Annotated in this window: 52 protein-coding genes (1 of these 52 only partly in view); 20 read left to right on the top strand and 32 right to left on the bottom strand. The window is 66.2% G+C overall.

What is annotated here, in order from left to right:
* Together EV672_RS10485 and EV672_RS10480 are read left to right on the top strand one after the other, a co-directional pair.
* Positions 1-52, top strand: the 3' portion of a protein-coding gene (locus EV672_RS10485; protein ID WP_133608959.1) for a YHS domain-containing protein. It extends 1,484 nt beyond the left edge of the window; 52 of the gene's 1,536 nt are visible here — the last part of the coding sequence; its start codon lies beyond the left edge, outside the window; it ends in the stop codon at positions 50-52.
* A 22-nt stretch (positions 53-74) separates the two neighbouring features.
* The gene (locus tag EV672_RS10480; protein WP_133608957.1) at positions 75-434 is read left to right on the top strand and encodes a phenol hydroxylase subunit P4; all 360 of its coding nucleotides are present in this window, start codon (positions 75-77) and stop codon (positions 432-434) included.
* Between the two features lie 124 nt (positions 435-558).
* Here the strand turns inward: EV672_RS10480 and EV672_RS10475 are convergent, their stop codons facing one another.
* Genes EV672_RS10475 through EV672_RS10450 form a run of 6 tightly spaced genes read right to left on the bottom strand, consistent with a single transcriptional unit; the run spans position 559 to position 5,333 of the window.
* The gene (locus tag EV672_RS10475; RefSeq protein WP_133608955.1) at positions 559-1,626 is read right to left on the bottom strand and encodes an NADH:ubiquinone reductase (Na(+)-transporting) subunit F; all 1,068 of its coding nucleotides are present in this window, start codon (positions 1,624-1,626) and stop codon (positions 559-561) included.
* Between the two features lie 18 nt (positions 1,627-1,644).
* On the bottom strand, positions 1,645-2,007 hold the full coding sequence (locus EV672_RS10470) for a phenol hydroxylase subunit P4 (RefSeq protein ID WP_133608953.1): 363 nt from the start codon (positions 2,005-2,007) through the stop codon (positions 1,645-1,647).
* Positions 2,008-2,026: 19 nt separating this feature from the next.
* Positions 2,027-3,670, bottom strand: a complete 1,644-nt coding sequence (locus EV672_RS10465) for an aromatic/alkene/methane monooxygenase hydroxylase/oxygenase subunit alpha (protein WP_133608951.1) — start codon at positions 3,668-3,670, stop codon at positions 2,027-2,029.
* Between the two features lie 20 nt (positions 3,671-3,690).
* A complete protein-coding gene (locus tag EV672_RS10460) occupies positions 3,691-4,002 on the bottom strand; it encodes an MmoB/DmpM family protein (RefSeq protein WP_208110753.1) in 312 nt (103 codons plus the stop codon).
* Positions 4,003-4,030: 28 nt separating this feature from the next.
* Positions 4,031-5,026, bottom strand: a complete 996-nt coding sequence (locus tag EV672_RS10455) for an aromatic/alkene monooxygenase hydroxylase subunit beta (RefSeq protein WP_133608949.1) — start codon at positions 5,024-5,026, stop codon at positions 4,031-4,033.
* A 49-nt stretch (positions 5,027-5,075) separates the two neighbouring features.
* Complete coding sequence (locus EV672_RS10450) at positions 5,076-5,333, bottom strand: phenol hydroxylase subunit (protein WP_133608947.1); 258 nt, start codon at positions 5,331-5,333, stop codon at positions 5,076-5,078.
* 294 nt (positions 5,334-5,627) lie between these two features.
* Here EV672_RS10450 and EV672_RS10445 point away from each other — a divergent pair, with 294 nt between their 5' ends.
* From EV672_RS10445 to EV672_RS10440, 3 genes are all read left to right on the top strand, one after another.
* Positions 5,628-6,812 (top strand): sigma 54-interacting transcriptional regulator, encoded by a 1,185-nt coding sequence (locus EV672_RS10445; RefSeq protein ID WP_243738622.1) that lies wholly within the window; start codon positions 5,628-5,630, stop codon positions 6,810-6,812.
* Between the two features lie 21 nt (positions 6,813-6,833).
* The gene (locus tag EV672_RS19040; protein ID WP_243738621.1) at positions 6,834-7,430 is read left to right on the top strand and encodes an AAA-type ATPase lid domain-containing protein; all 597 of its coding nucleotides are present in this window, start codon (positions 6,834-6,836) and stop codon (positions 7,428-7,430) included.
* A 68-nt stretch (positions 7,431-7,498) separates the two neighbouring features.
* Positions 7,499-8,446, top strand: coding sequence for a LysR family transcriptional regulator (locus EV672_RS10440; RefSeq protein ID WP_133608945.1), 948 nt, complete (start codon positions 7,499-7,501; stop codon positions 8,444-8,446).
* Positions 8,447-8,461: 15 nt separating this feature from the next.
* Here EV672_RS10440 and EV672_RS10435 read toward each other — a convergent pair whose 3' ends face one another.
* The 11 genes from EV672_RS10435 to EV672_RS10385 all read right to left on the bottom strand — a co-directional run bounded on the left by EV672_RS10435 (position 8,462) and on the right by EV672_RS10385 (position 17,224).
* A complete protein-coding gene (locus EV672_RS10435; RefSeq protein WP_133608943.1) occupies positions 8,462-9,169 on the bottom strand; it encodes an NAD(P)H-dependent oxidoreductase in 708 nt (235 codons plus the stop codon).
* Positions 9,166-9,576, bottom strand: coding sequence for a tautomerase family protein (locus EV672_RS10430; RefSeq protein WP_133608941.1), 411 nt, complete (start codon positions 9,574-9,576; stop codon positions 9,166-9,168). Before EV672_RS10430 ends, EV672_RS10435 begins: the two co-directional genes overlap by 4 nt.
* Before the next feature lie 23 nt (positions 9,577-9,599).
* Complete coding sequence (locus EV672_RS10425; protein ID WP_133608939.1) at positions 9,600-10,361, bottom strand: SDR family NAD(P)-dependent oxidoreductase; 762 nt, start codon at positions 10,359-10,361, stop codon at positions 9,600-9,602.
* A gap of 51 nt (positions 10,362-10,412) precedes the next feature.
* Entirely contained in the window at positions 10,413-11,513 is a 1,101-nt protein-coding gene (dmpG, locus tag EV672_RS10420) for a 4-hydroxy-2-oxovalerate aldolase (RefSeq protein WP_133608937.1), read from the bottom strand.
* Complete coding sequence (locus tag EV672_RS10415) at positions 11,513-12,430, bottom strand: acetaldehyde dehydrogenase (acetylating) (RefSeq protein ID WP_133608935.1); 918 nt, start codon at positions 12,428-12,430, stop codon at positions 11,513-11,515. The genes dmpG and EV672_RS10415 overlap by 1 nt, the downstream gene beginning before the upstream one ends.
* A 38-nt stretch (positions 12,431-12,468) precedes the next feature.
* Positions 12,469-12,744, bottom strand: coding sequence for a tautomerase family protein (locus EV672_RS10410; protein WP_341770479.1), 276 nt, complete (start codon positions 12,742-12,744; stop codon positions 12,469-12,471).
* Positions 12,745-12,749: 5 nt separating this feature from the next.
* Positions 12,750-13,538 carry a 2-oxo-3-hexenedioate decarboxylase gene (gene dmpH / locus EV672_RS10405; RefSeq protein ID WP_424923143.1) on the bottom strand — a complete coding sequence of 263 codons (789 nt, stop codon included), beginning with the start codon at positions 13,536-13,538 and terminating at the stop codon, positions 12,750-12,752.
* Positions 13,539-13,567: 29 nt separating this feature from the next.
* Positions 13,568-14,365, bottom strand: a complete 798-nt coding sequence (dmpE, locus tag EV672_RS10400; RefSeq protein WP_133608931.1) for a 2-oxopent-4-enoate hydratase — start codon at positions 14,363-14,365, stop codon at positions 13,568-13,570.
* A 23-nt stretch (positions 14,366-14,388) separates the two neighbouring features.
* A complete protein-coding gene (locus EV672_RS10395; RefSeq protein ID WP_133608929.1) occupies positions 14,389-15,849 on the bottom strand; it encodes a 2-hydroxymuconic semialdehyde dehydrogenase in 1,461 nt (486 codons plus the stop codon).
* A 29-nt stretch (positions 15,850-15,878) separates the two neighbouring features.
* Positions 15,879-16,814, bottom strand: coding sequence for a catechol 2,3-dioxygenase (locus EV672_RS10390; RefSeq protein WP_133608927.1), 936 nt, complete (start codon positions 16,812-16,814; stop codon positions 15,879-15,881).
* A gap of 176 nt (positions 16,815-16,990) precedes the next feature.
* The gene (locus EV672_RS10385) at positions 16,991-17,224 is read right to left on the bottom strand and encodes an ATP-binding protein (protein ID WP_133608925.1); all 234 of its coding nucleotides are present in this window, start codon (positions 17,222-17,224) and stop codon (positions 16,991-16,993) included.
* 194 nt (positions 17,225-17,418) lie between these two features.
* Between EV672_RS10385 and EV672_RS10380 the strand changes: the two genes are divergently transcribed.
* From EV672_RS10380 to yjjJ, 4 genes are all read left to right on the top strand, one after another.
* Positions 17,419-17,925 carry a hypothetical protein gene (locus EV672_RS10380; RefSeq protein WP_133608923.1) on the top strand — a complete coding sequence of 169 codons (507 nt, stop codon included), beginning with the start codon at positions 17,419-17,421 and terminating at the stop codon, positions 17,923-17,925.
* 23 nt (positions 17,926-17,948) lie between these two features.
* On the top strand, positions 17,949-19,133 hold the full coding sequence (locus tag EV672_RS10375; protein WP_133608921.1) for an aminotransferase class I/II-fold pyridoxal phosphate-dependent enzyme: 1,185 nt from the start codon (positions 17,949-17,951) through the stop codon (positions 19,131-19,133).
* A 31-nt stretch (positions 19,134-19,164) separates the two neighbouring features.
* Entirely contained in the window at positions 19,165-20,598 is a 1,434-nt protein-coding gene (locus EV672_RS10370; protein ID WP_133609133.1) for a TAXI family TRAP transporter solute-binding subunit, read from the top strand.
* A 129-nt stretch (positions 20,599-20,727) separates the two neighbouring features.
* Entirely contained in the window at positions 20,728-22,131 is a 1,404-nt protein-coding gene (gene yjjJ / locus EV672_RS10365) for a type II toxin-antitoxin system HipA family toxin YjjJ (protein WP_133608919.1), read from the top strand.
* A gap of 466 nt (positions 22,132-22,597) precedes the next feature.
* Here the strand turns inward: yjjJ and EV672_RS10360 are convergent, their stop codons facing one another.
* Genes EV672_RS10360 through EV672_RS10355 form a run of 3 tightly spaced genes read right to left on the bottom strand, consistent with a single transcriptional unit; the run spans position 22,598 to position 24,589 of the window.
* Entirely contained in the window at positions 22,598-23,737 is a 1,140-nt protein-coding gene (locus EV672_RS10360; protein ID WP_243738619.1) for a protein NO VEIN domain-containing protein, read from the bottom strand.
* Between the two features lie 14 nt (positions 23,738-23,751).
* The gene (locus EV672_RS18705) at positions 23,752-23,895 is read right to left on the bottom strand and encodes a hypothetical protein (protein WP_166643535.1); all 144 of its coding nucleotides are present in this window, start codon (positions 23,893-23,895) and stop codon (positions 23,752-23,754) included.
* 7 nt (positions 23,896-23,902) lie between these two features.
* Positions 23,903-24,589, bottom strand: coding sequence for a S24 family peptidase (locus EV672_RS10355; RefSeq protein ID WP_133608917.1), 687 nt, complete (start codon positions 24,587-24,589; stop codon positions 23,903-23,905).
* 186 nt (positions 24,590-24,775) lie between these two features.
* Here EV672_RS10355 and EV672_RS10350 point away from each other — a divergent pair, with 186 nt between their 5' ends.
* A complete protein-coding gene (locus EV672_RS10350; RefSeq protein WP_133608915.1) occupies positions 24,776-25,414 on the top strand; it encodes a DUF6515 family protein in 639 nt (212 codons plus the stop codon).
* A gap of 311 nt (positions 25,415-25,725) precedes the next feature.
* Here the strand turns inward: EV672_RS10350 and EV672_RS10345 are convergent, their stop codons facing one another.
* The 8 genes from EV672_RS10345 to dnaA form a co-directional block, all read right to left on the bottom strand.
* Positions 25,726-26,886: a Wadjet anti-phage system protein JetD domain-containing protein gene (locus EV672_RS10345; protein ID WP_133608913.1), complete on the bottom strand. Its 1,161-nt coding sequence runs from the start codon at positions 26,884-26,886 to the stop codon at positions 25,726-25,728.
* On the bottom strand, positions 26,879-30,532 hold the full coding sequence (locus tag EV672_RS10340; RefSeq protein ID WP_133608911.1) for an SbcC/MukB-like Walker B domain-containing protein: 3,654 nt from the start codon (positions 30,530-30,532) through the stop codon (positions 26,879-26,881). Before EV672_RS10340 ends, EV672_RS10345 begins: the two co-directional genes overlap by 8 nt.
* Positions 30,529-31,251: a DUF4194 domain-containing protein gene (locus tag EV672_RS10335; protein WP_133608909.1), complete on the bottom strand. Its 723-nt coding sequence runs from the start codon at positions 31,249-31,251 to the stop codon at positions 30,529-30,531. Before EV672_RS10335 ends, EV672_RS10340 begins: the two co-directional genes overlap by 4 nt.
* Positions 31,252-31,255: 4 nt before the next feature.
* Positions 31,256-32,698 (bottom strand): Wadjet anti-phage system protein JetA family protein, encoded by a 1,443-nt coding sequence (locus EV672_RS10330; RefSeq protein ID WP_133608907.1) that lies wholly within the window; start codon positions 32,696-32,698, stop codon positions 31,256-31,258.
* Positions 32,699-32,709: 11 nt separating this feature from the next.
* Positions 32,710-33,804, bottom strand: coding sequence for a protein adenylyltransferase Fic (fic, locus tag EV672_RS10325; RefSeq protein ID WP_133608905.1), 1,095 nt, complete (start codon positions 33,802-33,804; stop codon positions 32,710-32,712).
* A gap of 876 nt (positions 33,805-34,680) precedes the next feature.
* Positions 34,681-37,236 carry a DNA topoisomerase (ATP-hydrolyzing) subunit B gene (gene gyrB / locus EV672_RS10320; protein WP_133608903.1) on the bottom strand — a complete coding sequence of 852 codons (2,556 nt, stop codon included), beginning with the start codon at positions 37,234-37,236 and terminating at the stop codon, positions 34,681-34,683.
* A gap of 137 nt (positions 37,237-37,373) precedes the next feature.
* Complete coding sequence (gene dnaN, locus EV672_RS10315; protein ID WP_133608901.1) at positions 37,374-38,504, bottom strand: DNA polymerase III subunit beta; 1,131 nt, start codon at positions 38,502-38,504, stop codon at positions 37,374-37,376.
* A gap of 360 nt (positions 38,505-38,864) precedes the next feature.
* On the bottom strand, positions 38,865-40,424 hold the full coding sequence (gene dnaA, locus EV672_RS10310) for a chromosomal replication initiator protein DnaA (protein ID WP_133608899.1): 1,560 nt from the start codon (positions 40,422-40,424) through the stop codon (positions 38,865-38,867).
* Positions 40,425-40,854: 430 nt separating this feature from the next.
* Here dnaA and rpmH point away from each other — a divergent pair, with 430 nt between their 5' ends.
* The 4 genes from rpmH to yidC all read left to right on the top strand — a co-directional run bounded on the left by rpmH (position 40,855) and on the right by yidC (position 43,752).
* Entirely contained in the window at positions 40,855-40,989 is a 135-nt protein-coding gene (gene rpmH, locus EV672_RS10305) for a 50S ribosomal protein L34 (protein ID WP_133608897.1), read from the top strand.
* 170 nt (positions 40,990-41,159) lie between these two features.
* A complete protein-coding gene (locus tag EV672_RS10300) occupies positions 41,160-41,699 on the top strand; it encodes a ribonuclease P protein component (protein ID WP_133608895.1) in 540 nt (179 codons plus the stop codon).
* 8 nt (positions 41,700-41,707) lie between these two features.
* Positions 41,708-42,031, top strand: a complete 324-nt coding sequence (gene yidD, locus EV672_RS10295; protein ID WP_243738618.1) for a membrane protein insertion efficiency factor YidD — start codon at positions 41,708-41,710, stop codon at positions 42,029-42,031.
* On the top strand, positions 42,028-43,752 hold the full coding sequence (gene yidC, locus EV672_RS10290; RefSeq protein WP_133608893.1) for a membrane protein insertase YidC: 1,725 nt from the start codon (positions 42,028-42,030) through the stop codon (positions 43,750-43,752). The genes yidD and yidC overlap by 4 nt, the downstream gene beginning before the upstream one ends.
* 106 nt (positions 43,753-43,858) lie before the next feature.
* Here the strand turns inward: yidC and EV672_RS19250 are convergent, their stop codons facing one another.
* Positions 43,859-43,987, bottom strand: a complete 129-nt coding sequence (locus tag EV672_RS19250) for a hypothetical protein (RefSeq protein WP_279536181.1) — start codon at positions 43,985-43,987, stop codon at positions 43,859-43,861.
* Positions 43,988-44,176: 189 nt separating this feature from the next.
* Here EV672_RS19250 and mnmE point away from each other — a divergent pair, with 189 nt between their 5' ends.
* The 3 genes from mnmE (at position 44,177) to EV672_RS10275 (ending at position 47,343) form a co-directional block, all read left to right on the top strand.
* A complete protein-coding gene (gene mnmE / locus EV672_RS10285) occupies positions 44,177-45,619 on the top strand; it encodes a tRNA uridine-5-carboxymethylaminomethyl(34) synthesis GTPase MnmE (RefSeq protein WP_133608891.1) in 1,443 nt (480 codons plus the stop codon).
* A gap of 99 nt (positions 45,620-45,718) precedes the next feature.
* Positions 45,719-46,186: a cyclic nucleotide-binding domain-containing protein gene (locus tag EV672_RS10280; RefSeq protein ID WP_133608890.1), complete on the top strand. Its 468-nt coding sequence runs from the start codon at positions 45,719-45,721 to the stop codon at positions 46,184-46,186.
* Between the two features lie 92 nt (positions 46,187-46,278).
* Complete coding sequence (locus EV672_RS10275) at positions 46,279-47,343, top strand: HD-GYP domain-containing protein (RefSeq protein ID WP_133608888.1); 1,065 nt, start codon at positions 46,279-46,281, stop codon at positions 47,341-47,343.
* Here EV672_RS10275 and EV672_RS10270 read toward each other — a convergent pair whose 3' ends face one another.
* Complete coding sequence (locus EV672_RS10270) at positions 47,344-51,393, bottom strand: PAS domain-containing hybrid sensor histidine kinase/response regulator family protein (protein WP_166643533.1); 4,050 nt, start codon at positions 51,391-51,393, stop codon at positions 47,344-47,346.
* A gap of 117 nt (positions 51,394-51,510) precedes the next feature.
* The gene (locus EV672_RS10265; RefSeq protein ID WP_133608884.1) at positions 51,511-53,526 is read right to left on the bottom strand and encodes a monovalent cation:proton antiporter family protein; all 2,016 of its coding nucleotides are present in this window, start codon (positions 53,524-53,526) and stop codon (positions 51,511-51,513) included.
* Between the two features lie 92 nt (positions 53,527-53,618).
* On the opposite strand from EV672_RS10265, the gene EV672_RS10260 reads away from it, so the two are divergent.
* The 3 genes from EV672_RS10260 to lptC are packed head-to-tail and all read left to right on the top strand — an operon-like array spanning position 53,619 to position 55,896.
* Entirely contained in the window at positions 53,619-54,602 is a 984-nt protein-coding gene (locus EV672_RS10260) for a KpsF/GutQ family sugar-phosphate isomerase (RefSeq protein ID WP_133608882.1), read from the top strand.
* Positions 54,602-55,216, top strand: a complete 615-nt coding sequence (locus tag EV672_RS10255) for a KdsC family phosphatase (RefSeq protein ID WP_133608880.1) — start codon at positions 54,602-54,604, stop codon at positions 55,214-55,216. Before EV672_RS10260 ends, EV672_RS10255 begins: the two co-directional genes overlap by 1 nt.
* Positions 55,213-55,896 (top strand): LPS export ABC transporter periplasmic protein LptC, encoded by a 684-nt coding sequence (gene lptC / locus EV672_RS10250; RefSeq protein ID WP_133608878.1) that lies wholly within the window; start codon positions 55,213-55,215, stop codon positions 55,894-55,896. Before EV672_RS10255 ends, lptC begins: the two co-directional genes overlap by 4 nt.
* A gap of 10 nt (positions 55,897-55,906) precedes the next feature.
* Here lptC and EV672_RS10245 read toward each other — a convergent pair whose 3' ends face one another.
* On the bottom strand, positions 55,907-56,389 hold the full coding sequence (locus tag EV672_RS10245; protein WP_133608876.1) for a hypothetical protein: 483 nt from the start codon (positions 56,387-56,389) through the stop codon (positions 55,907-55,909).
* Positions 56,390-56,510: the final 121 nt, after the last annotated feature.

Genomic DNA, 56,510 nt, shown 5'->3' with positions numbered 1-56,510 from the left:
CTTCGACCGCTGGAAGCGCATGACGACCAGCAACCCCCAGGCTGCCGGCTGAACCCCACACCAGGAGACCGACCATGCCCGTGACATCCATCGGCGCCTACACCGCCACCCCGGCCGACGTGCAGGCCAACTACCACGGTGCCCAACTGGTCTATGCCAGCTGGGACCACCACCTGCTGTTCGCCGCGCCTTTCATCATGCCGGTGCCGCCGGACATGCTGTTCAAGGACTGGGTGACCAACGCCCTGACGCCCTTGATCGCGGCCGACCCGGACACGCCGCAGATCGACTGGACCCGCGTGCAGTGGCACCTGGGCGCCCAGCCCTGGCAGCCCGACTTCGAACGCAGCCTCAAGGACAACGGCGTGCGCCACAAGGCGCAGATCCGCATGCACACGCCGGGGCTCAACAGCCTGATGCCGTTCGCTGCGTGAAGTCCTCTGCGTGAGGTCCTCGGCGTGACGCTGGCGGCCTGAGCAGGCCCAGCCCCGGCAGCGCAAGCTGACCGGGGCTTCCTTTTGCGTGCGTGTGGGGTGCGCGTTCGTCGTTTGAAAACGCTCAGATCGCCTTGAACAGCGGGCTGCGCACCCGCTCGGCATCGGCCGCCGAGAGGAACTTCTCGGTGTAGATGTCGCGCTCGAACAGGCGCCCTTGCATCAGGGTGGTGATGCAGGCGTCGATCATCACGGGCGGGCCGCACAGGTAGGCCTTGTGGCCGCGGAAGTCGTTGTGGAAATGCGCCTTGGCCGCGTCGTGCACGAAGCCGCGCGGGCCCGTCCAGTCGCTGCCCTCGGGCTCGTGGGACAAGGCCGGCACATACGTGAAGTTCGCGTGCTGCTCGGCCAGGGCCAGGAACTCGTCGTGGTAATACAGCTCGGCGCGCGAGCGCTGGCCGTACACCAGCGTGATCGGCAGCGTGCAGCCTTCGGCCAGGAGGTCCAGGATCATGCTGCGCGGGCTGGACAGGCCAGAGCCCCCGGCCATGAAGAGCATGCCCAGCTTCTGCTGCGTGTGCGCCGACTTGCGCACGAAGAAGCGGCCATACGGCCCGGCCAGGCGCACCGCGTCACCCACCTTCAGCTGCTCGTGCAGGTAGGCCGTGCCCGCCCCACCGGCGACGATGCGCACGTTGAGCTCGACCTCGTCGCCCGTGGCCGGCGTGTTGGCCAGGGAGAAGGCACGGCGCACGCCCAGCGTCGGGATCTCCAGGTTCACGTACTGCCCGGCCTGGAAGTGGATGGGCTGGTCGAGCTTGAAGTACAGCGCCTTGATGGTCGGCGTGAGCGTCTCGATGCGCGAGACGACGCCGTTGAAGTCCCGCACCGGGATGACCTCGGCGTCGGGCTCTTCGTCGATCTCGGCCTCGATGGTCACGTCCGATTGCAGGGTGGCGCAGCAGGCCAGGGTCTTGCCCTCTTCGCGCTCGAAGTCCATCAACGCGAAAGGCGAGGCGTCGCCGTGCTCGACCTCGCCTTCCGAGACATGCACCTTGCACGTGGCGCACAGGCCGTGGCAGCAGGCATGGGGCAGCCAGATGCCGGCGCGCAAGCAGGCGTCCAGCACGGTCTGGTCGGGCTCGACCTCGATGGTCTGGCCCAGCGGCTCGATGGTCAGTTGGTAACTCATGTCGGTGTCACCCCTCGCTCAGAAGCCGATGCCGGCCAGGCCCTGCAGGCCGGGCGTGCGAAAGCGCAGCAGGTCCTTGTGGCCCACGCCGTTGTCTTTCAGGCTCTTGGCCAGGTCGGGCGTGAAGGCCTCGCCGGCCTTGATCCACTGCACGCGGCCCCATTCGATCTGGTCGAAGTCGGGGTGCTGGCCATACAGCTGGGGCAGCACCTGCTCGACCAAGGCCTCGAAGGGCATGTCGGGCGGCACGGGGATGCACATCGGCGCGGCGTACATCAGGTGCTGGTCCCAGCCCAGGCCGAGCAGTTGCTGACCGTGGAACTTGTCCACCGTGTCTTTCATGTCCCCGTGGTAGCCGGGGCGGATGGCTTTGACGCTCATGGTGGTCTCCTCGGGTGGGTCAGGCGATCTTGCGTTCGGGTTCGGTGGCCGGCGTGGCGGGCGCGGCTGTTGTGGCCGACGCGGCATGCGGCGCGTGCATGTTGGCCGGGCGGCCCGTCCACTTCTGCCAGTTCACGGCATCGGCGTGGGTGGCGAAGTCACCGCCATCGACCCCGGGCTGGATGCGCATGTACTTGAGCGCCTCGACCAGCGGGTTGAAGTCGGGGGCAGTTGGGTCCACACCGGGGTTGAAGTAGTTGCCCTGGTAGATCTGGTGCACCGGCAGGTGGGCGTGCACGAACTTCTCGGGCTCCTGGTTGAAGACGTGCTGGCAGCCGTCCGAGCAGAAGTGGAACTTCTCGCCCAGGTAGGTGCCCTCGCGCACGCAGACCTGGGTGGGGTCGTCTTCTTCGGTGAAGAGCTGCGGCCACTGGCAGACCTGGCAGAGCTGCGGCAGCGTGCCGTTGGCAAAGGGCTTGCCCTGGCGCTCCAGCTCGGCCCAGTGCTCATAGCGGGGGCGGTAGTGCTTGTCGAAGGTCTCGGGGTACTTGGCCGACAGCCAGTCCATCTCTTCGGCCGAGGGCAGCCACACGGGGAAGCCGGCCGCATGGCGGAACTGGTACAGGGTGCACCAGACCTGGTGGCTGACGTGGCCCTTTTCCTTGACGGTGGTCTCCCAACCCAGGGGCATGCGCACGCCATAGCGGGCCAGGTCGGCGAACAGGGCGCCGCCGTTTTGCTCGAAGTAGATCTCCCAGGCCTCGGCCCAGCTCATCACGCGCTTGGGCAGCATGTAGTCCATCATCGTGGCGAGCAGGGACAGCAGGCGGTAGCCGCGCCAGAACCACTTGTCGATCCAGGCCTGCACGATGGGCAGGTTGTCGGGGTCCTGCTCCAGCAGGAACTTGATGACCTCGATGCCCAGCGTCATGTGGCGGGCCTCGTCGCTTTGTGCCGAGAAGCCGAAGGACACGGTGGACATGTCGCCGTTGTAGGCCGCCCCCGACATCCAGGGCATGAAGACGAGGTTGGTCAGCACGTACTCGAAGGAGAACGAGATGGCCGTGATGAACTCGAAAGGCCCGCCGGTGATGGCGTCTTCGAAGAAGGACTTGGGGATGGAGAGGTACCAGGCCCGGTCGAACATCTCCGGGAACTCGGCCATGCCCTCGAAGTACTTGTTGTAGTGGCTCATCGCGTGGATCTGCGTCTGCGAATGGCGCAGCTCGTCCAGCGATTGCATCTGCGCGGCGATGCGCGGGGCCACGCCCGGGAACTCGCGGCTGAGGATGTTGAAGCCGCGGTGCGAGGCGTATTCCAGGCAGGTGATGCCGGTGACGAAGAGCTTGAGCGCCTGCACGTAGCGGGCGTCGCTCACATTGAACTGGCCGTTGTTCTGCTGGAAGGCGTCGATGATGGCGTAGAGCTTCTTTTCCTTCTCGCCCTGGTACTTCCAGTAGGCGTCCATGGTCAGGCGGAAGGGGTCTTCCCACTTGTCCCAATCGTGGATCTTGATGCCCTCGAAGTGGACGGCGCGGTAAACCTCGTCCTTGGGCTCGTAGCTGGGCTCCCAGCCCAGACCACGCGTGAGCATGGCGTAGTTTTCCTTGAGGCTGAGCTTCTTGGCGGCGGCGTGGGGGGTGGCGTTGGCGGGGGTGTTCATGGTCGTGCTCCAGGGCGTGTTCAGGCGCTTTGCCAGTGCAGGGTGAATGCGTCTTCGGTCTCGTCGATCTGGCCGGACAGCGAGATCAGATTGAGCTGCAGCTCGCGCAGGTCGAAGTCGCGGCCGACGCGCTCTTCCACCGAGGCGCGGCGGATGACGAGCAGGCCAGGCGCGGTGACCTTGACCATGGCGGGGGAGTCCACGGCGACGGCATGGGGGTTGTCGGCCACGATGGCCTCGACGATGGGCAGGGTGTCGTTGTTGGCCTGGAAGGCGATGAAGACAGGCTGCGTGGAGGTGGTGGTGATCTGGGGGGTCATGGGGGTGCTCATGGCGCTGCTTTCAATGGGGTTCAGGCCGTCAGACGCTCAGGCCGAGCTTGGCCAGGCGCACGCCCAGGGCCGCATCGACCTGGGCCAGGGCCACCTCGCCCTCGTCGCCCATGGTGGCTTCGGCCAGGGGCTTGAGGGACGCCAAGAAGCGCTCGCGCCAGGTGCGCGCCCAGCCGCTGAGCAGGGCCTGGTTGGCCTCGCTCTCGGCCGCGGCGGTCTTCACCATGGCATCGGCCCAGCGCACGCCCTCGTCGTGCAGGCGCATGGGGTAGTCCAGCAGGGTGGACAGGCCGGGCCCGTGGCGGCGCGCCAGCCAGGCATCGAACTGCTGCATGAACAGCGGGAAGACCAGGCCATCGGCGATCAGGCACTGGGCCACCAGCACCTCGAACCAGTCGCGCGTCACGAACACGCGCTCGACCTCGCGGCGCAGCGGCTGCCAGTCGCCGTGCTCGATCCAGAAGGCCTTGGCCTCGTCCAGGGTGCTGCCGGTGTTGCCGTCCACCAGCAGGCCGATGCGGGAGTAGTGCTGGGCCAGGCCAAGGCGGTCGGCCGCGCCCATGATGGCCGCCTGCGTGATGGCCGTGCTCCAGCCATAGGCCGAGATGTGGCTGAGGTTGGTGTTCGCGCCCCACTCGAAGTGGCGCAACGGCACGATGGCGAACACGATGGCGTCGCGCGCCTCCTGTGGCAGGCCGCGCAGCAGCTCGCGCTTTTCGGCGAACTCCATCTGGCGGTCCAGGCCTTCTTGCTGCTTGGCCCGGGCGATGGTGTAGCTGCCGTAGTAGTACTGGCGCGGGTCTTTCAGCGCGTACCAGTCCTTCATCACGATGGCCGTGCGGCGCGCGTCGTAGAGGTCATGCTCGGGGTCCCACAGCGGCTTGTAGTGGTGGTTCACCTCGGACTGCAGGTCGTAGGTGGCTTCCTGGTAGCGGCTGGCGGGCTTGTCGCCAAAGCGCCGGGCGATGTGCGCATAGGTGTGGCGCACGGGCTTGACGCTCTGGGTGCGGATCTCGACGGTCATGCGTGTCTCCGGGTGGGGGTGTGGGATGGAGGGAAGTCAGTCCGGGGTCTCAATCCATGACGCCGGGCTGGCCGTAGCGCCACTTGGCCTGCTCGGCGTCGATCTCATCGCCTTGCGCGGCGCTGAGGAAGCGCACGCGGTGGGCCGCGCAGAACTCTTCGTAGGCGGCCTTGGGCATGATCAGGTCCACCGACAGGTCGGGGTCGCCGAGCGAGAAGTCGAACTCCACGAAGCCATCTGGGCGCTCATGGCGCAAGCGCACGTAGCACTGGACCTGTTCGGCGCGTGGGAATGCGAGCACGGGCATGTCTTGTCTCCTGGTTCTGCGGTGGCCTGCCAAGCGGCTGTGCGGGAGTACCCGATGGCCATTGGCGTGTGCCTTGCACCTCCTCTTTTGCGAAGGCCGTGCCAGCGCACCCGACCCCTAGGGAACACCCCGAGGAATCGGAGCTTCAAACGCCCTTCATGCCCCTTTCAAGCCCTTGTTTTGGACGATGTGTGCCGAATCGACCCCGACCCTCGGGCATGACCTGTGTCAATTCATCCACCCCCGCACTAGCATCCTTGTCAGCGACTGTTCGAATTCCTACAAGCCCTGGACATGCCCACCCCACTCAAGGCAGCCGTGCCACGTTCGGCCTTGCCCACGCGCGAAGACCTGATCAGCCGCGTGCACTTCGACCCGCGCGAAGGCCGCATCTGGCTGGACGACCAGCGCATGCTGCTGCTGCACACCTCGGCGCTCGGGGTGCTGCGCCAGGAGCTCATCGAGACGCTGGGCGTGGACGCCGCGCGCGGCCTCATCACGCGCATGGGCTACAACTCCGGCGCGCACGATGCCGAGCTGGCCCGCAAGATGCGCGCGCCCGATGCACCGCAGGACGCCCTCTTCATCGGCCCGCAACTGCACATGCTCGAAGGCGTGGCCCGCGTCGAGCCGGCCCACCTGGAGATTGACGAAGAGCGTGGTCACTTCTTCGGCGAGTTCCACTGGTATGGCTGCGCCGAGGCGGAGGTGCACGTGCAGCGCTATGGCATCGGGGCGGACACGGCCTGCTGGCAGCAGGTGGGCTATGCCTCGGGCTTCGTCAGCCGCTTCATGGGCCGCCCGGTCATGTTCCGCGAGGTGCAGTGCTGCGCCCAGGGCGCCAGCCATTGCGTGATCATCGGCAAGAGCGTGGACGAGTGGAGCGACGCCGACGAGGACAAGCGCTCGCTGCGTGCCGACGCGCTCACGCAAGGCCTGAGCGCCGTGCCGCGTGGCGATCTGGGCAGTGGCGACAGCAGCACCGCGCGCTCCCTGCTGGGCGATGCCGATGTGGTGGGCGTGTCCTCGGGCTTCAACGCCGTCTGCCACATGGTGCGCCGCGCGGCCAGCACCCAGGCCACGGTGCTCTTCCTGGGCGAAAGCGGCGTGGGCAAGGAGGTGCTGGCGCAAAGCCTGCACCGCATCGGCAAGCGCGCGAGCGGGCCCTTTGTGGCCATCAACTGCGCGGCCATCCCGGAAGACCTGATCGAGTCCGAGCTGTTCGGTGTCGAGAAGGGCGGCTTCACCGGCGCGCAAAGCGCACGCGCGGGCCGCTTCGAGCGCGCCGATGGCGGCACGCTCTTCCTCGATGAGATCGGCATCCTGAGCTGGACGGCGCAGGGCAAGTTGCTGCGCGCCCTGCAGGAGCGCGAGATCGAGCGCGTGGGCGGCATCCAGACGCGCAAGGTCGATGTGCGCGTGGTGGCCGCCACCAACCTCGACCTGCGCGCCGAGGTCGAGGCCGGCCGCTTCCGCTAAGACCTGTTCTTCCGCCTCAACGTGCTGCCCATCCGGGTGCCGCCACTGCGCGAGCGCCGCGAAGACATCCCCGTCTTCATGAACCACTTCCTGCGCAAGTTCAACCAGCGCGATGGCCGCAGCATCAGCGGCTTCACGGCGCGCGCCATCGACGCGATGCTGAGCTACGCCTGGCCGGGCAACATCCGCGAGCTGGAGAACCTGGTCGAGCGCGGCGTGGTGCTGGCCGGCGACGGCGGCGCCATCGACGTCAGCCACCTGTTCGTGGGCGGCGAACAGCTGCAACGCGACTGGCTGAGCTGGAACCTCAATGGCTCGCTGCAGTGCCGTGCCGCCCATGACACCGCCAACCACACCGCTGACCACACCGGCCAAGGCCTGGCCCCGACCGATGCCGCCTCGCAGGCGCTGGCCGAGCGCGTGCAGTCCATGCTGGGCGATGCCGATTGCCACGATGGCCTGGTGCTCGACGAGGTCGAGGCCGCGCTGATCCGCCGCGCCATGCAGCGCACGCAGGGCAACCAGTCGGCCGCCGCGCGCCTGCTGGGCCTGACGCGGGCGCAACTCATCTACCGCCTCAAATCGGTGGCCGGGGTGGCCGGGGTGGACGAGGCCTGAACCGCCACCCACCACCCACCTGCCCCGCACCGATCCCCCCACAGCCCGTCACCGCACAGCCCACCGCCATGGACCTCCGCCACCTCAAGTATTTCCTGGCCGTCGCCCAAGAACTCAACATCGGGCGGGCCGCCGCGCGCCTGCACATCTCGCAACCGCCGCTGACGCGCCAGATCAAGGCGCTCGAGGACGAGCTGGGCGTGGCGCTGTTCATCCGCACCGCCAAGGGCGTGGAGCTGACCCAGGCCGGCGAGATGTTCAAGGAAGAAGCGCACAACATCCGCATGCTGGTCGAGGCCGGCATCGACCGCGTGCAGCGCGCCGGCGAAGGCAAGCTGGGCCGCATCGACGTGGGCATCTTTGGCTCGGGCATCTACGACATCATCCCCAAGCTGCTGCAGGACTTCCGCCGCAAGCTGCCGGGCGTCAACGTCGTGCTGCACACGATGAACAAGAGCGAGCAGATCGAGGCCCTGCGCCAGCGCCGCATCACCGTGGCCTTCAACCGCATGACCGAGCCCGAGCCCGACATCGGCCGCGAGCTGGTCGTCACCGAGTGCCTCTACGCGGCCATGCCCTCAGACCACCCGCTGGCCTCGCTCAAGGCCGTGCCACTGCGCGCCTTCGCCGAGCAGCCCTTCGTCGTCTTCCCCAACGTGGGCCGGCCCAACTTCGTGGACCGCGTGGTCGAGCTGTGCCGCCAGCAGGGCTTCGAAGCGCAGATCGCGCAGGAGGTGGGCGATGCCGTCACCGGCCTGGCCCTGGTGGCGCGCGGCTTTGGCGTGACGCTGATCCCGGAGTCGGCGGCGCAGGCCCTGGTGGTGCATGGCACGACGGTGCGCCCGCTGGCCGATGTGCCCAAGGCCATGATCGACCTGAGCTGCCTCTACCGCGTGACCGACAAGTCGCCGCTGCTCAAGGCCTTCCTCGGCGTGATCCGGGAGAACCGCGAAGCGCGGGAAGCCCGCGAGGCGCATGACGCCCACGAGGCCGCCACGCCACCGGCGATCATCTGAGCCGCTGACAGAGGCTCAGCGCACGGCCAGCGGCCGCAGGCGTTCGTCGAAATCGCCCAGGCTGGGCATGGCCAGGGGCGCGAGGTGGTCGAGCTGGTCCAGGCGGCTGCGGTAATCGGCCAGGATGTGGGTGCGCTCTTCCGTCGAGATGTAGGGCACGTGCCAGGCCACGAAAGGCGGCAGCACGCTCAAGCCCGTGTAGCCCAGCGTGCCTTGCTGCAGGGGCTTGAGCATGTCGTCGAGCGGGCCGTGCACGCCATCGGGCGCGAACATGTGCGACTGGCCGCCGATGGTCACGCTGAGCATGGCGCGCTTGCCCGCCAGGCCGCCGCGGTCGTAGAAGCGCTTGCCGCCATAGACGACGCCCGAGACCAGCACCCGGTCGATCCAGCCCTTGAGCATGGCCGGTGCCGAGAACCAGAAGATGGGGAAGTTCAGGATCAGCAGGTCGCACCACAGCAGCTTGGCCAGCTCGCTGCGCACGTCCGGCGCCAGCGTGCCGTTGGTGTGGGCGTGGCGCTGCTCCAGCGCATAAACGAGGTGGTCGGGGTTCTGGCGCTGGCCGAAATCGGCGGCGCTGGCCACGGGGTTGAAGCCCGCGGCGTACAGGTCGGACACCCGCACCTGGTGGCCCTGGGCGCGCAGGTGGTCGGTGGCGGTGGTGCACATGGCCGCGCTGAAGGAGTGTGGCTCCGGGTGGGCGTGGACGATGAGGACGTTCATGGCGCCCTCGCCTGGACCTCGGCGGCGCGCACCGCGCTGGCCGGCTGTCCCGCGATGGCCCACAGCGCCGGCGGCACCGGCTTGCACACGCCGCGCACCCCGCTGCGGTCCACGCCCAGGGTGTCCACGATCAGCTCGGTGAAGCGGGTCAGCAGGTCCTGGCACTGCGCCACAGGCCGCCCCTCCAGCACCAGGAACTCGAAGAAGGGCGCACCGGCCTGCCCCTCGCTGACCAGCCGGCCGGCCACGGCCACATGCTGGGGCCGGTAAAGCTGCGCGAAGACGCGCACGCGCTCGATGGGGCTCTGCAGCACCTCGGCGTAAAGGCGGCTGGCCGCCAGCACGAGCTCGCCGATGGCCGCATCGCTGTGCTGCCCTTCGGCCAGGTGGAGGTGGAGGATGGGCATGGCGGTCTTTCAGAAGGGGACACTCAGGGCAGGCCCTTGCGCCGGCCCGCGTCCATGAACAGGGTGCCGCCGGCCAGGGCGTCGGCCTCCGGGTCCAGCAGCAGGGCGATGGCCCAGGCGATCTGCTCGGGCGTGGTGAAGGCCCCGATGGCCGACTCGGCGCGCATCTGGTCCAGCACCTCGGCGGCGCTCAGGCCGTCGCGCGCGGCGCGGTCTTGGGCCACGCGGTGCAAGCGCTCGGTGTCGGCCGGGCCTGGGGCCACCAGGTGCGAGGTCACGCCGCGCGGCCCGTAGGCCCAGGACAGCTGCCGCACCAGGTTGGCCAGCGCGGCATTGGCCACGCCGGCCGTGGCCGCGTAGGCCGTGGGCTCGAAGCCGTAATGCCCGCCGATGGCGACCAGGCGCGCGCCGGCGCTCAGCCGCCCATCGACGGCGCGCACGAGGCGCAACATGCCGCCCACCTTGATGTTGACCGCGTCCACCACGGCCTCGGTCGGCGCGGTGAGCACGCCACCCGCGGTGGCCACGCCCGCGCCTTGCACCACCAGGCGCACAGGCGCACCGAGCTGCTCACAGGTCGCGCGGATGGCCTCGGTGGCGCTGTCCGAGGCGATGTCGGCCGCGCAGGCCACCACGCCGGGCGTGCTGTGCACCAGCGAGGCGAGGGCGTCGGTGGAACGCGCCACCGCCACCACGGTCAGGCCCTTGGCGGCCAGTCGGCGCACGATGACCTGGCCCATGGCGCCGGTGCTGCCGACCACCACGGCGATGTCTTGTTGCGGCATGGCTGTGCTCCGTGGGTGCGTGTGGTGGGTGGAGGTCGTCAGGCCAGCAGCTCAGGCCGCGCGGACCACGTCCTGCATCAGGCCGCGTTCCTTGGCCATGGTCATGGCGGTGTCCTCGATCATGTCTTCCTGGCCACCGATCATCTTCTTGCGGCCCAGCTCGACGAGGATGTCGCGCGCCGGCACGCCGAAGCGCTTCTCGGCCCGCTTGGCGTGCAGCAGGAAGGTCGAATAGACGCCCGCGAAGCCCAGCGTGAGGGACTCGCGGTCCACGCGCACGATGTGGTCCATCATGGGCACGATGATGTCTTCGGCCACGTCCATCAGCTTGAACAGGTCCACGCCGGTGAGGATGCCCATGCGGTCGCACACGGCCAGGAAGACTTCCAGTGGCGTGTTGCCCGCGCCGGCGCCCAGGCCGGCCACCGAGCCGTCGATGCGGCTGGCGCCTGCGGCGATGGCGGCCACCGAGTTGGCGATGCCCATGCCCAGGTTGTGGTGGCCGTGGAAGCCGATCTCCGTCTCGGGCTGGAGCACCTCGCGCAGCGCCGCCACGCGGGCCGTCACGTCGGCCGGCAGCATGTGGCCGGCCGAGTCGGTCACGTAAATCGTCTGCGCGCCATACGACTCCATCAGCTTGCCCTGCTGGGCCAGGCCGGCGGGGTCGTTGAGGTGGGCCATCATCAGGAAGCCGACGGTGTCCATGCCCAGCTTGCGCGCAAAGGCGATGTGCTGGGGCGAGGTGTCGGCCTCGGTGCAGTGCGTGGCCACGGTGACGCTGCGCGCACCGCAGTCGTAGGCCGATTGCAACTCGCGCATCGTGCCCAGGCCGGGGATGAGCAGCACCGACACCTTGGCCTGCGTCATCTTCGGCACCACGGCCTGCAGGTACGCCTCGTTGCTGGCCAGCGCGAAGCCGTGCTGCAGCGAGTTGCCGCCCAGGCCGCCGCCGTGCGTGACCTGGATCAGCGGCACGCCGGCCGCGTCCAGCGCGGTGGCGACCTCGACCATCTGCGCCACCGAGATCTGCTCGCGCTTGGCGTGCATGCCGTCGCGCAGGCACATGTCGTGCAGCAGGACCTTGCGGCCGGCCAGGCTGGTGTCGGTGGTGTTGGTGTTGGTGGTGCTTGCGGTGCTGTTCGGGGCGCTCATCACACGGTCTCCTTGGCCGGCTGCAGCTGGATCTTCCCAGCCAGGATCTCTTCGGCAAACATCTCGGCGGTGCGGCAGGCGGCCGCCGTCATGATGTCCAGGTTGCCTGCGTACTTGGGCAGGTAGTCGCCCAGGCCCGAGACCTCCATGAACACCGACACGCGCTGGCCGTCGAACACCGGGCCGTTGACCAGGCGGTAACCCGGCACGTACTTCTGCACCTCACCGATCATGGTCAGCACCGAGTCGATGATGGCGGCCTGGTTGGGCGCCTCGTCGGTCAGGCAGTTGATGGTGTTGCGCATGATCACCGGCGGATCGGCAGGGTTGATGATGCACAGCGCCTTGCCGCGGCGCGCACCGCCCACCTTCACGATGGCGTTGGAGGTGGTGTAGGTGAACTCGTCGAGGTTGGCGCGCGTGCCCGGGCCGACCGACTTGGACGACAGGCTGGCCACGATCTCGGCGTAGTCCACCGGCTGCACGCGCGAGATCGCGTTGACGATGGGGATGGTGGCCTGGCCGGCGCACGAGATCATGTTCACGTTCATCTCGGCCTTGTCGGCGTGCTCGCGCAGGTTCACCGGCGGCACGCACAGCGGGCCGATGGCCGCCGGCGTCAGGTCGATCATCAGCACGCCCAGCTCGTTGAGCTTGCGCGAGTTCTCGGCGTGCACATAGGCCGAGGTCGCGTCAAAGGCGATCTGGATGCCGTCTTCGAGCACGTGGGGCAGCAGGCCGTCCACGCCCTCGGCGGTGGTCTTCAGCCCCATGCTGCGGGCGCGGGCCAGGCCCTCGGAGGTGGCGTCGATGCCGACCATCCAGACGGGCTCCAGCACGGGGCTGCGCTGGATCTTGTAGATCAGGTCGGTGCCGATGTTGCCCGAGCCGATCAAGGCGCATTTGATCTTTTTCATGGAAGGGATCCTGTGGGTGCTTTGCGGATGTCAGGCGCTCAGGTGGTGGACTTGGCCTTCGCGGCCGCCTCTGAAGCACCGGCGGCCGTTGCCGCGGCCGCTGCGGCCATCTCAGCTTTCTGGCCCGCCGTCACGCCGGCCACGGCGAACTCGTCCAGGCCGTGCTCGGTGATGAGGATGCGCACGGTGTTCTTGTCCACCCCCAGCGCGGTGGCGGTGGCCTCGGCAACAGCGGCCACGACGCGGCGCTTTTGCTCGACGGTGCGGCCGGTCATCAGGTGCATTTCGATGATGGGCATGGGGCCTGTCCTCAGGTTGTTCAGATGAATCGCACCGACACGCTGCCCAGCTCCTGGTAGCGCGCGATGACGTTGTCGCCAGGCTTGACGGCGATGGCCTCGGTGATGGCACCGCTCATGACGAAGCTGCCCGCGGGCAGGTCCTCGCCGAGCTCGTGCAGCACCCGCACCATCAGCGCGATGGCATCGGCCGGGTGGCCCATGACGGCGGCCGATGCGCCCATGGTCACGGCCTCGCCGTTCTTCTCCATCACCACGCCCAGCGTGCTCAGGTCGATGTCACTGGCGTAGCGGGCACGGCCACCGGCCACGTAGCGGGCCGACGAGCCGTTGTCAGCCACCACGCTGGGCAGGTCGAACTTGAAGCCCGAAAAACGCGAGTCGATGACCTCGATGGCGGGCAGCACGAAGTCGGTCGCGGCCAGCACGTCTTCCCGCGTGACCTGGTCACCCGCCAGGCGGGCCTTGGTGACGAAGGCGATTTCGCACTCGGCGCGCGGGTGCACCAGGTCGTCGGTGCGCACGGCCGAGTTCTCAGGGCGGGCCATGTCGGCCAGCAGGAAGCCGATGGAGGGCACGCGCACGCCCATCTGGTCCATCTTGGCCTTGGAGGTCAGGCCGGCCTTCCAACCCGCCTGGCGGCGGCCCTGGGCCAACCAGCGGCGGCGCAACTCCAGCTGCACGGCGTAGCCATCGGCCAGCGTCATGCCGGGGAAATCGTCGGTCAGTTTCGGGATGGCCTTGGCGCCGGTCTGCGCCGCCTCGATGCGGTCGCTCAGGCGGACGATGTCCTCGCGGCCCAGCGTCAGCGTCATGCTCTGGTTCGGGTTCTCGGCGCTCACAGGGCGCTCCTTCCATGGAAACGGGCACGGCAGGTGCCCAGGCCACCGACGGTGCAGACCAGCTCGTCGCCCTCGGTCACAGGCACCAGGGCCGATTGCGAGCCCGACAAGATCACCTCGCCGGCGCGGAAGGGCAGGCCCAGGCGGCCCAGGGTGTTGGCCAGCCAGACCACCGCGTTCACCGGCGAGCCCTGCACCGCGGCACCCACGCCGGTCGAATGCAGCTCGCCGTTCTTGTGCAGCACCATGCCGGCCAGGGTGAGGTCCAGCTTGCGCGGGTCGCCCTTGACGTCGCCCAGCAGGAAGACGCCGCACGAGGCGTTGTCCGCCACCGTGTCCTGGATCTGGATGTTCCAGTCCTGGATGCGCGAGTCCACGATCTCGAAGCAGGGCGTCACGTAGTCGGTCGCGTACAGCACATCGGCCGCCGTGATGCCCGGGCCGATCAGGTCGCGCTTGAGCACGAAGGCCAGCTCGGCCTCGGCCTTGGGCTGGATCAGCGTGTTCAGGTCCACGCCGTCGGATTCGCTGCGCACCATGCTGGAAGTGAGTTGGCCGAAGTCGGGCTCGAACACGCCCAGGAAGTCCTGCACGGGCTTGCTGGTCACGCCGATCTTCTTGCCGACGATGGTCTCGCCGGCCTCGACGCGGCGGGCCACGTAGCGCGACTGGATGGCGTAGGCATCGGCCAGGGTGATGTCGGGCGACTGCTCGCGCAGCGGCCGCATGACACGGCGCTCGCGCCACGCCTGGAACAGCGCGTCGCCGTGCCGCTCGATGGTTGGGATGTCCATGGTCAGGGCTTTCAGGGCTGGGTTCAAAGCTTGATGCAGATGTTGCGCAGGTCGGTGTAGAACTCCAGCGAGTGCACCCCGCCTTCGCGACCGATGCCCGATTGCTTGGAGCCGCCAAACGGCGTGCGCAGGTCGCGCAGGAACCAGCTGTTGACCCAGGTGATGCCCACCTCGACCGCGGCCGCCATGCGGTGGGCGCGGGTCAGGTTCTGCGTCCAGATCGTGGTGGACAGGCCATAGCGGTTGGCATTGGCCAGGCCGACGACCTCTTCCTCGCTGTCGAAGGGGCGGATGTGGCAGCAGGGCCCGAAGATCTCCTCGCGCACCACGGCCGCCGTTTCGGGCAGGCCGGTCCAGATGGTCGGCTGCACCCAGGCGCCACCGGCCAGCTCGCCCGACATCTCCGGCACGCCGCCGCCGGTCACCACCGTGGCGCCCTCTTCCACCGCCTTGGCGTAGTAGGACATCACCTTGCGCTTGTGCTCCTGGCTGATCAGCGGGCCGTAGTTCGAGCCCTCGTCGCTGGGGCGGCCGTACTTGACGGCTTCGCAACGCGCCTTCAACGCCGAAACGAACTTGTCGAACAGCGGGCGCTCCACATAGACGCGCTCGGTGCCCAGGCAGACCTGGCCGGTGTTCATGAAGGCCGAGCGGAAGATGCCTTCCACCGCGTCGTCGAAGTTGGCGTCGGCGAACACGATGCCGGCGTTCTTGCCGCCCAGCTCGAAAGACACGTCGCGGATGCCATGGGCCGCCGCCTTCATGATGGCCGCGCCCGTGCGCGTCTCGCCGGTGAAGGTGATGGCGTCCACGTCTTCGTGGCTGGTGATGAACTCGCCCGCGGCGTCCGGCCCGAAGCCGTGCACCACGTTGTAAACGCCCGGGGGCACGCCCACGGCGTTCATGACCTCGCCCAGCAAGGCGGCGGTGGCCGGCGTTTCTTCCGAGGGCTTGACGACCACGGTGTTGCCGCAGGCCAGCGCCGGGCCGACCTTCCAGGTCATCAGCAGGAAGGGCGCGTTCCAGGGGCTGATCACGCCGATCACGCCCTTGGGCTTGCGGATGGCGTAGTTGATCGCACCGCGGCCATCCGGCGTGTCCATCTGGAAGGCCTCGGTCGGCACGTTCTTCATCAGGTCGGCGAAGACCTTGAAGTTCGCCGCACCGCGCGGCACGAAGGCGTGCGCGATGACGTGGTGGGGCTGGCCGGTGTCGGCCTCTTCGGCAGCGACGAAATCATCGAAACGCTTCGTGATGCCATCGGCCACGGCGTGCAGCATGGCCATGCGCTTGTCCACCGTCATGCGGCCCCAGTCGCCCTTCAGGGCGGCGCGGGCGGCGGCCACGGCGGCATCGACCTCGGGGCGGCCGGCTTCGGCCACCTGGTAGAGCGGCAGGTTGGTGAGCGGGCTGAGCTTGTCGAACACGCGCTGGCTGCGCGCGGGCACGAACTCGCCGTGGATGAAATTCAGGATTTGTTTCATGGGGATGTCTTTGCGCAGCGCTTCGGCCCTCAGCTGACGACGCCGAGGAAGCTTTCGTGGAGGGTGCCGGTGGGGTAGTCCAGGCCATGGCCGAACTCGTCGAACGTCCAGGTGATGGGCTCCCAATCGGGGTAGGGCTCGTAGCCGCCGGCGAAGGTCTCGAAGCGGTTGCCCGACGGGTCCCAGGCGTAGATGGTTTCGCCGCGGGTCACGCCGTGCCGCGTGGGGCCCATGTCGATGGGCACGCGGTTCATGCCCATGATGTCGCTGGCGCGCTGCACGCGCTCCCACGAGTTCAGGCGGAAGGAGACGTGGTGCAGCTTGCCCGGGTTGGGGTGCTCGACGAAGGCGATGTCGTGCGTCTTGTTGGAGCACGACAGGAAGATGCCGACCTCGGGCTCACCGGCCTCGACCGGGCCCAGGATGCGCTCGACCAGACGGAAGCCCAGCACCTCGGTGAAGAGGGCCTTCACGGCGGCCACGTTGGGCCCGTAGAGCAGGCAGTGGTCGAAGCGCACCGGGGCCATGCCGTGCTCGGCGTCGGGGCCCCAAGGCGGCGGGTTCTTCAGGCCCAGGCCATTGCCCACGTGCGCCTTCTCGGCAAACAGCTCGAACTCGTGGCCCGAGGGCAGCGTGAAGCGCAGGCGCTCGCCGGTCTCCAGCATCTCGCCGGCGGGGATGCGGCGGGTGGCCACGCCCCGCGCATTCAGGTCACGCTCGAACTGGTCCAGCGAGGCGGCGTCCAGCACGCGGTAGCCCACGAAGTCCACGCCGGCGCTGTCGGCCTGGCGCAGCACGATGCTGTTGTGGTCGCGCTCGTCCCAGGCTTTGAAATAGACACGGCCTTGTGCGTCCTCGCCTGTCTCGACCAGGCCGATGACGTCCCGGTAAAACTTGCGGCTGACTTGGATGTCCAGGACGCGCAGCTGCGCATGTCCTGCCCTCATGACGCCGGTGATGGCCATGTGTGTCTCCTGTGGGTGCCTGGGCCATGGTTGCCCGTTGGTGGGTGGTGCACTTCGGTGCATTGCCGTGAACCATACCGAAGCCTGCACGGCGCCTCCAATACCATCGGCGACCATGACCGATACCACTTGGGTATGTCGGGCTGCGGCTGCTGGCATGCCCTCTTGACAAGGCCTCAGCGGGGTGGAGTCGAGCGGACCATCCGGATCACATCGAAAGGGCAGACCACCGCGCACTGGGCACATCCCGTGCAATGCGAGGGGTCATGCAGCTCGGCCTGCTTGGGGCCCCAGCCCCGAGGGCCTTGCGCCTGCAGCCACAGCACCTTGGGCGGGCAGGCCGCCACACAGCGGCCGCACGCGGTGCAGCGCTCGGTGTCGATGTGGGGCAGGGCGACAGGGGCAGGCACAGCCTTTCAGAATGTAGGCGAAATCACGCCATTTCGGCCCCTGTTGCAAAGACACGCCGAAAGCGATGAATGCCACGAAATTGGCGCAACTCTGCCCGCCCAAACGGGCCCGATGTCTGCATGATGGTCTCCAGTGACTTGCGCTGCCCGGCAAGGGCAGCCCCCTCGACACCGCTTCACCGGAGGATGGCACCATGAACTGGCTCGACAACGTTTCGTCGGACCTGGATCAACCGATCGCTGCGGCCTGCCTGATGCACGGCCACTGGTTGCACCCCCTCAACCCCTTCTCGGAACCGGTGATGTGCCGGGTCGTGATGGACGTGGCCGAACCCCGCGTGGTGGCCGCCCAGGTGATCGCACCTGGCCAGGTCCAGCACCTGGGCAGTGCCGAGCTGGAAGACCTCAACGCCGCCATGCTGGCCCAGGACGTCCACCGCAGCCCCGCGGCTTGGGGCATGAGCCCCTGCGCCAAGCTGCCCAGCTGGGCCCGCCCCAGCTTCAGCGAACGCCAGATCGAAGAACTGGAGCGCCTGCAGGGCTACCTGTCCGAGGCCGAAGACGAGGACATCGACAACGTGCTGCTGCTGCGCGACGACTTCCTGCGCGGCATTGGCATGAGCGACCACGACATGTACCGCGCCGTGCGCCAGCCCGAGCACGGCACGGCGCCACGCCGGGGCGGGCGCCTGGCCAGCTGAGGGGCGGGGCTAAACTGCCCCGCATGAAGGTTTCGCAACGCGCCCAGTCCATCACCCCTTTCCTGGCCATGGAGTTCGGCAAGCGGGCCGCCGAGCTCGAAGCCGCCGGCCACCGGGTGATCCGCTTCAACATCGGTGAGCCCGACTTCGGCGCGCCACCGGCCGTGCGCGCCGAACTGCAGCGCATCGCCGCCGACACGGCCCTGCCCTACACCGGCGCCCTCGGCCTGCCCGCCCTGCGCGAGGCCATCGCCGGCTTCTACCAACAGGCGCATGGCGTGCACGTGGCACCCGAGCGCGTCGTCGTGACCGCGGGGGCTTCGGCCGCGCTGCTGCTGCTCACCGCCGCGCTGGTGGACCCGGGCGACGAGGTGTTGGTGGGTGACCCGTCCTACCCCTGCAACCGGCAGTTCCTCAGCGGCTTTGGCGCCGACGTGCGCCTGGTGCCCACCGACGCGGCCTCGCGCTTCCAGCTCGACCTGGCCGCGGTGCAGCGCCACTGGTCGCCGCGCACGCGGGGCCTGATGGTGGCCACGCCCTCCAACCCCACCGGCACCTCGGTGCCACCTGCGGAGCTGGCCGCCATCTGCGACTGGGCCCGCGCGCACGGTGCCTGGCGCATCATCGACGAGATCTACCTCAACCTCAGCGACGCCCAAGCCGACGGCCGCCCCGCGCCCACCGTGCTGGCCACCGACCCCGGCGCCTGCGTGATCAACAGCTTCTCCAAGTACTTCGGCATGACGGGCTGGCGCCTGGGCTGGGCCGTGGTGCCCGAGGCCCTCGTGCCCGCCCTGGAGCGGCTGGCGCAGAACTACTACATCTGCGCCCCCACCCCGGCGCAAATGGCCGCACTGGCCTGCTTCACGCCCGAATCCATCGCCGTGTGCGAGGACCGCAAGCGCGAGTTCGCCGAACGCCGCGCCCTGGTGCTGCAAGGCCTGCGCGACATCGGCCTGCGCGTGCCGGTGGCCCCCGACGGCGCCTTCTACGCCTACATCGACGTCAGCGGCACCGGCCTGGACGCCATGGCCTTTTGCGAACAAGCCCTGCAACAAGCCCACGTGGCGCTGACGCCGGGGCAGGACTTCGGCTTCTGCAGCGCGGCCTCGCACGTGCGGCTGTCGTACGCGGCCTCGCGCGCCGACCTGCAAGAAGGCCTGGCCCGACTGGGCCGCTTCGTTGCCGCGAGGCGCGACCATGGCTGAGCCCCGCAGCCCCGAACACCGCACCACGCCGATGCGCCGCACCAGGCTGGCCTTGCAAGGCTGGCTGCTGTCGGTGCGCGACATGCTCACCTCGGCCGGCCCCGTGCTGCTGCTGGCCGCCGGCCTGCTGGTGGGCGCCTACGTGTGGCTGGACCCGCAGCCCCCGCGCAGCGTCACGCTGGCCACCGGGCCCGCGGGCAGCGCCTACGCCGAGTTCGGCCAACGCTATGCCCAGGCCCTGAAGCAAGACGGCATCCGCGTGGAGCTGCTGCACACCGACGGCCCCGCCGCCAGCCTGCAGGCCCTGCGAGACGGCGACGCCGACGTGGCCTTCGTGCGCGGCGGCAGCAGCCAGGCCGGTGATGCCGATGCCGCAAACAACAACGACGCCGACGCCGGCATCATGTCCCTCGGCGCGCTGTTCTACGAGCCGCTGTGGGTCTTCTACCGCCCCGGCGCCGTCAACGTGGCTTCGGCCAAGGGCGGCTCGGCAAAAGCTCCCGCCCAAGCGCCCGTCAAGGCCCCCGCCCCCGACGTCCGCCTGACCTCGCTGACCCAGCTCCAGGGCCTGCGCATCAACCTCGACCAGCCCGGCAGCGGCGTGCCCGAGCTCATGCAGCGCCTGCTGCAAGCCAACGGCCTGGGCCCCGACACCTTCACCGCCAGCAACCTGCCGCCCGACGCCGCCACCGAGGCCCTGCTGGCCGGCCAGATCGACGCCCTGGTGCTGATGACCGCGCCCGAGTCCCCCGCCGTGCAACGCCTGCTGCGCCAAAGCGGCGTGGCCCTGGCCGACCTGCCCCAGGCCGACGCCCTGGCGCGGCGCTTCCCCTTCCTGCAAACCGTCACGCTGCCGCGCGGCATGGTGGACCTCGCCCGCGACCTGCCCCCCGACGACATCGGCCTGCTGACCACCACCACCGCCTTGCTCACCCACGAAGACACCCACCCCGCCTTGCGCCAGCTGTTTGCGCAAACCGCGCAAAAGCTCCACGGCGGCGCCGGCTGGTTCAACGGCGTGCGCGACTTCCCCAACACCCGCACCAGCGAGCTGCCCGTCAGCCCCGAAGGTGACCGCGCCATCAACGGCACGCCGCCCTTCTGGCAACGCCACCTGCCCTTCTGGGCCAGCAACCTGCTGGAGCGCATGTGGCTGGTCATCGGCGGCCTGATCGTGCTGCTGCTGCCCCTGTCGCGCGTGGTGCCGCCGCTCTATACCTACCGCGTGCGCCAGCGCGTCTTCCGCTGGTACGCGCGGCTGCGCGCCGTCGAGGCCCGCCTGGACGAAGGCGAAACCAACGCCAGCGAGTTGCTCGACGAGCTCGACGAACTCGACCGCGTCGCCAGCCAGATCACCGTGCCCCTGGCCCACGCCGACGAGCTCTACGCCCTGCGCAACAACATCGAAGGCGCGCGCAGGCGCTTGCTGGCACGGCGTGACCAGGCCCCTGCTTTCGTTTCATGATTCGTTTCAGGTTTTGTTTCGTCGCTGGGCAAAAAAGACCTGGCATGGCGCCTAAGCGGTTGATTGGATTGAAGATCTGACCAAAACGTGGCGCACCGGCGGGGGCTCGAATTCGTTACACTGAACGCCATGAGTGCCGACACCCTGATCGCCTTCCTCCGACAGCAGGCCAACCGGCCAGGGGGCACGGCGCGCGTGCCGGCCGGGCGCGTCCTGGAGGGCCTGGGCATCAGCCGCCCCACGCTGATGCGGGCGGTGCAAGACGCGGGCGACCAGGTCATCGCCATGGGCCAGACGCGCCGGCGCGCCTACGCTGCGCGACGCCCCCTGCGCGGCCAATGGGCGCCCCTGCCGGTGTTCCAGGTCGACGAACAAGGTGAGCCCCGCCAGATCGGCCGCCTGCACCTGGCCCACGGGCACGGCTGCTGGCTGGAGGGCGACCCAGGCTGGCCACAAGCCCCCGACGACCCCGCCGCACAAGGCGGCTGGCACGAAGGCCTGCCCTGCCCCCTGCAGGACATGCGCCCCGAAGGCTTCCTGGGCCGAGCCTTTGCGCGCGCCCACGCCGCCTTGCTGCAGGTTCCCGAAGACCCACGCGAATGGTCTGACGACGACACCCTGCACGCCCTCTCGCTGCTGGGCAGCGACGCCCCGGGCAACCTCATCGTGGGCGAAGCCGCCTACCAGCGCTGGGCCGCGCAACGCCTGACTGCCGAAAGCCGGGCCACGCCCCAGGCCGAGCGCGCCACCACCTGGCTGCAACGCGCCGCCGACGCCATGCAAACGGGCCACGCCGGCTCGAGCGCCGCGGGCGAGTTCCCCAAATTCACGGCGTCCGTGCAGCGAGCCGAAGGCGGCACCCAGCACGTGCTGGTCAAGTTCTCCGGGCTGGACGACTCCCCTGGCTCAGGCCGCTGGGCCGACCTGCTCGTGTGCGAACACCTCGCGCTGGAGGCCCTGCAGCAACTCGGTGTGCCCGCCGCGCGCTCGCGCATCCTGCAAACCGGTGGACGCACCTTCCTGGAGGTGGACCGCTTTGACCGCCACGGCGCCCACGGCCGCTCGCCCGTGTGCTCGTGGCAGGCCGTGGGCGACACCTTGCTGGGCGACACCAGCGGCCCCTGGCCTGAAGCGGGCCGCCGCCTGCGCCAGCGCGGCCTGATCGCCAAAACCGACGACGCCAGCCTGCGCACGCTGGGCCTGCTGTGGCACTTCGGCCGCTTCATCCAGAACACCGACATGCACCCCGGCAACCTGGCCTTCGTGCCCGTGGACGGGCGCTTTCAGGTGGCCCCCGCCTACGACATGCTGCCCATGCACCACGCCCCCGTGCGCGGGGTGGAGCTGCCCAGCCGAGGCTTCGACGTCTCCCTGCCCCTGCCCGACAGCTTCGACGTCGCGCGCCCCGCCGCCGCAGCAGCGAGTGCCTTCTGGCAACGCAGCAGCCAGGACGAACGCATCGGCGCCGGCTTTCGGGACGTGTGCGCCCGCAACGCCGAGGCGCTGGAGCGCTTGCGGCGGGTGATGGGCTGAACACTGAAGGGCCGACGTCGGCCCTTGCTGGGGCGGCTTCGGCGCGGGCGGTGACGTTCGCGGCACTTTGAGGGGCGACGAATGCGCGCTGAGTGCCGTGATCGTCGGTCGGGATCTCAGCCGATGGGATGTCGGGGGGCGACCGCGCCCCTTTTTGGGGCGTTCACCTCGCTGCGGGTGCCGGTGAATGCGCCGCAAGCGACGACGACGGTGCTGGAAGGGGCGTGGTTTGCGCTGCGTCAGGCCTCGGAGGTGATGGGAAGTGCCGACAGCGGCGGATCAAGCGCCGACGCCCGCGGTGGGCAGGCAGAATGCCGGCGAAAGCAGCCAGCAAAGCGGAGGCGAGTTGAGCACCGACCAGCGGCCAGGCGAATCACAGGCGTGGCTGAACGCCCTGGTGCAGCGAGAATTCTGACGCATGAGCAGCACCAAACAGGACGTCCTCCAAGCCTTCGAGCGCATGCGTTCAAAAGGTAGCTCGGAAGGTCGATGGATCAAGGTGGCAGTGCTGCTCAATCGCACCTGGCAGTTCAAAGAACTTGGGTGCCGTCCGGAAGTGGTACAGGCGATAAAGCCTGAACCTGTCCGATACCTCCTTTGCGAACGCCACCTCGTTTGACGACACAAAGAACGGTGTCGCCGCATCATGGGCCGTGGTCTTGACCTCGATGAAACGCTCGCGGCCATCCGTCTCGAAAGACAGCACGTCATACCCAAGACCATCACCTTGAGTCTCAGCGACATGCTCGACCCGGTCTGCCAACCGGCCGACACCGAGTTGGGCCAAGCGCCACTGTTCAAACTGGACGATGAAGCGTTCGCCCGCCGTGCCGAGTGATCGATTGCGACTCTCACGTTCGAAGTAGTCGCGCTTGACACCACGCCTCACATAGTCAGATCGTGCTTCCTCCACACGATGCTGTCGCTTCGGTGGTCCGGTCAGAAGGCTCTTGAACGCCACAGACTCTGGAACGTCGGCAGGGCGGTCAACGGCCAGTTCTGCGGCCTTGTCCAAAAGAGGCAAATGGGCCACCTGTTCGGCCACAACATCTACCAGGCCTTCACGTTGAAAATTGACGCGAGGCTTGTATCCGGGAACAGAGGGGTAGCCCAACTCAATCATCACTGCGCTGATGTTGGCTCGCTTGAACTCGATGGAGCCTTTGCTGCGATCGCTCAGGCGTGGCACCAAGTTTCTTGCACGCTCCGCCTTGTTGTAGGTCTGACCTGCCAGCTCCTTCATGAGCATCTCAAGGTAGTCGGCCACGATCAAAACGTTCTCGTGCCTAGTCCACGCACGCTCTTTGCTGGACGCCTGATGTGCATCCACATCCACCAAATCAAACCCCAAGCCCTTCAGTATCCTGACGACCGTGGCTTGTCCGCCTGAAAAGTCTTGCGGTCGCAACGGACCTTGTTCCGGGAACTGCACACCATAGGCCGCGCCAATGATCGCCTTGGAGTCGCAGGCCTGGCCTGTGACTGGGTGCCGGACGAAGAAGTCCCGTGCAAAGCCAAATCGATACTTCTCCAAAAAAGCTTCACGGCCGATCAGGACGAACTCCTCCAAAGCGGTTTCTACAGCCCACCGGGTCAGCTTGTTCAAGCTTGCTGTCATCGTCACGCCACCACCATCAACCATTCAGCAATCACGCTCAAGGCGTCCACATCGTTGGGCTGCACGGTCATCACCTCAAAGCCCACCCCATCACTTTCCGGCACCAACTCAATCCTCTCGTGCCGCCAAGTGCCATCCGCATCCACCACCTTCTCACTCCGATACCGCTTGACGGTGCAGCTGCCCCCCCGTCTCCGGGTCGCTGATGCTGCGGTGCTGCACCACCACGATCTTGCCGTTGCGCGTGCCTTGCGGGTTGGCCCTGAACAGGCACCAGGCCCCGTTGGGGATGCGCTTGTTCATCGACTCGCCCACCACCTGGGCCACGAACAGGCCGGGCTGGGGCTTCACCCATTCGGGCTGCTCCACCCACTCGGTGGCGCCATCTTCCAGGGCTTGTGGGTCACGAGCTGGTCGTCGTCCACGAAGAACACGGTGCAGCGCGCGGCGTTGATCACTTCCTTGACCTGGTTTTCGCCGAGGTTGGGCGCCTTCTGTCTCACCCGCCTTGCCGCCGAGGCGGGCCCAGACGATGCCGTCCTTCTCGCTGAAGCGGGCCTGCGACCACTGCTTGAGTTCGATGATGACCAGCTTGGGTGTGGCAGCTTCATCTTCCCCCGTCAAAAGCACGTCGATGCGTTTGGAGGTCTGCGGCACGGTGTATTCCAACGCCACGGCCATGTCGTCGGGGATGGCATCGTCTTTCAGCACCTCCCCCACTTCGAACAGCGAGGGCTGACGGCCCGTGCTGCGCAGGTACTGCTGCGACAGCACAAACTCGATGTCGTTCTGAAACGTATCTTCAATGAACTGACGTTTGTTGGCCTGGTAAACGATCACCGCAACTTCTCCCTGCGCGCCAGGGTAATCGAATTCGTTGGCGCATCTGCCAGTTCGCACTTCCTCCGAAAGGCTGAGCGCAGCCCCTCAACAGCATCGCAAAACTTTGCCTTGCCGACCCAGCCAACGCAGTGCGCGATCACTACCATCTGAACGTCGGCCACACCGACACGAAGGAGTGATGCCATGCGATGCCGTTCGACCCTCTTGTGTGCCGTGCTCGGGGCCCTGGCCCTGGCACATGCGCCTGCACACGCTGACCGCCGCCATGGCGACCACCGCCGCGGTGGCGACCCCTGGCGCTTCGATCCGCGCTACAGCCACAACCACTACTACCCCTCGGTGGGCTACGTGGCCTACGGCCTGCCTGGCGGCAGCCTGAGCATCGCATTCGGCACCGGCCACCTGTTCTTCAACAGCGGGGTGTGGTTCCGTCCCTATGCCGACCGCTACGTGGTGATCGCGCCACCCGTGGGCGTCCTGGTGCCGGTGTTGCCACCCGATTGCGTGACGGTCTGGGTCGGCAACACCATGTACTACTACCTCAACGGTGCCTACTACCTGCCCGCACCGGGCCGAGGCTTCGCCGTGGTGGCGCCGCCGCCCAGCGTCGAAACCGCGCAAGCCAATGTGCCCGCGCCGATCAAGCCTCCGCCCACGCCCGTCATCTACCCGCGCAACGGACAGTCACCCGCGCAAACCGAGGGTGACCGCCAGGAGTGCAACCGCTGGGCCGCCACGCAACAAGCCGCCTTGCTGGACGCCGATGTGTTCCAGCGGGCCGTCGCGGCTTGCATGGACGGGAGGGGATACACGGTGCGTTGACGCCCAGGTGCAAGGCACACGGACACGCACTCTGTCACGGCGCGTAGAACTGGGCGGGACTTTCACTTGTTCGTCCGCTTGACCTGTTTCTCGACCCGTAGGGCGCCAAAGTCAATGCGACAGCATGTCATTGCAAATCAAACACTTAGCAGCGGCCGCGACATAGCCAAGAAACTCAAAGCGACACAAGTTGATACGACTGACCTACTCCGCGCCAAAGTTATGGCACCAAGAGGAATGTATGCCGCAATTGTAGTCATTCAGGGGAAAAATTGCTGAAACCTTGCCGGCATCAGCCGTTCGCATGCTGTTCATGCACGGACCACATAGCTCTCCTGGTCAGCAAATTGTTGTGATTGGCGCATCAGCGGCAGCAATACGTTGTCTGCATAGGTGCATCCCGTGATGCCTGGGTCAATCTGGCCTGACTTCTCGGCGGCTTCTGGTGGATGGCCTTGTCGATGCGACAAGATGTCTGCCAATGGCGCATAGCCAGTCTCCCACGCACATGCTTGGGGGAAGCCATCTCTCAACCTGGCCAAGATCTGCATCCCTGCGAAATCAAGGTCTCCAAAAAAGAAGACGGACATCTCGGCATTATCGAAAAGCCAGCGCGCTGCCCGCTCCAAAGCGGCCTGGGTCGGCGCCGCAGATTGGCGGGAGTAGATGCGGCATCCTTGTGGGTGGCGCAGTCGCTTGGCCCCTGCTTTGAAGCCGGCGGCATAGACCAGTGCCATGTGGGCCCAGTCCGCTTGCCGGTGGTCGGCCATGCGCTCGAAGGTGACGAGATTTTCTACAAACAGTACAGCGTCAAAATTTTCTGGCTCTTCAGGGAACGCCATAAGCAATTGGATCGGTGCTTCAAATAGCTGGCCTGACGCAGCACCTAGCAGTCGGAGCAACTCTTCCCGATGATCCAATATTTTGGATCGAGCATGAAATACGCGCGCAGAGGCCTCTCGAAGCGGCATAGTCTGACCAGATACGCACAGTGCATGCAGCGCGAGCAAGCAATCGGCGGCCTCATGCAGGGGCCAGCCCTCCAGGGCGCGCAGAGGGCTCTTGGACAAGTAGTCCAGCAGGTCCGCTTGTACGCTGTTGCCCGGGCCACCAAACGCACCGCTGAGTTCGATATATTGAATCAACTGCCGATGCCAGGCGTCGGCTCGACGTTGATACCCGCACCAGGCGGCAAGGGCTTCAAAATCGAGCAAGACCAAATGAGGATCGCGATCTGTAAAGCCCGCAAAGTCGCGCGGCTTGCCAAGGTCCAGCGTCGTCCAACCAAGGGCGCAAAGCGTTTCCAGCTTGAGCACCACAGCCTGTTGAGAATCGGCATCAATGTGTCCGTATAGCTCCGGCGCGTGCTTGCGGTCGAGCTTGAGTTTGATCCCCTGTTCGTTGCCAGTACGTTCAGCCTTGTCCAGCAGCGCTCTCGCAAGACGCAAGAGGAAGAGATCGGGATCAGGCATCAGGTGCCTCCGTACCTGATTGCGCAGCCAGGTAGTCTCGTTTGGCTGCTGCACGGGCCTGCTCCGCATGGTGTCGCCACAGTGTGCTCAAGGCATCTCGTTTGAGCGTTTTCTCCTGAACCTCGCTGACGAACAATTCTTTGCCATCACGCGAGGCCAGCACCTTAGAGAACGTGAACTCTTTGTCAAACTCGGGCTTGACCGCGCCGGACTTCGAGGTGGGCATGGCCACAATCAGCTGTAAGCCCAATGTGCCTGACAGGAACTGCAACACATTGCGTGAGCGTGACTCGTCCATTTTCGAGAAAGCTTCGTCTGACAGCATGAGGCGCAATGCGGGTGCACCTTGGCGTTCGCGGCCAAAATGCCCAAGGGCGTGCGCCAGCACGGCCGATCGAACGACATAGAACGGCGTCTCCAGCTCACCGCCGGAACCTGTTCCCCAAGTGGACAGCCTGGTCTGCCCCACAGGGCTGTGCCTGATGATGTCGTAGCGCCGATAGTTGCGATAGTCAGCCAGCTCTTTGAGTGCCCGCTCAGAGGCACCTTGGTCGTTGGCCAACAGCAGCTTACGTATCTCGTGCGCGGTGTCGCGGTGGGCCTCGCCCAGGCGGGGCGAGTCAAACAGGGATACCTGGTCTTTTTCGAAGGTGTCGGCCAGGCTTTCTACCACCTCGAAGAAGTCGTAGACCTTTTGCAGACGCGGGATCCAGTCCCAGTCCAGCGCGTAGGTGTCCGTGCCAAACTGGATGTTGCGCAATTCGCGGTTGAGCTTTTGCAGGGTGGATGCGCCTTGGCGTATCTGGTCTCGCACTTTGAAGCAAAAGCTGCTGGTAAAGACCTCATTGAAGCGTCGCTCGCCCTCTGCCAGATGCTGTTTGTTTTCGGCCAGCCCTATGGCGCGTTGACGGTGCAATTGCTCTGCGACGTTTTGCAGCAGGGTCTGCAAGGTGCTGAGGATGTCTTCGAGTTTGTCGTGACCCTTGTCGTGGCTGCGTGGCGGTTCAACGAAAGCAAAGCGTTCCTGCTCCTGACGGGCGCCCACCAGGTAGGACTGCACCTGGGTGTTGAGCTCACGCAAAGACACGGGCAGCACACTGTTCATGCTGCTGATGCGTTGGCGCATGGCGTCTGGGCTGGTGTCAGGATCTTCAGCCAATACCTGGGCCTCGTTCAACAACTGGCGCTCGGTGGCTTGACCGGGGGCGCCTTGCACAAAGCGGCTTGCCCAGACCGTGGCGTTCAACTGCTCATCTTGCAAGGCCGGCAAGCGATTTTGCAGGGCCTGTTGCCGCAGTTGCAAATCGCCCAGCTTGCTGTTGGCCGCGCCAATGGCCTGTTGCTCTTTGTCATGTTCGTCCTGATGCTCCTGGATGCGTGTTTGGAGTGCTTGTTGCTCTTTCTCCAGTTCGGCAATGGAGCTGAGGTCCAGTGTGGACAGCGTGCGAGCCGAGTCTGCGTACTGAAGCTGAGCAGTCAGCACGTCTTGCATCAAGGGCGCAAGCGGGGTGAAAGGCGCGCCGACGAACAGGCGATGAATAGCATTGAGTGATTGCTTGAGGCTGTCAATCGACGTGATGCCACGGTCAAGGCGAGTGAGTTCTGCTTCGCACCAGGCGATGCGCCGCTGGCGCGATGCTTGCCCGAAGACAAGCTCACGCTCATCCATGCGACAAGAAAACATGCCGTAGCCTCGGCTGCCCACGCCTTCGATCATCAGTCCTTGTGCCGTGCGGCTCAGTTCATCTTCGGTATCGACCTTGCGAACACGGCCGTATTGAGCCATCAGGAAGGCCTTGGCTACGGGGTGGGTGCAAATCAGTTCATGCATGACGGCATTGGATTCAAGGCGGCGGCCTTCTGTGTCCTCCATGGCCTTGCTGCCCTGCACAACCTTGGCAGACCGATGTGGGAACTGCTTCTTGACCAGCCGAGTGCAATGAGCCTCTGTACCGGCTTTCACAATGATTGAAAAGCGGTCTGCATTCATATAGCCCTCAATGGCTTGTTGCCATGACGGCGCACCCTTTGTATCTCGCGGCTCAACCAGTTCGGCCAGCAGATGAGCCTGAGCATGAGGAGCATCGCGCCTGAGCATCTCCAATGCGGCGATGATTTCTGGACGTGCAGACGATTGACCTTTTTGCAGCAACCGAAGCTCAGCCTCCCGCTGTGTTTGCTCGTCCTGAAGTTGCCGCTGTTGATGGTGCAGATCACCCAGTGCCGTGCTTACCACACTGGTCAGCGATTCATCGTGCCCCTGGATGCCTTGTCGAAGTCGGTCCAGGTCCGCATCAAAGGCTTCAAGGTCGAACGCAGGCAGTTCGGCGTTGAGCGCCACCTCGCTTTGCAAGAAGGTGTCTTGCATGGTTTGCCAAGCTGCCAACGTGGCTTGGCCAGATGGCCGCAGTGCGTCAACGGCCTGGGCGAGCAAAGGCATTTGGCCGAGGTCCAACGCCAACAATTGGTTCAGGCTGCGCGCCAGGTCAGACATCGCCTTCGCGGCTTGGTGGATTTGCAGCCATCCTTTACGGAACTGCTCGGATTGGCGGGCGATGTCATCTTCCAACGTGCGCTTGCGCTGTGCTACATCGCTGTCTTTGAGGCGGTCCTCGATGGCACGCCATTGGCCATCCAACAGGATGCGCGTGTCATGCAACTGAGCCAGGCGTTCGTTGGCGGCGGCGTTGAGTTTGTTTTGTGCCGTGATCTGGCGTTGAACCGTTTCCAATTCAGACACCGCCTCCATAACGATGCGCTTCGCGTAGGCGATGGTGGTGAGCACAAAGCGCCGAGCCTGGCCAAGCACATGCTGGGCTGACTGTTCGACCTTTTCCAGGCGATCGATGTTCAACTGCAGTCGCTCGGCCTCGGCTTTGAGCCCGGCCATCGAGCGCATCAACTCGCGCATCTTGTCGAGGTCTTTGCTGAAATCATGGGGGTCCAGGATTTCATCGCGCACCAGGTCATTGACGTTGCCCAGCTCCTTGTAGGCCATGGCTTTGACCAGCGATTTGGCTGACCGGAATGCCTCGGGCTCGGACAATGAGGTCTTGCCCATCAGTGCGCCATACAAGTGGGTCAGGTAATTGGTCTTGTCTTCAAAGCGCTGAACCAGCTTGGCTTGCTGCTGCAGTTGCACATACAGTTCTTTGAGCGGCCAGGCCGATGCGGGCAATATGTCGCCTGCTGGACGCAGCAGTTGCGTCAGGCCCAAAGCCTGGCGGACGATGAAGAACTGGCTCTTGGACAGCATGGGCTTGCCGCCATCTTCGTGTGCCTCGACGCCGACCATGGCCGTGAAGGTGTTTTCTTGATCATCTTCCTTTGGCGAGGCCGTGAAGACCAAGGCCACATAACTGGTCGAGCGTTTGCGCAGGAACACGCCGTCAGCCTGTTGGCCCAAGGCATAGGCCTGCAAGGTGCGAGGCTCTTTGCCCCCTCGTCGGCTTTGGGTGGATTCATCCTGGCCGATGTTGAACTGCACCAGATGATGGTGTGCCGCCGTCAACAGCGTCTGGATGGCATCCAGCAAGGTGGACTTGCCCGATCCGGATTCGCCCGTCAGCAGCACGGTGTCGGCAAAGTCCCACTCGCGGCTGTCCAATGATCCCCATTGCCAGGTGATGAGCTTGGCGATCTTCATGGGCCGCCTTCGTTGTCGACGGGTGTGTCAGTGGCGGGCGATGGGGTTGGCTTTGGAGCACGGGCACGTCGGTTCTGCGCGGCCTGTTTGGCCAGCGCCAGGGCATCTTCCAGCGCCTCATCGCTCACAAAGCTCATGACAGGGCGCAACACGCCCAGCAGCATGTCCATGTGCCCGGCGTCGTCGCCTTCGTGGAAGCGCACGATGCGGTGCTTCTTGAGGTCGCGCAGCAAAGCCAGTCGTTCAGATGCGGACGCGGGCAACGCATGCCCCAGCAGTGACACCACGGCTTGCGAAAGCTCTTCCAGGCTGATGACCAATTGCTCGTCGATCAGCTCGCGTTTGCCGGTGAGCCCCTCGGTGTAGAGAAAGCGCAGGGCCACACAGGCCGCCACAAAGGTGGGGCTCAAACGCGCCTTGAGCTTTTTGACGCCATCGTCCTCGCCATCGCCAGTGCCCCCAGGGGGATACAGGCGGAACAGCATCGCATCCAGGTCATGGGTCAACACAAAGCCAATGGCGGCAAAGTATTCGCGCAGCAGTTGCTCGCATTGCACGGCTGCGTCATACGCTTGTGCCTCGGGTTTGGAATAGTCGCGCCAGAGCACGCCGCTGGCGAGCAATCGCCCGGCCAGCTCGGCAAAGTGATCTGGCTTGATGTTGCCCGCACCCTCAGTGCTCAGGCGGGCCTCCATGTAGTGTTGAAGCGACTGCAGCATCTGGTCAAGTTGGGTCAGTGTGCGAAGACAGGGCCGAGAGGTCGGCTTCTAGTTCAAAATTGTCGGCGGTGAAGAAGTCGTTTTCCACCCTGTCCCCACGTTTGCGGGCCGTCATGAAGCGTCGGCCTTCCGATGATCTGGCTGCACCAACGGCATGCAGGATGCGAACGGCGTCCACAGCGTTGTCGATGGGGAGCTGGTCCAGTGACAAGCGCCCGCCTGCGAGGTGAGGCAGCAGGCCAGAGAGCACATCCTGGTCACTGAATGCAAAGGCCTGTGCTTCCGCGCGCCGCATCAATGCCTCAATCCGACTGGCTTCGCTAACCTCCAAGGTACCCAACGGGGCGTGTTCGATTTCGCGGTCGCGGACGGTCCAGCGCATTCCTGCCCCGGGTAGCCTCACTTCGGTCGTTCCCAGTCGTGCGCACAGGGCTTCGAGCAGGTCACTTCGTTCATCTGCCTCACGCTCTTTGAGCCAGCTCATGGTGCGGCCCAGGGCAGATTCGGCACCATAGTCCAGTGAGAGCGCTTGCCGAAGCAGGCTGGTGAAGCGTCGGACATAGTTGTTCATCTCCGATCGCAACATGGGCAGCTTGAGATTGCAGGCTGCGTCCACCATGCTTTCCATGCGGTCACACAGCCACAGCGTGGGGCTGCGCCAGGTGGCGTGCGTTTCCAGCCAGACAGCTCGCTGAAGCAGGTGCTCATCGACCACGGCACGATCTTCTTGTGGCAAGGCTCTGGCCATGTCAAGCAACTCCATGAGTTGACCTCGGTGGCGCTCAGCCGAATCTGCCACCAGACGCACTGCATATTCCTTGGCAAATCGCTTGTCGATGAATTCATTGAATTCACCCCAAGCGATTTTTTGAGCCAAAGCTTCTCGCGTCAGGCTTTGAATGAGGCTGCGAAAGTACTCGATATCGTCTTGCAGATCTTGGACAACACGGGCGGCGAAGTCATAGGCATCGAGCAACTCGTCTGCATCTTGGCTGGCGACAAAGGCCGACAGCGCTTTTTTGGCGGAACGCATATTGCGCTGGCGGGTTTTGCCGCGAGAGTTGTCCAAGCTGGACAAGGCTTCCGACATGACTTTGCCAGCACGGGTCAGTTTGAGTGTGGGCTTGAGGTCGATGGGGTCCTTGTAGTCCTCCAGCCAACCGTGCTCCTTCAATTTGCGCAACAACTCATTGGCATACAGTCGCTCTTCGTCCGCTGTGGTGGTCCGTGCCATGTCGAACACCGAAGCACGAAGGAGAGGATCTGAGAGTGCCTGCAAGATGATGTTGAGGACCACATCGCGTGTCAGGGCTTCAGAGTAGTCCGCGTTGGGGCCATGTATCCGGTCAAAAAGATTTCTGAGTACGGTTGCGCAGCACTCCCTGTCTCCGTGTGTCAAAGGCCGAAAGAAGTGCTCTTGCGGGCCTGTGAAGAAGGGGTGCTGCATGGCGTGACCGTTCAATCCTGTTTGAGCAACTCGATGAAGCCGGGATTGAGGAACAGCTTCTCCCGCCCTAATTTGTGTTCTCGAAGGATACCAATGGCCACGAGTTGCTTGAGGTGCACGCTCGCCGTTTGCCGATGGCCCAGGCCCGCCTCGACCAGATGGCCAATGCGGCAATACGGCCGCACGAAGATCAGTTCGGCCAGCTCGCGGCTGTAGATCTGGGGTGCTTGCGTGCGAATGCGCTCGGCAGTCTCTTCGATCAGGGATCGCAGCGCCACGATCTTGCGTGTGGTCCAGCGTGCGGTCTCGGCCACGCCGCGCAGCATGTACAGAATCCACGGCTCCCAGGCGCCATCGGTGGTCACGGCCAACAGGCCGTTGTAGTAGTCAGCCTTGTTACGGATGATGTGACGGCTCAGGTACAGCACCGGGATGTCCAGCAGACCCTGATCGACCAGGTACAACAGGTTGAGCACACGCCCCGTGCGGCCATTGCCGTCCACAAAGGGGTGGATGGCTTCGAATTGATAGTGCCCGATGGCCATGCGCACCAATGGGTCCAGCGCATCGGTACCGGCCAGGGCGCCATGCATGAACTGCTCCCAATTGGCCAGCTTGTCGCGCAGCAGAGCTTCGCCTTCAGGCGGGGTGTAAATGGTCTCTCCACTGCGTTCGTTGCGCAAGGTGGTGCCAGGGGTCTTGCGGATGTCGAGTTCAACGCCTTTGATCGCCCGGCAGATCTGGACGGCCGTGTTGGTCGTCAGCGGGCGGTCTTTGAGTTGCTGAAAGCCTTGCCAGAGTGCGGCACGGTAGCGAAGCGCCTCTTTGGTCGCGGGGTCGGCTTCGGATTCGCTGGCGCCGTCGAACAGGAACATCTGGTCTGTCGTGGTGACGATGTTCTCGATCTCGCTGCTGGCCTGGGCTTCAAGCAGGGGGATGCTGTTGATCAGCACGCCCTGGTTGGGCACGAGCAGGCCGGCTGCCTTGACCTCGGCGACAGCGGCGCGAGCTTCAATACAAGCCTTGAGCACGGCGCGCGTTTCAATGTCTCCAGCAGGGGGCAGGTCAGGAAGCGTGTTGTACGGGGTTTGGGTGTCGAAGGCCATGTGTTGAAAAAGTGCATGTCATTCGACACATCCTTGGAACGTGTCGACGCGTTCAACATGTTGCCTCGATGTGTTGAAAAAGTCCACTATATTCGACATATAGAGGCGCCGAGGCGTTGTGGGCTCGGTCTTTTGAATGTTCGCAGCCCCCCACGAATGAAGGGCGATTCAGGATGCCAAAGCTACTTCGGTACTAGGCAGGTCACCTGGGACTATCGCGTCCAGTTGTCTCTGATGTGCCGCCCGACCTCATCGCTCAGCCCTTGCCATGAAGCAGTCTGATTCGTCACGTCCACCACGATGAGGCTGTCATTGCGATCCATTTTGGTCCAGACTCGTTTGAGTGCGTCCGCAGCAGAAAGCGGGGACTTTACGTACCAAAACGACTTCTGAACCTTTGCGCTCGCGCTCCTGATCGTGCGCGATCTTCAAGACCTGGGCCAACGTGCGAGGGCGTGGCTCAGCAGCCCAGCGAACAGCGATGAGGGAATCATTAGAGATGCGGCCGAGGGAGAAGGCGCGCAGCGCTAGTTTTTCGCTGCCAGTAGCGGTCATTTATCTGCCAGATTTTTTGAGATGGTCGAGCGATGAATGCTGGAATAGACCGGAGGGCACTCCAGTGCAGTCGTTCGAGCCACGTAGCTATAAGGCCTCAGCGACCGCAAACTGACCTAGGCCACTCACCTGCTTTGTAGGTGGCAACGGCAGCAACCGCTGCGGAACGCATATTCACGACTACCGGGCTTATCGCAACCACCCAGTTCGCTTCGCATGCCCAAAAGCAAAACGCCCGGTTTCCCGGGCGTTTTCATTATCTGTGTCAGCAGTTTTTCACTTACTTGGCACAGTTTCCACTTTCCGTGTCATCCGACAACATCACACGTCGATGTTCGCCGCCCGCAATGCATTGCTCTCGATGAACTCACGGCGGGGCTCCACCTCGTCGCCCATCAGCATCATGAAGACCTTGTCGGCCTCGATGGCGTCCTCGATCTGCACGCGCAACAGGCGGCGCACGGTCGGGTCCATCGTGGTCTCCCACAGCTGCGCAGGGTTCATCTCGCCCAGGCCCTTGTAGCGCTGGCGGCCCACGCTGTTCTCGGCCTGGGTGATGAGCCAGGCCATGGCGGCGCGGAAGTCCACCACCTTGTGTTCCTTGGCCTTCTCGCCTTCGCCGCGGCGCACCAGGGCGTCGGTCGTCAGCAGGCCGTTGAAGGTCGTGCCGGCCTTGGACAGCGCTTCGTAATCGGCGCCATGCACGAAGTCGGCATTGAGGATGCTGTACTTGGTGTTGCCGTGGAAGATGCGGCTGATGCGCAGGATCTGCTTGTCCGTGCGCGCATCGAGCTCGGCCGTGACCTCGGCGTTGTGCAGCGCGGCCTTCAGCGCCGCAGCGCTGGCCTCGGCGGCTTCCTGGGTGTCGAGGTTCAGCGTCAGGCCGTTGGCGATCGCGCGCAGGGCCTCGATGTCCATCCAGTTGCCCAGGCGCTCGACCACGCTGTTGGCGGTCACGTAGGCGCGGGCCAGCTCCTGCAGGGCCTCGCCGGTGATGGCGGGCTTACCCTGACCAGGCTCGACCACGGCGCCGTCCAGCGCCACCTTCATCAGGTACTCGTCCAGCGCGTGGGCGTCCTTGAGGTACTGCTCATTCTTGCCATGCTTGACCTTGTAGAGCGGCGGCTGGGCGATGTAGATGTGGCCTCGCTCGACCAGCTCCGGCATCTGGCGGAAGAAGAAGGTCAGCAACAGCGTGCGGATGTGGGCGCCGTCCACGTCCGCGTCGGTCATGATGATGATGCGGTGGTAGCGCAGCTTGTCCGGGTTGAAGTCATCACCCCCCGCGCCGCGGCCAATGCCGGTGCCGAGGGCCGTGATCAGCGTGAGGATTTCGTTGCTGGTCAGCAGCTTCTCGTAACGGGCCTTCTCGACGTTCAGGATCTTGCCGCGCAGGGGCAGGATGGCCTGGAACTTCCGGTCGCGGCCTTGCTTGGCCGAGCCACCTGCGGAGTCACCCTCCACGATGTAGATTTCGCACAGCGCCGGGTCTTTTTCCTGGCAGTCGGCCAGCTTCCCCGGCAGGCCCAGGCCGTCGAGCACACCCTTGCGGCGCGTCATTTCGCGGGCCTTGCGGGCAGCTTCGCGGGCGCGTGCCGCTTCCACGATCTTGCCGCAGATGATCTTGGCGTCGATCGGGTTCTCCAGCAACCAGTCGGTCAGCAGCCGGGAGACGATGTCTTCCACCGGCGCACGCACCTCGCTGGACACCAGCTTGTCCTTGGTCTGGCTGGAGAACTTGGGCTCCGGCACCTTCACCGACACCACACAGGCCAGGCCTTCGCGCATGTCGTCACCGGCGACTTCGACCTTGGCTTTCTTGGCCAGCTCGTTGTCTTCGATGTACTTGTTGATGACGCGGGTCATCGCGGCGCGCAGGCCGGTCAGGTGGGTGCCACCGTCCCGCTGGGGGATGTTGTTGGTGAAGCAGAGCACCGACTCGTTGTAGCTCTCGTTCCACTGCATGGCCACTTCCACGCCGACGTTGGTGCCCTGGTCGGACAGCTTGTCGCCTTGCGCGTGGAAGATGTTGGGGTTCAGGGTCGCCTTGCCCTTGTTGATGAACTCCACGAAGCCCTTGACGCCACCGGCGTAGGCGAAGTTGTCTTCCTTGTTGTTGCGCTCGTCGATCAGGCGGATCTTGACGCCGTTGTTCAGGAAGGACAGCTCGCGCAGGCGCTTGGCCAGGATGTCGTAGTGGTACTCGTTGTTCTCTTTGAAGATCTCGACGTCGGGCAGGAAGTGGACTTCCGTGCCGCGCTTGTCGGTGTCACCCGTGATGCGCATCGGGCTGGTCTCAACACCGTCGCGGATTTCGATCACGCGGTCCTGCGGCACGCCCTGCTTGAACTCGATGAAATGCGTCTTGCCATCGCGGCGCACCGTCAGGCGCAGCCACTTGCTCAGGCCGTTCACGCAGGACACGCCCACGCCGTGCAGGCCGCCCGAGACCTTGTAGCTGTTCTGATTGAACTTGCCGCCCGCGTGCAGTTCGGTCAGGGCGATTTCCGCGGCCGAGCGCTTGGGCTCGTGCTTGTCGTCCATCTTCACGCCGGTCGGGATGCCGCGGCCGTTGTCGGTCACCGAGATCGAGTTGTCGGTGTGGATGGTCACGACGATGTCGTCGCAATGGCCGGCCAGGGCTTCGTCAATGGAGTTGTCAACGACCTCGAACACGAGGTGGTGCAAGCCGGTGCCGTCCGACGTGTCGCCGATGTACATGCCAGGGCGCTTGCGCACCGCTTCCAGGCCTTCGAGGATCTGGATGCTGCCTTCGCCGTAGCCCGCCGAAATCTGAGCCTCGGTTTGCGGCACGGGAGCCTCAGGAGGCTGGTTCGGCTGCACGGGCTGTTGATCGGAGGAAGTGGCGTCGGTCATGGGTACAAGCGCTAGGTAGGGTGGGACCAGCGGTGGGGGCCCAGAATTGAAAAAGGTCCCGGCATGCAGACCATGCGGGACCCCCATTCTAGCCCCTGTGCGAAGGGGCCCCTCCAAGCTTGAGGCGGACCTGAAGCTCAGATGCGCATCGGCATCACGACGTACTTGAAGCCTTCGTACTCCGGGTTGGTGATCAGCGCCGAGGAGTTCGAATCCTGCAGCGAGACGGTCACCATGTCCTGGCCCATGTTGGCCAGCACGTCCATCAGGTAGCCGACGTTGAAGCCGATCTCGAAGCTGTCGCCACCGTAGTCGATGTCCAGCTCTTCCTTGGCCTCTTCCTGCTCGGCGTTGCTCGACGCGATGCCCAGGGTGCCTGGCGCGAAGTTCATGCGCACGCCCTTGAACTTCTCCGACGTCAGGATCGCCGCGCGCTGCAGCGAGGCCAGCAGGGTGGTGCGGCCCAAGGTGATGTGGTTTTTGTGGTTCTTGGGGATGACGCGGTTGTAGTCAGGGAACTTGCCCTCGACCAGCTTGGTCACGAATTCCAGGCCACCGAAGCTGAACTTGGCCTGGTTGCCGGCAAAGCGCATCTCGATGAGCTGCTCTTCTTCGCCGTCCTTGCCCTTGCCGTCGTCCTTGAGGAGCCGCTGGAGCTCCAGCACCGTCTTGCGGGGCAGGATGACCTCCTGCTTGGGCATTTCGACGTCCAGCGTGGCCTGGGACAGCGCCAGGCGGTGGCCGTCGGTGGCCACCAGCGTCAGGGTGTTGCCTTCGGCCACGAACAGGATGCCGTTGAGGTAGTAGCGGATGTCGTGCACCGCCATCGAGAAGTGCACCTGGCTGATGAGCAGCTTGAGCGTCTTCTGCGGGATGCTGAAGGCGGGACCGAAGTCGGCGGCTTCCTGCACCAGGGGGAAGTCTTCCGCGGGCAGGGTTTGCAGCGTGAAGCGGCTCTTGCCGCCTTGCAGCGTCAGCTTGTTCTGGTTGGCCGTGAGCGACACGGTCTGGTCGCTGGGCAGGCTTTTCAGGATGTCGCCCAGCTTCTTGGCGCCCACGGTGATGGCGTAGTTGCCTTCGTCACCGCCCAGTTGGGCCTGGGTGCGGATCTGGATTTCCAGGTCGCTGGTGATGAGTTCGAGCTCGGGACCGTTCTTGCGGATGAGCACGTTGGCCAGGATGGGCAGGGTGTGGCGTCTTTCCACAATTCCGCTCACGGACTGGAGCGCAGCAAGAATTTGTTCCTGGGCTGCTTTCAACACAATCATCTTAGTCTTTCAAATTAGTCGTTGTAGTAGAGAACGACGTTTTCTGTGAACAACGCTATTTTGTCCTGTTCCATCAAGGATTTACGCCAAGGACAAGCGTGTGGATCGTACCCGTGTTCGCGATGGGGCTCACAGACAACAACTTCTGAAAAATGCGTCTGCCTGTGGACAAGCACCTGCTTGTTCGATTGTTGTCCACAGCCTTGTCACTTGACAGCGGGCAGATCCCGGGTGCGTTTCGGGACGTTTGCGGAGGCGTTTGGTGAAAAATGGGCCCAAAAAAAGAGGCCCGAAGGCCTCTGTGGGGTGGGGTTGGCGCGTGCCAGGGCGCTGTGTTTGGCCCCAGGTTCAGCCCTGGGTTCAACCCTTGAGCGTCTGCTCCAGCACGTGCAGCTGCTGGTTGAGCTCGGAGTCCTTGGCGCGTTCGCCGCCGATCTTGCGCACGGCGTGCAGCACCGTGGTGTGGTCGCGGCCGCCGAAGAGCTCGCCGATCTCGGGCAGGCTCTTTTGCGTCAGCTCCTTCGCCAGGTACATGGCGATCTGGCGCGGCCGGGCGATGCTGGCCGGGCGCTTCTTGGAGTACATGTCCGCGACCTTGATCTTGTAGAAGTCGGCCACGGTCTTCTGGATGTTCTCCACCGAGATCTGGCGGTTCTGGATGCTCAGCAGGTCCTTCAAGGCCTCGCGCGCCAGGGTGATGGTGATCTCTTTATGGCTGAACTTGGCGAAGGCCAGCACCTTGCGCAGGGCCCCTTCGAGCTCGCGCACGTTGGCGCGGACGTTCTTGGCCACGAAGAAAGCCACGTCTTCGGGCATCTCGATGGCTTCCTGGGCGGCCTTCTTGATCAAGATGGCCACGCGCATTTCGAGCTCGGGCGGCTCGATGGCCACCGTCAGGCCGGCGTCGAAGCGGGAGGTCAGGCGCTCATCGATGTTGGCCAGGCCCTTGGGGTAGGTGTCCGACGTCATGATGATGTGCGCCTTCTTGGCCAGCAGGGCCTCGAACGCGTTGAAGAACTCTTCCTGGGTGCGGTCCTTGCCGGCGAAGAACTGCACATCGTCGATCAGCAGCAGATCGAGGTTGTGGTACTTGGCTTTGAGCTCGTCGAAGGTCTTGCGCTGGTAGTTCTTCACCACGTCGGAGATGAACTGCTCGGCGTGCAGGTAGAGGATGCGCGCGTCGGGCTTGTCGGCCAGCAGGGCGTTGCCCACGGCGTTCATCAAGTGGGTTTTGCCCAGGCCCACGCCGCCGTAGATGAACAGCGGGTTGTACATCTGACCGGGGGCACCGGCGACGTGCAGGGCGGCGGTGCGGGCCATCTGGTTGGCGCGGCCGGGCACGAGGTTGTCGAAGGTCAGTGCCGGGTTCAGGCCCATGACCTGGGGTGTCTGGCGCGGAGACCGGTGGCCTTCGTACTGGCCATGGTGGCCTGGGTGACCTTGTCCGTCGCGCGGGTCGTGGCCTGCCGGGCCACGTGGGTGCGCCTGGGCATGTTGGGATGGCAGCGCGTTGGGCGGCAGGGCGCGCACGGCCGGCATGGCGCCGGGGCGCTGTCCGGCCATGGGGGCGGCTGCCCGCGGGGCCAGTGCCAGTTCCAGCCGGATGGCGCTGCCCAAGGTTTCGGTCAGCAGCGCTTCGAGGCGGCCGCTGTACTGGGTGCGGATCCAGTCCAGCATGAAGCGGTTGGGCACGCGCACGCACACCACGGTCAGGGCGCCGTCGCGCGAGACTTCGGCCGGGGGCAGAGGCCGGATCCAGGTGTTGAACTGCTGCTCTGGCAGTTCGGTGGCCAGGCGGGCGCAGCAGCGCTGCCACAGGGTGTCTGGCGTGGGGTTGCCCGCGTGGTTGCCCACGGCGGTGCCCGTGTCGGGGCGGGGCAGGGGTGCCGAGGCGGTCAGCGGCAATTCGGCAGCACTCATGTTGTGGACAAGTCCTTCCTTGGGACGCGAATTCTAAGCGTGGAGACGCCGCTGCGGGGCAGGTTATCCACAGAAATTTTCCCCCTGGCCGATAGGCGATTTCTGTGCCAGCGGCAGGGCGTTGACCAGCCTGTGTTGACGCGGTTTGCGTGTTCGGTCAAGGTGCGGAACACGCACTCAGGGGCCCAGGGCATTGACCTGCTGCCCGAAAGCTGCTGTAATCGCGGGTTCCTCCGGCTTGTGGCTGGCGGCGCGCATGCACGTACGTGTGGACATGTGTACATGTGTACTGCGCTCGCTCAGTTTCAATCGGAGTTTCGGATTTCGCATGCCGGCGACCACCGGCGCATCGCGGCTCACCATGGTTCGTTCCGATGGCCCAGCTTTCAGGTTGGGTTCGACGCACCGGTTGTGGCCCTGAAGGACCATCATGAAACGCACTTACCAACCTTCCAAGACCCGTCGCGCCCGCACCCACGGCTTCCTCGTTCGCATGAAGACCAAAGGTGGCCGCAAGGTCATCAGCGCCCGCCGCGCCAAGGGTCGCAAGCGTCTGGGTCTGTGATCAAGGCGCCGGCACAGGCTGCCTTGCGCAGTGCCTGTGCCACGGCGCTTTGCTTGCCGCTTTTGCCCGATGTGGGGCCCCAAAGCCTCCAAGCTTCGGTCCTGGCAGGCAGCAGACATGCACAAGGCCGGGTCATGCGCCCGGCTTTGTCTTGATGTGATCCTCTCACTGTGCCCTCCAGCGTGCGTGCACCCAGCCTGAAATCGTCCGATTTTCAACGGGCTCTGGGAACCCGCCCGGTGGCCCGCACGGCACATTTTTTCTTGTACGCCCTGCCGCACCTGTCCACCAGTGACCAGGTGCCCACTCGGCGTGCCGAAAAAGCACCGCGAGAGCCTGGTTCCACACCCCTTGCTGTTGAGTTGTCAACAGGCGAGGACCCGGTGTGCACGTCGGATGTGGATGACTTCGGTGTCATCGGCCCGTGCCGCTTCGGTTTGGTCCTGCCGAAGAAGCAGGCACGCCGCTCGGTGACGCGCTCGCTCATCCGCCATCAGGCCCGCGAGGCCGTGCGCCGGCACGCGCCCGCGCTGGCGTCGCAAGACCGGTTTGGCCTCTTGCTGGACGCTTGGGTGCTGCGTTTGCGCGCACCCTTTGACCGCCAGCTCTTCCCCAGTGCGGCTTCGCCTGCTTTGAGCGCGGCGGTTCGCCTGGAGCTCGACGAGCTCTGGGGCCGCCTGGCGAAAGATTCCGCCCGGGCTCAGGCATGATGCGCGCTGTGCTCACACACACCCTGTCCCGGCTGGCATCGGCGCTGTCGCGTTCGGTCAATGCCGTGTTGATCACCGGTGTGCGCGGCTATCGGTTTTTCCTCAGTCCCTGGCTGGGTTCGGCCTGTCGGTTCACCCCGACGTGTTCGGCCTATGCGCTGGAGGCCTTGCAGCGGCATGGCCCGGGCGCAGGCAGCTACCTGGCGGCCCACCGCCTGTTGCGCTGCCACCCGGCTTGCGCAGGCGGGCATGACCCGGTGCCTGCACAGCTGCCTGGGCTGTTGTCCCGTTTTTCTTCTTCCAACCCTTCGTCGGATTCACCTCGCTCATGAATGATCTGCGTCGCACCCTGCTGTGGTCGGTGTTCGCCGTCTCGCTGCTGATGTTGTGGGATGGCTGGCTGCGACACACCGGTCAGCCTTCCCTGTTCGCGCCGGCCCCGGCGGTGTCTGAAGTCGCCCAGGCGGCCAGCGGCAGTGCGTCCGGTGCTTCTGGCGCCAACAGCCTGCCGCAAGCCAGTGCTTCCTTGGGCGGTGCTGCCGCCCCCGTGGCCGGTGCCAGCGCCCCGAGTGCGGTCGCATCGGCTGCAGCGGTAGTGCCGAAGGGTGAGCGCATCGTCCTGCAAACCGATGTGGTCAAGGCCACCATCGACACGCTGGGCGGCAACGTCGTCAAGCTGGAGCTGTTGCAGCACCGCAACCAGGACGTGACCGACCAGAACATGGTCATCCTGGACCACACGGCCACGCACACCTACGAAGCCCAGTCGGGCCTGGTGGCGCAGTCTGCTGCCGATGGCGCGCTGCCCAACCACCTCACCCTGTTCACACCGACCACCACCGAGCGCACCCTGGCCGATGGCGCCAAGGCGCTGGTGTTCACGCTGGCCTCCCAGCCGGTCAATGGCGTCAAGCTGGTCAAGACTTACACCTTCCCCCGTGGCGACTACGCCATCGACGTCAAGCAGGACGTGGTGAACGGCTCGGCCGCCACCATCAAGCCTCAGCTGTACGTGCAGCTGGAGCGCGACGGCACCCCGCCGGCCGCCGCCCAGGGCCCGGCCTTCATGGGCGGTCCGCAGGCCTACACCGGCATGGCGGTTTACAACGCCAAGGGCAAGTACCAGAAGGTCGATTTCAGCCTCATCGAAGAAGGCAAGGCCGAGTACGAGAAGGTCGATGACAACGGCTGGGTGGCCATGGTGCAGCACCACTTTGCATCGGCTTGGCTGGTGGGCGACAAGCTCAGCCGCGAGTTTTACGTCAAGAAGGTCGGCACCAACCTGTACGCCACCGGCATGCTGCTGCCGATGGGCGAGATCGCCGCCGGCCAGAGCAAGGCTCTGGAGACCCGCCTGTTCGTGGGGCCGCAGGACGAAAACCGCCTGGCCGACCTGGCCCCGGGCCTGGAGCTGGTGAAGGACTACGGCTGGACGACCATCCTGGCCAAGCCGCTGTACTGGCTGCTCAAGCACCTGCACGCCCTCATCGGCAACTGGGGTTGGGCGATCGTGGCCCTGGTGGTGCTGTTGAAAGCGGCGTTTTACTGGCTCAACGCCAGCGCCTACCGCTCGATGGCCAAGATGAAGGCGCTGAATCCGCGCATCCAGGCCATGCGCGAGAGCCTGAAGAGCGACCCCCAGAAGATGCAGCAGGAGATGCTGAAGATCTACCGCGAGGAGAAGGTCAACCCCATCGGGGGTTGCCTGCCCATCCTGATCCAGATCCCGGTGTTCATCGCGCTGTACTCGGTGCTGTCGTCCTCGGTCGAGATCCGCAACGCGCCCTGGATCGGCTGGATCACCGACCTCTCGGTGAAGGACCCGTTCTTCGTGCTGCCCGCCCTGATGACGCTGTCCAGCCTGCTGCAGACCTGGCTGAACCCGACACCGCCGGACCCGATCCAGGCCAAGATGATGTGGATGATGCCGCTGCTGTTCAGCGTGATGTTCTTCTTCTTCCCTGCCGGCCTGGTGCTGTACTGGTTGACCAACAACGTGCTGTCGATTGCGCAGCAGTGGATGATCAACAAGCAGTTGGGCGTGACCAACTGAGGTCACAGCGCTGCGGCGAGGGGCGCGTCCTGGACGCACCCCGTGCACCTTCGAAGGGTCCTGCGGGGCCCTTTGTCATGGGTGAGACCCAGCTTGGTGCGTCGGCTCAGGCGCGGGGCGTGCGGCGCAGCACGACCGCCGCCACCAGCAGAGGCGCGAGCAGCAGGGCCCACACCGGGGATTCCGGCGTGGTGGGCTGGCCGATCATCAGGAAGTTTTGCATCAAGGTGAGCATGGCGGTGTCCAGGAGGCGTGCATTGTCAAATTGTGCACTGCAAAATGAATGCCATGGTGTAAACCCTGGGTGATGTGCGTGTGACGCGCCATCCGCCGAATGGTGTGTGGGGGCAGCGACAATCGGGGTGAGCGGCCTCTCAAGGGGGGGCACCACGGGCGGACGGCCTCAAGCAGGAGCAACAAGGGCATGACGGGCATGGATCGGGATGCACCCATCGTGGCGGTGGCCACGGCCTCGGGGCGGGGCGCGGTGGGCATCGTGCGGGTGTCGGGTCGCGGCCTGTTGCCACTGGCACGGGCGCTGTGCGGCCGCGAGCTGGTGCCGCGCATGGCCAGCTACGGGCCGTTCCGCGACGGTCGCGGCGAGGCGCTCGACCAGGGCCTGGCGCTCTACTTCCCCGGGCCGCACAGCTACACCGGTGAAGATGTGCTGGAGCTGCAGGGCCACGGCGGCCCGGTGGTGATGCAGCTGCTGCTGGCGCGCTGCCTGGAGGCGGCGGCCGAGGTCGATGCCACCACGGGCCGCGCCCGGCTGCCCGGCCTGCGTCTGGCCGAGCCCGGCGAGTTCACCCAGCGGGCCTTCCTCAACGACAAGATCGACCTGGCTCAGGCCGAGGCCATCGCCGACCTGATCGACGCCAGCACCGAGGCGGCGGCCCGCTCGGCCACGCGCTCGCTGGGTGGGGCGTTTTCGCGGGAAATCGACGCACTGCGCGAGCAGATCGTGCAATTGCGCATGCTGGTCGAGGCCACGCTGGACTTCCCCGAAGAAGAAATCGACTTCCTGGAGAAGGCCAACGCCCGCGGCCGCCTCGACCGTTTGCAGGCCACGCTGGACGGCGTGCTGGGCCAGGCCCGCCAGGGCGCCTTGCTGCGCGAGGGCCTGCAGGTGGTGCTGGCCGGCCAGCCCAACGCGGGCAAGAGCTCGCTGCTGAACGCGCTGGCCGGGGCCGAGTTGGCCATCGTCACGCCGATCGCGGGCACCACGCGCGACAAGGTCAGCGAGACCCTCCAGATCGAGGGCGTGCCGCTGCACATCATCGACACCGCGGGCTTGCGCGCCGACCACGAGGCCTCTGACGAGGTCGAGCGCATCGGCATGGCGCGCAGCTGGCAGGCGATCGCGCAGGCCGATGCGGTGCTTTTCCTGCACGACCTCACGCGCGTGCACGAGCCCGCCTACGCCCAGGCCGATGCCGACATCGCCGCGCGCCTGCCTTCGCCGGGCCAGGGCGCCACGGTGCTGCACATTTTCAACAAGGCCGATGTGGGCATGGACGTGGACGCGGATGCCCTGGCCCAGCCGCAGCCGCCGGGCGAGGTGCTGACGCTGTCGGCGCGCACGGGCGAAGGCCTGCAGGCCTTGCGCCAGACCTTGCTGCGGCAAGCGGGCTGGCAGGCCGCGCAGGAGGGCGTGTTCATCGCCCGCCAGCGCCATGTGCAGGCGCTGAACGCCGCGCGTGAACACCTGTCGCTGGCCCAGGCCCATGCTGCGCAGCGCGACGGCGCCCTGGACCTGCTGGCCGAAGAGCTGCGCCTGGCGCACAACGCGCTGGGCCGCATCACCGGTGCGTTCAGTGCCGACGACCTGTTGGGTGAGATCTTCACGCGCTTCTGCATTGGCAAATGACGCCAAAAGCGTGCGTTTTTCACGCCTTGTGCGGGCCCGATGGATTAAATTGTCCATTCCTCGGTCACCGCGGCGGGCCCGTTCGCCTGCCGTCTCAAGATGGACGTTGGCGAACTCATCCAGGCCATCCAGACGCTGAACACGGAAGACGCCTTCCGTCCGCGCCTGGACGCGGCGCAATGGCGGCTGTTCACGCAGTACCTGACGCGCCACGAGCTGACATCCGGTCAGGCCTTGGTGACCCAGGGCGAGCGTGACCGCACGATGTACCTCCTCGGCCAGGGCTCATTGCAGGTGCATGTCACGGGTGGCGCGCCCGGCACCTCGCGCATCGGCATCATGCGGCCGGGCGCCATTTGCGGCGAGCCCGGCCTGTTCGCCGACGCGCCCCGCATGGCCCATGTCGAAGCGATGACGCCTTGCGTGGTGTTCGCCCTGCGCCTGCCGCGTTTCGAGGAAATGGCCGCGCGCACGCCGGCGGTGGCGCTGGAGGTGCTGCGGGCGGCCGGCGCTGTCATGGTGCAGCGCACGCGCATCAACCTCACAAGACTGGTGCCTTCGGCGTGAAACCGGTGGCGCCAGGGTCCACAATCTCATCCTCGACGTGGGGCGACCCTCCCGCGGACAGGCAAAACCATTCAAGCGGAGCGAAACCAGAGATGTCTTCCATGCTGGGCATGCGCCGGCCGACCGTGCTGGTGGCAGACGATTCACCGCAAAACATCGAGCTGCTGTCACGCATCCTGGGCCAGGAGTACCGCGTCAAGGTGGCCACTTCGGGCGACAAGGCGCTCAAGATCGTCTATTCCGACGAGCCGCCCGAGCTCATCCTGCTCGACATCATGATGCCGGACCTCAGCGGCCACGAGGTGTGCCGCCGCATCAAGGCCAACCCGGACCGCCGCCGCATCCCCATCATCTTCGTGACGGCCATGACCACGATCGAGGACGAGTCCTTGGGCCTGAGCCTGGGCGCGGTGGACTACATCACCAAGCCGATCAGCCCGCCGCTGGTGCAGGCCCGCGTGCGCACGCACCTGGCGCTTTATGACCAGGCCCGCGAGCTGGAGCGCATGGTGGCGCAGCGCACCTCGGAGCTGGTGGCCACGCGCCAGCAGATCATCCGCCGCCTGGGCCGCGCCGCCGAGTTCAAGGACAACGAGACCGGCAACCACGTGGTGCGCATGAGCCACATCTCGCGCCTGATCGCGCAGCAGGCCGGCATGGGCCCCGAGGCCGTGCAGCTGCTGTTCCAGACGGCCGCGCTGCACGACGTGGGCAAGATCGGCGTGCCCGACACCACCTTGCTCAAGCCGGGCCCGCTGAACGAGGAAGAGCGCGCCCAGGTCCGCCTGCACCCGCAGATCGGCGCCGACATCATCGGCAAGCACGACAACGAGCTGCTGTCGGCGGCGCGCACCATCGCGCTGACCCACCACGAGCGCTGGGACGGCCAGGGCTACCCGCAGGGCTTGAAGGGCGAACAGATCCCGGTGTTCGGGCGCATCGTGGCGATCGCCGATGTGTTCGATGCGCTGATGAACCGCCGCCCGTACAAGCTGGCGATGAGCGCGGCGCAGTCGCTGGCCATCATGGCCGAGGAGCGCGGCAAGGCCTTCGACCCCGAGCTGCTGGACTGCTTCTTCCTGGCGCAGTTCGAGATCCTGCGCATCATGGACCTCTACGCCGACGAGCGCGGCTCGGTGCCGGACACGCTGGCCTGATCAGCCCTGCACCTGCGCCAGCACGTCGCGGGCGTTGTCGAAGTCGTAGCGGTCCAGGGCCTGCTTGAGCGCGGTGACCTGCGGGTGCTGGCGCAGGCTGGGCCAGGTGCCCAGCAATTCCTGCAGCAGCTCGCGCGCCTGGGCGTCCTGGTCGCCCACCAGGCGGCCCAGGTGGGCCCAATGGCCTTGCAGCACGTCCTGATCGGGGCCGTTGCCCCACACGGGTTCGCTGTTGGGGCGGCCCATGCGGTCGATGTCGGCGAGCACGGCGTCCAGGGCGGCGAGTGTGGCGCCCAGGGCGGCTTGCACCGAGGGCGTTGCGGCCTGGTCGCCTGTCGTGGGGCTGCGCAGTTCGGCTTCCAGCACCGTGGTGCGCTCCAGCAGCACGCGTGCGCCGATGTTGCCCGCCAGGCCCTTGAGGGTGTGCACCAGGGCGATGGCATCGTCGGTCTGGCCCGCCGTGGGCATCGCCGCGGCCATCTGCTGGGCGAAGTCGCGCTGGGTGCGCGCGAAGCCCTTGAGCAGGCGGCGGTAGAGGTCGAGGTTGCCCATGCAGCGGTTGAGGCCGTCGGTGGTGTCCAGGCTGGCCAGTTGCAGCGAGGCGCTGGGGCCGGCCACGCCGGGGCCTTCGCTGGGCAGGGGGCGGGCTGGCGTGATCCAGCGCGCCATGATGCCGAACATGCGGTCCAGGTCCAGGGGCTTGGTGATGTGGTCGTTCATGCCGCACTGGAGCACCCGCTCGCGGTCGGCGGCCATGGCGCTGGCGGTCATGGCGATGACGGGCAGCTCTTTCCAGTCGGCGTGGGCGCGGATGCGCTCGGTGGCGGTGTAGCCGTCCATCACGGGCATCTGGCAATCCATGAGCACACCGTCGAAGGGGCCCTCTGAGCTCAGCTTGTCCAGGCATTCCTGGCCGTTGGACGCCGTGACGACCGACAGGCCGGCGCGCTCCAGCAGGTCGCAGGCGAGTTCCTGGTTCAAGGGCTGGTCTTCCACCAGCAGCACGCGGGCGCCGGCCAATTGGCGCTGTGCCTGCTTGAGCATGGCCTGCGTTTTGGGCTCGCTGGCGTCGGCTGGCAGGCTTTGGCCCAGCACGCGGCTGAAGGTGTCGAGCAGGGTGCTGGGCGTGACGGGCTTGTTGAGCACGCCGGCCAGGCCCACGCCCTCGGCGGCTTTCATGGCCTCTTCGCGGGCAAAGGCGGTGACCAGCAGCACGCAGGGGCGGTGCTCGGGCGGCACGGACAGGGCGTGCCGCGCGAAGGTGATGCCGTCCATGCCGGGCATCTTCCAGTCGGACAGCAGGATGTGGTGGGGCCGGCCCTCGGCCAGGGCCTCGCGCATGCGGCTGAGGGCGTGCTCGCCGGTGTCGGTGACTTCCACGTCCAGGCCCATGCGGCGGGTCATGTCGCCCAGCACCTCGCGGGCGGCGGCGTTGTCGTCCACCAGCAGCAGGCGCTTGCCCTGCATCTCGCTGGCCAGCAGCGCGCGGCGGTTGGCCGGTTGGCTTTGCACGCCGAAGCGGGCGGTGAAGTGGAAGGTCGAGCCCTTGCCGAGTTCGCTGTCCACCCAGATCTGGCCGCCCATCATCTCGACCAGCTGGCGCGAAATGGCCAGGCCCAGGCCGGTGCCGCCGTACTGGCGGGTGGTGGAGTTGTCGCCCTGGGTGAAGGGCAAGAAGAGCCGGTCGAGCTGTTCCTGCGACATGCCGATGCCGCTGTCGCGCACCCAGAAGTGCAGCGTCACCTCGGCGGCATCGAGGGACTGCACCTCGCAGCCGATCAGCACTTCGCCGGTGTCGGTGAACTTGATGGCATTGGTGCCCAGGTTGATGAGGACCTGGCCCAGCCGGGTCGGGTCACCGATCAGGGCGGTGGGGATGTCGGGCGGTGCGGTGAAGAGCAGCTCCATGCCCTTCTCTTCGGCGCGCACGCCCAGCACATCGGCCATGTGGCTGATGACGGTTTCGAGCTGGAAGTCGGTGCGCTCCATCTCCAGCTTGCCGGACTCGATCTTGGAGACGTCGAGCACGTCGTTGAGGATCTGCAGCAGGTTGGCCGCCGCGCGGTGCACCTTCTCGATGTAGTTGCGCGCCTTGGGTGGCAGCTCGTCGAGCAGGGCCAGGTGGCTCATGCCCATGATGGCGTTCATGGGCGTGCGGATTTCGTGGCTCATGTTGGCCAGGAAGTGCGTCTTGGCCAGGGTGGCGGCTTCGGCGGCTTGCTGGGCCGAGCGCAGGGCGTGCTCGGTGTGCTTGCGCGCGGTGATGTCCTGCACGATGCCGCAGAACTGCTGGCGGCCGTTGTGCACGAAGGGGATGAGGACGACCTCGGCGTCGAAGGGCTCGCCGTCCAGGCGGGTGTGGCGCCACTCCAGCGTTTCGGCCTGACCGGTCTGGCGGATGCGGTCGAGCGCCAATTCAGCCTCGGGGTGGATGGCGCCGGGCGGTGACAGGGGTGGCCGCGACGGCATCAGGCCCAGCAGCGACTGTTCGCTGTCGCCGCGGAAAAGGGCCACTGCGCTGGGGTTGCAGCGCGTGATGCCTTCTTCGGGGTTGTAGAAAATGAAGGACGAGGGCGTGTGCCGGAAGACGGCGTTGGTGCGCGCCTCGACTTCCTTGCGCGCGGTGATGTCGGCCCAGTAACCGTTCCAGGTGCGGCTGCCATTGGCCTGGCGGGTGCAACGGCTTTCGCAACGCACCCAGACCGGCAGCCCGTCGCGCTGCAGGCTGAATTCAATGGCCCGCTCCGGCGGTTGGTCGTGCTGTGTGCCCATGAGCTGCCAGGCCAGTTCGGGCTGTGCCTGCAAAGCCGTGGCGCTGAGGCCCAGCAGCGGCTGGACGCCATCGCCGATGAAGGTGAAGCGCCCTGCGCCGTCGGCGGGCTGGTGCCAGCGGAACACCGTCAGCGGCAGGGCGTGGGCCATGTCGGCCAGGGTCTGCTCTGATTGGTGCAGACCGGCCAGACGCCGCAGGCGTTGCGCGCGCAAGGTCATGGCCCAGTAGCCGCACAGCAGGGCCACCAGGCCCGTGGTGGCACAGCGCGCCATCAGGGCGGTTTCGCCTTGCAGGGGCACCAGCACCCAGGCGGTGAACTTGCTGTTGGGCAAGGGACGCGACAAGGCCATGTGCCGTTGCCCGTCGATGGTCACCAGCGGCATGGTGCGGCCACCCACGCGGGTGCTGTCCATGGCCCAGGGCAGGGCGGCGGGCTGTTGCTGGTAGAGGCGCAGGTCGTCGTCGCGGTCGCTGGACAACATGCCCATGAGCGGGCTGCGCTTGAGCACATCGTTGGCCTGGTTGCCGGCCAGCACCACGCCTTGCTCGTCGGTCAGGAAGACCCGCCGGACCGGGTCGTCGAACAGGCGGTCGAGGGCCGTGGCGTCTTGCGCGACGACCACCACGCCCAAGGGCGCTTCAACGCGGCCCACACGGGACGAAAAATAAAAGCCCGGGTTCTTCAGCGTCTGGCTGACCGCGAACTGCGAGCCCTTGCCGCTGGGGTGCTCCAGGGCCTGCACGTGGTAGCGGCGCCCGCGGTTGTTGATGCCGATGGCGCTGTGTGGCTGGTCGAAGGCGCTGTCAGCGAGCACCGTGCCATTGGCCGCGTTCAACAGGATGCGGCCGACGCGGAGTTCCTGGACCTCGCCCTGCAACTGCTGGTTGATGCGCCGCGATGCCGGGTCTTGCACCGCTTGCTCGCGCAGGCGCAGGCGCTGCGCATCGTTCAGGATGACCGTGGTGTCCTGGCGTTGCGATTGCAGGAAGGCGACCACATCGGCCTGCCGGCCCAAGGCCCCGGGCAGGGCGCCGAGTTGCTGGAAGCTCAGCTCGATCGCGCCTTGCAGGTTGTCGAGGCGGCGTCCTGCTGATTGCTGCGCGTCCTGGCGTTGCTGCTCCAGCTCGTGCTGGGCCCACCAGGCGGTGGTGCCCGCCACCACGAGGGTCCAGACGGCGGCGGTCTGCCACAGCTTGCGCAAGGTCTGGCGCAGGCCACTGGCCGGGTGTGCGGTGTCGGCGGTGCGGGTGTTGGCTGCGGGGGACGCGGCGCTCATCCTGAGGGTCTCCTGTCGGGCCGCTGGGTGATGCGTCCGCGGCAGACGTTGTGTGTGGGCAGTTTGCCTGCAGTCCGTGACGGCAGCCAGCGGCATCAACCCGAGATCCGTGCGGATTTAACCTTTGAGCAACAGGCTTTCGGCGCGCGCCAGATCCTGCGGCCTGCCCGACAGCACCAGGGTGTCGCCAGCCTGCAGCGTCAGCCCCGGTTCGGGGATGACGACGCGCCCGCCGGCCTGGCGCACCGAGACCACGGCCACGCCCAGCGTTTCGGTGTCCAGGCTGTCGCCCAGGCGCTGTCCCAGGCAGGCCGCACCGGCCATGACGGTGACCGACTGCAGGCGCTGCAGCTCGCCCTCATCGACGCCATCGTCGTCGGCGCCGTGGAAGTAGCCGCGCAGCAGGCCGTAGCGCGCCATGCGCTGGTCCTGCACCAGGCGGATCACGCGGCGGATGGGCACGCCGACCAGCGCCAGCGTCTGCGAGGCCAGCATCAGCGAGCCCTCGATGGCTTCGGGCACGACCACGGTGGCGCCGGCGGCCTGCAGGGCGTCCAGCCGCGCGTCGTCGATGGTGCGCACGGCCACGGGCACGGCGGGCGCATGCTCGCGCACCAGGTGCAGGATCTTCTTGGCCGAGAGGGTGTCCGGGTAGGTGATGACCAGGGCCGAGGCGCGCGACAGGCCGGCCGCGACCAGGCTTTGCAGCCGGGTGGCGTCACCGAAAGAGACGTTCTGGCCCGCGGCGGCCGCTTGCTGCACGCGGTCGGGGTCGAGGTCGAGGGCGACGTAGGGGATGCCTTCTTGCTCCAGCATGCGCGCCAGGTTCTGGCCGCTGCGCCCGTAGCCGCAGATGACGACGTGGCGCTCGGTGTTGATGGCCTTGGACGCGATCTTGGTCATGGCCAGCGACTGCATCATCCAGTCGGTCGAGGACAGCCGGTTCACGATGCGGTTGCTGTACTGGATGATGAGCGGCGTGGCCAGCATGGACAGCACCATGGCCGCCAGCAGCGGGCTCTCCAGCTGCCGCGGGATGAGCTTTTCCTGCGTGGCCAGCGACAGCAGCACGAAGCCGAATTCGCCGGCTTGCGCCAGGTACAGGCCGGTGCGCAGCGCCACGCCGGTGGGCGCGCCGAACCACTTGGCCAGCGAGGTGACCAGGCCCAGCTTGAACAGCACGGGCAGCGTGGCCAGCAGCAGCACCAGGCCCCAGCTGTCAACCAGGCTGCGCCAATCGAGCTTCATGCCGATGGTGATGAAGAACAGGCCCAGCAGCACGTCGTGGAAGGGGCGGATGTCGGTCTCCACCTGGTGCTTGTAGTCGGTCTCGGCGATCAGCATGCCGGCCACGAACGCACCGAGGGCCAGCGACAGGCCGAAGTGCTCGGTCAACCAGGCCAGACCGAGGGTGACCAACAGGATGTTGAGCATGAAGAGCTCTTCGCTCTTGCGCCGCGCCACCAGGTCCAGCCACAGGTGCATCACCCGCTGCCCGCCGGCCAGCAGGATCACCAGCAGCGCGCCGGCCTTCAGGCTGGCCACCAGCAGGGTGCGCGTCATCTCGGAGGCGCTGTCGCCCAAGGCCGGGATCAGCACCAGCAGCGGCACCACGGCCAAGTCCTGGAACAGCAAGATGCCCATGACGCGGCGGCCGTGCTCGGACTCCAGCTCCAGCCGGTCGGCCATCATTTTCACCACGATGGCGGTGGAGCTCATGGCCAGGGCGCCGCCCAAAGCCACCGCGCTCTGCCAGTGCAGACCCCAGCCCAGCAGGCCGTGCTCGTGGCCCAACCAGGCCATCGCCCCGCCCAGCGCCAGGTGGCCCAGCAGCGTGGCCAGGATGGTCAGGCTCACCTGTCCCAGGCCCAGCCCGAACACCAGCGAGCGCATGCTTTTCAGCTTGGGCAGGTTGAATTCCAGCCCGATGACGAACATCAGGAAGACGACGCCGAACTCGGCCAGGTAGCGCACGCCGGCCGAATCCTTGGCCAGCGCCAGCGCGTTCGGGCCGATCACCACGCCCACGGCGAGGTAACCCAGCATGGGCGGCAGCTTCAACAGGCGGCACAGCACCACGCCGACGACGGCCGCGAGCAGATACAGGAGGGTCAGGTCGAGCGTGGAGGCCATGTTGTCCCTAGAATCACCCGATCCTAACTGCCTCGGTGGCGGCGCAGGGCAGCCGCCCGACAGCCATCCCTGAAATCTTGTACGCCACCCCCATGACGCCTGACGTTCTGCTCGACCTGGCCCGCCAGGCCCTGGACACCGAAGCCCGCGCCCTGCACGAGCTGCGCGCCCGCCTCGATGGCGAGGCCGGTGTGGCCTTCACGCGCGCCGTCCAGGCGGTGCTGGCCTGCAAGGGTCGCGTCGCCGTGATGGGCATGGGCAAGAGCGGCCACGTCGGGCGCAAGATCGCCGCCACGCTGGCCTCCACCGGCACGCCCGCGCTCTTCGTGCACCCGGCCGAGGCCCACCACGGCGACCTCGGCATGGTCCAGCCCGGTGACGTCGTGCTGGCGATTTCCAACTCCGGCGAAAGCGAAGAGCTCACCGGCCTGCTGCCCGTGCTCAAGCGCCAGGGCGTGACCCTGATCGCCATGACCGGCAAGCCCACGTCGGCGCTGGCCCGCCACGCCGACATCGTCCTCGACAGCGCGGTCGCCCAGGAGGCCTGCCCGCTCAACCTCGCGCCCACCGCCAGCACCACCACGCAGATGGCGCTGGGCGATGCGCTGGCCGTCGTGCTGCTCGACGCCCGTGGCTTCAAGGCCGAAGACTTCGCGCGCTCCCACCCGGGCGGCTCGCTGGGCCGCAAGCTGCTGACCCACCTGCGCGACGTGATGCGCTCGGGCGACGCCGTGCCGCGCGTGGCGTCCGAGGCGGGCTTTGGCGAAGTGATGTCCGAAATGAGCCGCAAGGGCCTGGGCGCCACCGCCGTGGTCGATGCGACCGGCGCGCTGCTGGGCGTCTTCACCGACGGCGACCTGCGCCGCAAGATCGAAGCCGGCACCGACCTGCGCAGCCTCAGCGCGCGCGAACTCATGACGCCTGCACCGCGCACCATCCGCGACGACGTGCTCGCCGCCGAGGCCGTGGCCCTGATGGAAACCCACCGCATCAACACCCTGCTGGTGACCGACGCCGCCGGCCTGCTGGTGGGCGCCGTCAGCACCAACGACCTGATGCGCGCCAAGGTGATCTGATGCGCAGCCTCACCCCCTCTTTGCAGTTCCCCGCGGCCCTGCGCCACCACGCCCAGGGCATCCGCGCGGCCATCTTCGACGTCGATGGCGTGCTCACCGATGGCACCCTGTTCATCAGCGAAGCCGGCGAAACGCTCAAGGCCTTCCACGCGCTGGATGGCCATGGCTTGAAACTGCTGGCGCAAGGCGGCATCACGCCCATCGTCATCACCGGGCGCGACTCGCCCGCGGTGCGCCGCCGCCTGAAAGATCTGGGCGTGGCGCACGCCGTTTTTGGCGCGCACGACAAGCTCGCGGCGGCCGAACCCCTGCTGGCGCAACTGGGCCTGACGTGGCCGCAACTCGCCGTGATGGGCGACGACTGGCCCGACCTGCCCCTGCTGGTGCGCGCCGGCCTGGCCGTGGCGCCGGCCAACGCGCACGCCGAGGTCAAGGCCGTGGCCCACCACGTCAGCCAGCTCCAGGGCGGGCAGGGTGCCGCCCGCGAGTGCTGCGACCTGCTGCTGTGGGCCACCGGCCGCTACGAAGCCTTGCTGCACGGGCATCTGCAGACCCTGGACACCAACGTGGCCGCACCCGCCGCGTCCTCTGCACCCGGAGCCCCATCCGCATGAGCCAAGCCCCTTTGAGCCGTGGCCCCTTCAACCGAGGCCCTGATTGGCTGGCCCGCCTGCAGACCGCGCTGCCCGTGGTGGTGGCCGCGGGGCTGGCCGGCTTCAGTTGGTGGTTGGTGTCGTCTTCGCCAGCGCCACGCCAGGCAGCGACCGCGGCCAAGGCCGACGACCGGCCCGACTACATCCTCAGCCGCGCCCGCATCGCGCGCTTCGACGGCAACGGTCGGCTGGAGGCCGTGCTCGACGGCGACACCATGCGCCACCGGCCGGTGAGCAAGGCCATGGAGGTCGATGCCATGGTGCTGTCGGCCCGCCACGCAGACGGCCGCAGCGTGCACGCCACGGCGCAGCAAGGCGAATGGGTGGAGCCGACCGGTGTGGTCACGCTCAGCGGTGGCGCGGATGTGCGCCTGATGCCCGCACCGACACCGGGAGTGGGCAGCGCGGGTGCTGCGGTCGCTGGCGATGCCGGCACGGGCCTGCGCAGCGGCACCACGCGCGTGGTGGGCGAAGGCCTGCGCCTGGACACCCATGCGCACGTGCTCAGCTCCACCTTGCCCGTGACCATGACGCGCGACCACAGCGAGGTCCGTGCGCAAACTCTGCAGCACGACGATGTGGCCGGCCTCACCCTGCTGGGTGGCCGGGTGCACGGCCGCCTGGACGGTCAGCCGCGCTGATCAGGCCCGGTCAGTCGTGACCGTGGCCGTGACCTCGGCCCTTGCCGCGACCATGGCCGCGTTCGTCCCGGTCTCCGCGGCCACCGCGGTCGTCATCGCGCCAGCCATTGCGGTCGTGGTCATGGTCATCGTGGTCGTAGCGCTCACCGCGCGGCGGCTGCGCATCGCGCACGAAGTACACCGGCTGGCCGCAGGCGCTGTACTGGCCGCAGTAGCGCGACCAGTTCTTCGAGTGGCCGGGCGGCACGCGCATGTAGATGGGGCGCTGGCGTGCACCGTACGGCGACTGCTGGATGATGACCGGCTGCGGATAGAGCAGCACGGGCGGCTGCTCGCCGATGTCCACGCGGCCGTAGAAGCCGGGCTGGTTCACGCTCACGCTCACGCCGACGTTGGTGGCCGCCTGCGCCGCAGACATCGCGCTGAAAAGGCCTGTCAGGCCCAGCGCAGCCAGGGCGGCCAGGCGGGGCAGTGTGTTTTTGTGGATCGACATGGTGAGGTCCTGCGTGTGGTTGCAAGGGTGATTGTGACCCTTTAACGCAGCCACCAAAGCAAAAGGCGACACCATCGGGTGTCGCCTCCGTGAAGATGTGCAAGCGAGTGATTCAGGCTTG

Origin of the sequence: Aquabacterium commune (assembly GCF_004362855.1) — a bacterium.
Taxonomy (GTDB): Bacteria; Pseudomonadota; Gammaproteobacteria; order Burkholderiales; family Burkholderiaceae_C; genus Aquabacterium; species Aquabacterium commune.
The sequence above is the reverse complement of the archived record's forward strand: the minus strand, read 5'-3'. Positions and strand labels throughout refer to the sequence as shown.

Bases quoted from the DNA above. Each gene is read 5' to 3' on its own strand.
- EV672_RS10480 (WP_133608957.1), top strand. From the start codon at position 75: ATGCCCGTGACATCCATCGGCGCCTACACCGCCACCCCGGCCGACGTG.
- EV672_RS10475 (WP_133608955.1), bottom strand. From the start codon at position 1,626: ATGAGTTACCAACTGACCATCGAGCCGCTGGGCCAGACCATCGAGGTC.
- EV672_RS10470 (WP_133608953.1), bottom strand. From the start codon at position 2,007: ATGAGCGTCAAAGCCATCCGCCCCGGCTACCACGGGGACATGAAAGAC.
- EV672_RS10465 (WP_133608951.1), bottom strand. From the start codon at position 3,670: ATGAACACCCCCGCCAACGCCACCCCCCACGCCGCCGCCAAGAAGCTC.
- EV672_RS10460 (WP_208110753.1), bottom strand. From the start codon at position 4,002: ATGAGCACCCCCATGACCCCCCAGATCACCACCACCTCCACGCAGCCT.
- EV672_RS10455 (WP_133608949.1), bottom strand. From the start codon at position 5,026: ATGACCGTCGAGATCCGCACCCAGAGCGTCAAGCCCGTGCGCCACACC.
- EV672_RS10450 (WP_133608947.1), bottom strand. From the start codon at position 5,333: ATGCCCGTGCTCGCATTCCCACGCGCCGAACAGGTCCAGTGCTACGTG.
- EV672_RS10445 (WP_243738622.1), top strand. From the start codon at position 5,628: ATGCCCACCCCACTCAAGGCAGCCGTGCCACGTTCGGCCTTGCCCACG.
- EV672_RS10440 (WP_133608945.1), top strand. From the start codon at position 7,499: ATGGACCTCCGCCACCTCAAGTATTTCCTGGCCGTCGCCCAAGAACTC.
- EV672_RS10435 (WP_133608943.1), bottom strand. From the start codon at position 9,169: ATGAACGTCCTCATCGTCCACGCCCACCCGGAGCCACACTCCTTCAGC.
- EV672_RS10430 (WP_133608941.1), bottom strand. From the start codon at position 9,576: ATGCCCATCCTCCACCTCCACCTGGCCGAAGGGCAGCACAGCGATGCG.
- EV672_RS10425 (WP_133608939.1), bottom strand. From the start codon at position 10,361: ATGCCGCAACAAGACATCGCCGTGGTGGTCGGCAGCACCGGCGCCATG.
- dmpG (WP_133608937.1), bottom strand. From the start codon at position 11,513: ATGAGCGCCCCGAACAGCACCGCAAGCACCACCAACACCAACACCACC.
- EV672_RS10415 (WP_133608935.1), bottom strand. From the start codon at position 12,430: ATGAAAAAGATCAAATGCGCCTTGATCGGCTCGGGCAACATCGGCACC.
- dmpE (WP_133608931.1), bottom strand. From the start codon at position 14,365: ATGGACATCCCAACCATCGAGCGGCACGGCGACGCGCTGTTCCAGGCG.
- EV672_RS10395 (WP_133608929.1), bottom strand. From the start codon at position 15,849: ATGAAACAAATCCTGAATTTCATCCACGGCGAGTTCGTGCCCGCGCGC.
- EV672_RS10390 (WP_133608927.1), bottom strand. From the start codon at position 16,814: ATGGCCATCACCGGCGTCATGAGGGCAGGACATGCGCAGCTGCGCGTC.
- EV672_RS10380 (WP_133608923.1), top strand. From the start codon at position 17,419: ATGAACTGGCTCGACAACGTTTCGTCGGACCTGGATCAACCGATCGCT.
- EV672_RS10375 (WP_133608921.1), top strand. From the start codon at position 17,949: ATGAAGGTTTCGCAACGCGCCCAGTCCATCACCCCTTTCCTGGCCATG.
- EV672_RS10370 (WP_133609133.1), top strand. From the start codon at position 19,165: ATGCGCCGCACCAGGCTGGCCTTGCAAGGCTGGCTGCTGTCGGTGCGC.
- yjjJ (WP_133608919.1), top strand. From the start codon at position 20,728: ATGAGTGCCGACACCCTGATCGCCTTCCTCCGACAGCAGGCCAACCGG.
- EV672_RS10350 (WP_133608915.1), top strand. From the start codon at position 24,776: ATGCGATGCCGTTCGACCCTCTTGTGTGCCGTGCTCGGGGCCCTGGCC.
- EV672_RS10345 (WP_133608913.1), bottom strand. From the start codon at position 26,886: ATGCCTGATCCCGATCTCTTCCTCTTGCGTCTTGCGAGAGCGCTGCTG.
- EV672_RS10340 (WP_133608911.1), bottom strand. From the start codon at position 30,532: ATGAAGATCGCCAAGCTCATCACCTGGCAATGGGGATCATTGGACAGC.
- EV672_RS10335 (WP_133608909.1), bottom strand. From the start codon at position 31,251: ATGCTGCAGTCGCTTCAACACTACATGGAGGCCCGCCTGAGCACTGAG.
- EV672_RS10330 (WP_133608907.1), bottom strand. From the start codon at position 32,698: ATGCAGCACCCCTTCTTCACAGGCCCGCAAGAGCACTTCTTTCGGCCT.
- fic (WP_133608905.1), bottom strand. From the start codon at position 33,804: ATGGCCTTCGACACCCAAACCCCGTACAACACGCTTCCTGACCTGCCC.
- gyrB (WP_133608903.1), bottom strand. From the start codon at position 37,236: ATGACCGACGCCACTTCCTCCGATCAACAGCCCGTGCAGCCGAACCAG.
- dnaN (WP_133608901.1), bottom strand. From the start codon at position 38,504: ATGATTGTGTTGAAAGCAGCCCAGGAACAAATTCTTGCTGCGCTCCAG.
- dnaA (WP_133608899.1), bottom strand. From the start codon at position 40,424: ATGAGTGCTGCCGAATTGCCGCTGACCGCCTCGGCACCCCTGCCCCGC.
- rpmH (WP_133608897.1), top strand. From the start codon at position 40,855: ATGAAACGCACTTACCAACCTTCCAAGACCCGTCGCGCCCGCACCCAC.
- yidC (WP_133608893.1), top strand. From the start codon at position 42,028: ATGAATGATCTGCGTCGCACCCTGCTGTGGTCGGTGTTCGCCGTCTCG.
- EV672_RS19250 (WP_279536181.1), bottom strand. From the start codon at position 43,987: ATGCTCACCTTGATGCAAAACTTCCTGATGATCGGCCAGCCCACCACG.
- mnmE (WP_133608891.1), top strand. From the start codon at position 44,177: ATGACGGGCATGGATCGGGATGCACCCATCGTGGCGGTGGCCACGGCC.
- EV672_RS10280 (WP_133608890.1), top strand. From the start codon at position 45,719: ATGGACGTTGGCGAACTCATCCAGGCCATCCAGACGCTGAACACGGAA.
- EV672_RS10275 (WP_133608888.1), top strand. From the start codon at position 46,279: ATGTCTTCCATGCTGGGCATGCGCCGGCCGACCGTGCTGGTGGCAGAC.
- EV672_RS10270 (WP_166643533.1), bottom strand. From the start codon at position 51,393: ATGAGCGCCGCGTCCCCCGCAGCCAACACCCGCACCGCCGACACCGCA.
- EV672_RS10265 (WP_133608884.1), bottom strand. From the start codon at position 53,526: ATGGCCTCCACGCTCGACCTGACCCTCCTGTATCTGCTCGCGGCCGTC.
- EV672_RS10260 (WP_133608882.1), top strand. From the start codon at position 53,619: ATGACGCCTGACGTTCTGCTCGACCTGGCCCGCCAGGCCCTGGACACC.
- EV672_RS10255 (WP_133608880.1), top strand. From the start codon at position 54,602: ATGCGCAGCCTCACCCCCTCTTTGCAGTTCCCCGCGGCCCTGCGCCAC.
- lptC (WP_133608878.1), top strand. From the start codon at position 55,213: ATGAGCCAAGCCCCTTTGAGCCGTGGCCCCTTCAACCGAGGCCCTGAT.
- EV672_RS10245 (WP_133608876.1), bottom strand. From the start codon at position 56,389: ATGTCGATCCACAAAAACACACTGCCCCGCCTGGCCGCCCTGGCTGCG.